We start from the raw sequence: 57,309 nt of genomic DNA, 5'->3' as shown, positions 1-57,309 counted from the left end.
TCAACCAGATCGGCTCGGCGAAGAAGTGAGCACGGGCGGCGCAGCGCGCCGCCCGGTCCTCAGGACGGACACAGGTCCCTCAGGACGAACCCAGAACCATATTGGAGATGCGGACGATCGACAGGAGTCGGTCGTCCGCATCAGTCATCCTCACCTCGTGGTTGAACAGGCGCCGGCCGCCGTGCAGCACCTGGGCCCGGGCGTAGACGGTCCCGGACGTGATCGATCTGAGATGGGTCGCATTGAGGTCGACGCCGACCACCGGGGCGCCTGACCGCACTGCCGCGTGCATCGACGCGAGCGTCTCCGCGATGACCACGTACCCGCCGCCGTGGAAGAGGCCCGCCGGCTGGAGATTGCCCGCGACGGGGCAGGTTCCCTCGATCCAGTCCCAGCCGAGCCGTGCGACCTCGATCCCCATCCGTGCCACGAGGGTGTCGGACGGGATCTCCCACGCGTCGACGAGGCGCGCGTACTCCGCTTCCTCCATATCCGGTGACAGGGCGGGGAAGGTGGGGCTCTGACTCATCGTGTCTCCTGGTGGGCATGTCTGGTGGGTGTTCTCGGACGCTCGCACGTCCGGTCCCACTCTAGCGATCCGGTGCCCGGTACCCTGGGATCGTGAGCACACCGACCAGCCCCCAGACCGATCCATCGATCCTCCTCATCGACGGGCATTCGATGGCCTACCGGGCGTATCACGCCCTGCCGCCGGAGAAGTTCTCGACGGCGACGGGGCAGACGACGAACGCGGTGTTCGGGTTCGTCTCCATGCTGCTGACGGCTCTCGATGCAGAGGCTCCGACTCACATCGTCGTCGCGTTCGACCGCGGGCGACCCCAGTTCCGCCTTGATCAGCACCCCGGCTACAAGGCGGGCAGAGCGAAGACCCCGCCGGACTTCCACGGGCAGGTGGAGCTCATCGAGGACGTGCTCGCAGCGCTGCGCATCCCCGTGGTCGGGCTCGAGGCCGTCGAGGCCGATGACGTGCTCGCGACGCTCGCCCGTCTTGCGGAGGAGGCGGGCGTCGAGGCGCGGATCGCCTCCGGTGACAAGGATGCGTTCCAGCTCGTGCGCCCGGGGGTCACGGTCCTCTACCCGCGCAAGGGCATGACCGACCTCGTGCGCATGACCCCCGAGGCCGTGGAGGAGAAGTGCGGAGTCACTCCCGCCCAGTACCGCGGTCACGCCGCGCTCGTGGGCGAGAAGGCGGACAACCTGCCGGGCGTGCCCGGGGTCGGCCCCAAGACCGCGGCGAAGTGGCTCACGACCTACGGGGACCTCGACGGGATCCTTGAGAACGCCGATGACATCAAGGGCAAGGCGGGGGAGAACCTGCGCGCCCATGTCGACGACGTCGCCCGCAACTACCGGCTGAACCGGCTGCTCGATGACGTGGAGCTGCCGCTGGGCATCGCCGACGCCGTCCGTCGCGAGCCGGACCGCGAGGCGCTGGGCACGCTGTTCGACCAGCTCGAGTTCGCGGTGCTGGGTCGCCGGGTCGAGGCGGTGCTCGGTGCCGGTGAGGGCACCGACGTCGCCGCAGCCGAGGTCCCGGAGCCCGTCCGGGTCGACTCCGGCTCCCTGCGGCACGAGCTGGACGCCGTGCGTGCGACGGACTGGGTCGCCGTCGCGACGGACGCCGCGTACGTGCTGGGCCAGGGGACTGTCGACCATCTGGCGCTGGCCGCGGGCGACCGGGTGTCGCTCATCGACCTCACCGACCTCGATGCGCCGGCGACCGACGCGCTGTCAGCGTTCCTCACCGACCATCCGCGGCTTGTGGCGCACGACGCGAAGCCCCAGCTCAAGGCACTCTGGGATGCCGGGTTCACGGGTGCGGACGTGGCGTGGGACACCCAGCTGGCCGGGTACCTCATCGAACCCGACAAGCGCAGCCACGACCTCGGCGACCTCGCCTCGACGCACCTCGGGGGAGCACTGCCCACCGCACCGGACGACGAGCCGGGCGCGGAGCTCGCCGCACGGGCGTGGGCGATCGCGCAGCTGCGTCCCGCGCTCGCGGACCAGCTCGACGCCCACGGGGCGTCGGCGATCATGGAGCAGATCGAAGTGCCGGTCCTCGACATCCTCGCGCGCATGGAGACGCGGGGGATCGCAGTCGATCGCGGCCGGCTCGACGCGCTCGGCGACGAGTTCCGAGAGCAGGCCGACGCCAGTGCGCAGGCTGCGTACGCCGCGATCGGGCACGAGGTGAACCTGGGATCTCCCAAGCAGCTGCAGGAGGTCCTGTTCGACGAGCTGGACATGCCCAAGACCAAGAAGACGAAGACCGGCTACACGACGGACGCCGCAGCGCTCGCGGACCTGTTCGCGCGGACGGAGCACCCGTTCCTCCATCACCTCCTGGCGCACCGTGACCGGACCAGGCTCAGCCAGACGGTCGTGGGGCTCGAGAAGACCCTCGCGGATGACGGTCGCATCCACACGACCTACCTGCAGACGGTCGCCGCGACGGGAAGGCTGTCTTCGAAGGACCCGAACCTGCAGAACATCCCGGTCCGGACGGAGGCGGGCCGGCGGATCCGCGAGGTGTTCGTGCCGGGAGCGGGGGCCGACGCGCTCCTGACGGCCGACTACTCGCAGATCGAGATGCGCATCATGGCGCACCTGTCCGGCGACTCCTCGCTCATCAGCGCCTTCCTCGCGGGGGAGGACCTCCATGCATTCGTCGGTGCGCAGGTGTTCGGCGTGGAGACCGCGGATGTCACGCCTGAGATGCGCGCGAAGGTCAAGGCGATGTCCTACGGGCTGGTCTACGGTCTGTCCGCCTACGGGCTGGCGCAGCAGCTCGCGATCGGCGTCGACGAGGCGCGGGGACTGATGGACGGGTACTTCGCACGGTTCGGCGCCGTGCGCGACTACCTGTCGACCGTCGTGGAGGAAGCGCGCTCGCGCGGCTACACGGAGACCATGGACGGTCGCCGCCGGTACCTGCCGGCACTGCAGTCGGACCGTCGGCAGATGCGTGAGATGGCGGAGCGCGCCGCGCTCAACGCGCCCATCCAGGGCAGCGCCGCTGACATCATGAAGAAGGCCATGATCCGGGTGGACGGCGCGATCCGGAAGGCGGACCTCACGAGCCGCGCACTCCTGCAGGTCCACGACGAGATCATCGTCGAACTGGCGCCGGGGGAGCACGAGGCGGTCACGGACATCGTGCTCCGCGAGATGGCAGGAGCAGCCTCCCTGAGCGTCCCCCTGGAGGTGAACGTGGGCATCGGCTCCAGCTGGCAGGACGCGGCGCACTGAGGCGCGCCCGCGCCGCGGACCTCAGCCGCGCAGGCGGGTCGAGAAGATCGTGGTGCCGGGCATGAGGCGTCCGCGCAGGGGCGACCAGCCGCCCCACGACAGCTCGTTGTCGTCCGGCCACTCCGGCTCCGTGAGCCCCGTGAGCTCGAAGCCCGCATCGATGAGCAGGCGCACCCAGTCGCCCATCGTCCGGTGGTGCTCCGCGTAGACCGGCTGACCGCTGCCGTCGACCTCGACGTAGGGAGTCCGGTCGAAGTAGGAGTACTCGACGGTCAGACCGGCCTCGCCCGGCACGTCGGGGAACATCCACCGGAGCGGGTGGGTGACGGAGAACGTCCAGAGACCGCCGGGACGGAGCACGCGAGCGGCCTCTGCGAGCACGGACTCGGCATCCTTGACGAAGGGCAGCGCCCCGTAGGACGAGAACGCGATGTCGAAGCTGCCGGAGGGGAAGGGCAGCGATCGGGCGTCGGCCTGGAGGAAGGTGGGCGGCACCGCGCCGTCCGCCAGGGGCTGCTCCCGCTGGAGGCGGGAGGCCTGCTCGAGCATTCCGGACGACAGGTCCACGCCGGTCGCCAGCGCGCCGTGCTCCGCGAGCCAGCGCGAGCACTGCCCCGCACCGCAGCCGATCTCGAGGACCTGCTGCTTGACGACGTCGCCGAGCAGTCGCACGTCGTCCTCGCGCACGCCCTCCGGACACCAGACGAACTCCGAGGCGCCCAGGAAGCTGCCGTGCTCCGCCAGGTACTCCTCTGCGGATCCGTCCCAATACGATCGGTTCGCGCGGACGGACTCCTCTTCGCCGATCGACAGATAGCCGCCGCTGATGATCTCCGGCGAATACTCTCCCTCGCTCACATGCACTCCCTGCTGGTCGAGTCGGGCATCGTGCCCGGTCGATGCCGATCCGGTGCAGTCTCCGATGCTGGTCGAAGGGGCCGAGCACGTGCGCTCGCACCCTTCGTGGTGCTAGCATATTGGACTGTATGCACTTCGCGCACAGAAACCACACACCGCAGCCGTGCTGCGGGTGGCGCACGATGTGCTGCGCACACACAACACCCATCACGAGACCGTGCCCCCGTTCCCCCGGGATCGCGGGCCACATTCCATCTACGGAGTCCCTTACCTAATGACCACCACCACGCCTGGCTCGGCGCAGCAGAAGCAGGTTGCCGTCAACGATATCGGCACATCGGAAGACTTCCTCGCCGCCATCGACGAAACCATCAAGTACTTCAACGACGGAGACATCGTTGAAGGCACCGTCGTCAAGGTCGACCGCGACGAGGTGCTCGTCGACATCGGATACAAGACCGAAGGCGTCATCCTCTCCCGCGAGCTGTCGATCAAGCACGACGTCGAGCCCTCCGAGGTCGTCGAGGTCGGCGACGCGCTCGAAGCTCTCGTCCTCACCAAGGAAGACAAGGACGGGCGGCTGATGCTGTCCAAGAAGCGTGCGCAGTACGAGCGCGCCTGGGGCGACATCGAGCGGATCAAGGACGAGGACGGAGTCGTCACCGGCACCGTCATCGAGGTCGTCAAGGGCGGTCTCATCGTCGACATCGGACTGCGCGGCTTCCTGCCGGCGTCCCTCGTCGAGATGCGCCGTGTGCGCGACCTCGCTCCGTACATCGGCCAGGAGGTCGAGGCGAAGATCATCGAGCTCGACAAGAACCGCAACAACGTCGTCCTGTCGCGCCGCGCATGGCTCGAGCAGACGCAGTCCGCGGTCCGCCACGACTTCCTGCAGACCCTCCAGAAGGGCCAGGTCCGTCCGGGCGTCGTCTCCTCGATCGTCAACTTCGGTGCCTTCGTGGACCTCGGCGGCGTGGACGGCCTCGTCCACGTGTCCGAACTGTCCTGGAAGCACATCGAGCACCCCTCCGAGGTCGTCGCCGTGGGCGACGAGGTCACGGTCGAGGTCCTGGACGTCGACATGGACCGCGAGCGCGTCTCGCTGTCGCTCAAGGCGACGCAGGAGGATCCGTGGCAGCACTTCGCACGGACCCACGTCATCGGTCAGATCGTGCCCGGCAAGGTCACGAAGCTGGTTCCGTTCGGCGCGTTCGTGCGCGTCGAGGACGGCATCGAGGGCCTCGTGCACATCTCCGAGCTCGCAGTGCGCCACATCGACCTGCCCGAGCAGGTCGTGGGCGTCGACGAGACGATCTACGTCAAGGTCATCGACATCGACCTGGACCGCCGCCGCATCTCGCTCTCGCTCAAGCAGGCGAACGAGGGCGTGGACCCGGAGGCCGAGGAGTTCCTCGACCCCGCGCTCTACGGCATGCTCCAGGAGTACGACGAGGACGGGAACTACAAGTACCCGGAGGGCTTCGACCCGGAGACCAACGAATGGCTCGAGGGCTACGAGACCCAGCGCGAAGAGTGGGAGCAGCAGTACGCTTCGGCTCAGGCGCACTGGGAAGAGCACAAGAAGCAGGTCGCGAAGGCCATCTCGGCCGACGCGGACGCCGCTGCCTCGACGTCCGTCAGCTCGGAGTCCGCTCCGGCTGCGAACTACGCCAGCGAAGCACCGGTCACCGATGCCGGTACCCTCGCCAGCGACGAAGCGCTCGCTGCTCTGCGTGAGAAGCTCGCCGGCAGCTGAGCTGCCGGACGACTGACTCATCGACTTTGAGCAGAACGCAGGAGAACTCCCGGACCACGGTCCGGGAGTTCTCTCCGTCTCAGGCCCGCACGACTCCGCTGCTGCGTGAGCGCCTGCGGCCGTGGCTGATCTTCGCCGCGGTCCTCATCGCACTCGCGCTCCTCACGTTCCGCGGCCTGCTCGCGGAGCCCGGGGGCCGCGTATATGCGGAGAACGATGACACGTCGCTCTTCGTGTGGTGGTTCGCGAACGGTGCGGACGCCGTCGCGTCCCTGTTCGGCGCAGGCTCCGGCGCCAGCGGATTCCTCTACACCGTCCAGATGAATTGGCCCGATGGGGTCAACGGCGCATGGAACACCGGCGCGCTCGGCCTCACGGTGCCGCTGGCCCCGATCACCTGGCTGTGGGGCCCCGTCGTCGCCTACAACGTGGCGATCATCGCCTCACCCGTGGCCGCATCGCTCGCGGCGGCGCTGTTCCTCACACGCTTCGCAGATCGCCTCCCCGCGTTCATCGGCGCTGCGCTCTACGGCTTCTCCCCGTACCTGATCGCACAGGCCGGGGGACACCTCAACCTGAGCTTCGCGGTCCTCCCTCCGCTGGTCGCGGCGTTCCTCTGGCAGGCGGCGGTCGGTCCCGGCGGAGGAGCCGCCCGCGCACGGGTCGCCGCGCTCGTGCCCTGGGGCGTGCTGCTGGGCGGAGCGATCGGCTGGCAGTTCTACATGTCCAGCGAGCTCCTCGCAGGGACCTTCCTCGCAGCGCTCACAGGTGTGCTCGCGATCGCCGCAGTGCTCCGTCGCAGGATCCTGCCCCGCCTCGTGCCGACCCTCGCCGCGAGCGGGGCGGCGGTCGTCACCGCCCTCCTGCTGGCGTCTCCTCTCCTCATGACGATGGTGAACGCACCGAACCGGCCGGACGGCGCGATCCGTCCCCACGGCGTCTGGAACAACGACCTCGCCGACCTCGTCGTTCCTCCCCTGTTCGCTCCGGGCCACGGCCTGGTCCCGGACATCCCCCGCGTGCTGCACATCGATCCGGCGGAGATCGGCGGATACGTGTCCGTCGCGTGGCTCGTCGTCGCGGTCTGGGCCGTCGTCCGGCACCGCCGCAGCGCGCGTCATGGGGGCCTCGTGCGCGTGCTCGCGGTCACCGTGGTCCTCATGTGGCTGCTGTCGATGGGGTCGCCGCTGCGGGTCTTCGGAGCCGAGGTGCCGACCCCGGGCCCGTTCCGCGTCATCGAGCACATACCCGTCCTCATGAACATCCTCCCGATGCGCCTGGCGGTGCACGTGGTGCTGTGCCTGAGTGCGCTGACCGCAGTGCTGCTGCACCATGCGCTGCGGGACGCGCACAGGCGCCGCGCGGCTGGTGAGCGCATCCGCGGTGCCGCGAGTCTGGGTCCCTTCGCCGCAGTGCTCCTGACCTGCGTGCTGATCGCTCCCGTCGCGGTCCCCACCCGCGACATCACCGTGCCGCGCTTCTTCACATCGGATGCGGTCACCGACACGATCCCCGCCGGAGCGGTGGTGAAGGCACTGCCCACCCCACGGGCGGTCGCAGAGGCGGACTACGCGCAGTCCATGGTGTGGCAGGCGGTGACGGGGATGCACTATCGGGAGACCGGCGGCTACTTCATCGGCGGCACCGACAGCCACGCGGTGACGTACCAGGCGCTGCTCGATCCGCTGGATCAGCTCCTGCGCGACGAGGAGCAGACCGCGGTCCGGGACTTCGACGAGGGCCGGACCGCCGAGGCCGTCCGCGGCATCCGCGCGGGCGGCACCGATTTCGTCCTCATCCCCGTCGATCCGCCTCTGCTGCACTGGCCCGCGGACGAACTCGCGGGCCTGCTCGCGCAGACGCCGGGTGCACGAGCGGAACTCGTCGCAGACGTCTGGGTCGTCGACCTCCGGGGGATCGACGACGCGTCGTAGGCTTGAGCCCATGACGGACTCTCAGCGCGCGCTCGGCCCCCTGCTCATCGGACTGACAGGGGGGATCGGCGCCGGAAAATCAACGGTGGCCTCCCTCTTCCGGTCCCGCGGTGCGGCGGTGGTGGATGCCGACGCGATCGCCCGCGAGGTCGTGGAGCCCGGAGAACCCGCTCTCCTTGCGCTCACGGAGGAGTTCGGAGACGGGATCCTCACGGAGGCGGGCGAGCTGGATCGGGCGGCGCTGGCCACGGCGGCCTTCGCCTCGGCGGATCGCACCGCGGCCCTGAACGCGATCATGCATCCGGCGATCGGTGACCGGACGCACGCGCGCATGGCCGAACTGGCCGACCACGGCGTCGTCGTCCACGACGTCCCGCTCCTCGTGGAGAACGGGATGACCGCGCGCTATCACCTGAGCGTCCTCGTCGACGTGTCGGAGGACATCCGCCTCGAGCGCCTCACGACGAGCCGGGGGCTCGACCGCGAGGACGCGCTGCGGCGCATCCGTGCACAGGCCGCTGACGAGCAGCGTCGCCGCGCCTGCGACGCGATCCTCGACAACTCGACCACCGAGCAGCAGCTCGAGGCGCGGTTCAGCACACTGTGGGAGGAGCGGATCGAACCGTTCCGCCGCCATCGTGCGGCGGGAACTCCCGCACAGCCGTCTGAGCTCGCGGCGGGGGAGACGTCCTCGGAGGCGCAGGAGGCGGCGGGGGCGCGCCTGGTCGCCCGGATCGAACGCGCCGCGTCCGCTGCCGGGATGACGTGCACGGCCACCCATGAGCCCGGGCCCCAGGGCGTGGAGATCGCTCTCTCGGTGGTGGACGGAGACACCGCGTCCCGCGTGCGCAGCGTTCTCGCCGATGTGGGGTTCGCACCCGTCGCGGAGGATGCAGCGCCGCACGCAGCGACGGAGCGGTACGCACACACCGATCCGGGGCGCCCGGCGTTCGTCTCCGTCAGCTGAGGTCGCTCCGGCTGAGGTCCGGCTGAGCCCTCCCCAGCCGGACCTCGCCAGCCCGACCTCAGCGCAGCGAGGCGGTGAGGTCGATCGAGACGCCCTTGAGGGCGCGGGAGACGGGGCAGTCCTTCTTCGCCTTCTGTGCGGCAGTGCGGAAGTCCTCCTCGGACAGGCCCGGTACGGCACCGACGACGTACAGATGAATGCCGGTGATCCCGTTCGCGGGGGAGAAGCTGACATCCGCGCCGGTCGAGAGCTCTTCGGGAGGCGTTCCCTGCTGCGTGAGGGCGTTCGACAGCGCCATGGAGAAGCATGCGGAGTGAGCGGCACCGATCAGCTCCTCCGGCGTCGTCGCGCCGTTGGCGCCCTCTGCCCGCGCGGCCCACGTCACGCCGAGCGTGCCGGAGCCGGAGCTGTCCAGCGAGACGGATCCCGAGCCCTCGGGAAGCGTGCCGCGCCAGACCGTGTGCGCCTTCGAGACCGTGTCCATCGATTCCTCCTCATGAGTGGGTATGTCGTACCTCTCACGAGTCTAGGCCGATCTCACGAGTCTGGGCCGACCAGCGGTCGCTGCGGACGAGCGGAGTCCTCTCCCCGTGTCCGTGTGGCGCGCTATCGTGAACCGTATGACTGCGCAGCCACCCGACTCACGCCCCCAGGACGCTCCGCAGAGGCCCGTCCCGCGGGTGGGGCACCGTCCGGAGATCGTCCGCTCCGTCGCACCGTTCGACGTGGTGTCCGACTATCAGCCCTCCGGTGATCAGCCCGCTGCCATCGCGGACATGACGGAGAGGCTGGATCGGGGGGAGAAGGACGTCGTGCTGCTGGGTGCGACCGGCACGGGCAAGTCCGCGACGACCGCTTGGCTGATCGAGCGCATCCAGCGCCCCACGCTGATCATGGCCCACAACAAGACGCTCGCAGCGCAGCTCGCGAACGAGTTCCGCCAGCTGCTGCCGAACAACGCCGTCGAATACTTCGTCTCCTACTACGACTACTACCAGCCGGAGGCGTACGTCCCGCAGACGGACACCTTCATCGAGAAGGACTCGTCGATCAACGACGAAGTGGAGCGGCTGCGGCACTCGGCCACCAACTCCCTGCTCACCCGGCGCGACGTGGTCGTCGTGTCGACCGTCAGCTGCATCTACGGCCTGGGCACCCCGGAGGAGTACGTCGACCGCATGGTGTCGCTGAAGATCGGCGATGAACTCGATCGTGACGAACTGCTGAAGCGGTTCGTCTCGATGCAGTACTCGCGCAACGACATGGCGTTCACCCGGGGCACCTTCCGGGTGCGCGGCGACACGGTGGAGATCATCCCGCAGTACGAGGAGCTGGCGCTGCGCATCGAGTTCTTCGGCGATGAGATCGAGGCCCTCTACACCCTCCACCCGCTCACGGGCGAGATCGTGCGGCAGGAGGAGGTCGTCCACATCTTCCCGGCCAGCCACTACGTCGCCGGCGAAGAGCGGATGGGCCGTGCCATCACGGACATCGAGCAGGAGCTCGCGGACCGCCTCCAGGAGCTGGAGGGGCAGAACAAGCTGATCGAGGCCCAGCGGCTGCAGATGCGCACCACGTACGACCTCGAGATGATGCGGTCGATGGGCTTCACCTCCGGCATCGAGAACTACTCGCGGCACATCGACGGGCGCGCCGGCGGCACGGCGCCCAACTGCCTGCTCGACTACTTCCCGGAGGACTTCCTCCTGGTGATCGACGAATCCCATGCGACGATCCCGCAGATCGGCGGGATGTACGAGGGGGACATGTCGCGCAAGCGCACCCTCGTGGACCACGGGTTCCGGCTGCCCAGTGCGATGGACAACCGGCCGCTGAAGTTCAACGAGTTCCTCGAGCGGATCGGCCAGACCGTGTACCTCTCCGCGACCCCCGGCCCCTTCGAGCTGGAGCGCGCGAACGGCTACGTCGAGCAGATCATCCGTCCGACCGGACTCATCGACCCGAAGGTGACGGTGAAGCCCACCCGCGGGCAGATCGACGACCTGCTGGAGCAGATCCGGGTGCGCGTCGAGCGGAACGAGCGCGTGCTCGTCACGACTCTGACGAAGAAGATGGCTGAGGACCTCACGGACTACCTCCTCGAGCACGACGTGCGCGTCGAATACCTGCACTCCGATGTCGACACCCTCCGCAGGGTGGAGCTGCTCAGTGAGCTGCGGGCAGGCGACTTCGACGTGCTCGTCGGCATCAACCTCCTCCGCGAGGGCCTCGACCTCCCGGAGGTCTCCCTCGTGTCGATCCTGGACGCGGACAAGGAGGGCTTCCTGCGGTCCGCGACCTCACTCATCCAGACGATCGGACGCGCCGCGCGCAACCTGCACGGCGAAGTCCACATGTACGCGGACACGATCACACGGTCGATGCGGCAGGCGATCGATGAGACGGACCGACGGCGCGAGGTCCAGCGGAAGCACAACGAGGAGCACGGCATCGACCCGCAGCCGCTGGTGAAGAAGCTGTCCGACATCACGGAGCGCCTCCGCCGGGAGGACGCGGACACCCGCGAGATCCTCGCAGAATTCGACTACGGCAAGGGCAAGCGGGGCTTCAACGCGACGATCACGGACGAGCAGCGCGCCGCCTTCGAACGCAGCAAGTCCGACGGAGCCCCGCTGGCGCCGCCCGCGGAGGATCTGGTCGAGCTCATCGCCTCGCTGACCGACCAGATGCACGCCGCGGCGGCGGACCTGCAGTTCGAGCTCGCGGCGCGGCTGCGCGACGAACTGGGCGACCTCAAACGCGAACTGCGGCAGATGAAGGAGGCGGGCCACGCGTGAGACGTGTACGATGAGGCGTCGTTGAAGGGGAGTATCCCTCGCTCATCCACGTTCGTCATCACGATCGCAGCACGGCGCGATCCGGATGTGGAGCGGCCCGAACCGGGACCGTGGGAGAGACTTTCGACCGCATGATGCGCACCACTCCTCTGAAAGGCCCCCATGCAAGAGTTCTTCCAGGATCCCTATCACGTGTTCGAGGTCGTCTCGAGCGTCGTGCTCGTGCTGATCCTCGTCGCGGACCTCCTCCTCGTCGTCAAACGGCCGCACACGCCCTCCATGAAGGAGGCCTCTCTCTGGGTCGCCTTCTACGTGACACTCGCGCTCGTCTTCGCCGGGATCCTCTTCGCGATGGGCGACGCGCAGCGCGGCGGTGAGTTCCTCGCCGGCTGGTTGACGGAGTACAGCCTCAGCATCGACAACCTGTTCGTCTTCGTCATCATCATGACCGGCTTCGCGGTGCCCAAGAAGTACCAGCAGCAGGTGCTCATGGTGGGCATCATCCTGGCGCTGATCTTCCGCGGCATCTTCATCCTCGCCGGCGCCGCGATCATCGAGAGCTTCATCGAGGTCTTCTTCATCTTCGGCGTCTTCCTCCTGTGGACCGCGTGGAAGCAGGCCTTCAGCGGTGACGACGACGAAGACGCGGAGAACGGCTTCATCCGCTTCCTCCGCAAGCGCATCAACATCACCGACGATTACCACGACAACAAGCTGCGCGTGACGATCGACGGGAAGAAGTTCTGGACCCCGATGCTCATCGTGTTCGTCGCGATCGGCACGACCGACATCATGTTCGCGCTCGATTCGATCCCCGCGATCTTCGGCATCACCCAGGACACCTTCCTCGTGTTCACGGCGAACGTGTTCGCGCTCATGGGCCTGCGCCAGCTCTACTTCCTGCTGGGTGGTCTGCTCGACAAGCTGCCCTACCTCCACTACGGCATCGCCGCGATCCTCGCGTTCATCGGCGTAAAGCTGTTCCTCCACGCCCTCCACGAGACGGAGTGGCTGCCGAGTGCCTTCACCTCGCAGGTCCCGGTCATCAACACGTGGATGTCGTTGGGCTTCATCATCACGGCGATGCTCGTCGCGACGGTCGCCAGCCTCATCGCGATGCGACGCAACGAGGAGGCGTCCCTGCGCAGGGACTGACCTCCCCTCCCCAGACGCTGAGGCGCCGGTCACCCTCGTGGGTGACTGGCGCCTCGGCGTGCGTGCCCAGCGGCACGAGGAGCGTCAGGCCTCGAACGGCCCGAACACCGGCGTCCACGACCGCACGAGCGTCTCCGCGATGACGCCCGCGTCGTGGTAGGGATCCTGCGCCAGCAGCTGACTGATCTGGTCCTTCGACTCTCCCTGCATGATCAGGAGGCCCCCGGGCGTGAGCTCGTCCTCGAGCGGACCGGAGGCGAGCAGGGTGCCCGCCTCCAGCTGCGCTGCCTGCCACTCGCGGTGTGCGGGACGGATGCTCATCCGGGTGTCCGTGTCAGGACCGTACGTGTAGGTGACGGCGAAGACTGCCATGGCTCTCCTGTGTGTCGAGGTGGGACTGGTGGGATACTCGTAGCGGTGCGTGTGAGCGCATCGTGATCCGAGACTAACCCCGAAGACCCTCCAGGAGCCCCTCCGTGTCCCGACTCCCGCACATACCCGACGACTTCGCGGACGCCGACACCGTGTGGGACATGTTCGAAGCCCATACGAGGGAGCAGGGCCTGACGCTGTACCCGGCGCAGGAGGAGGCGATCCTCTCCGTCCTGGCCGGCGAGAACACGATCGTCGCCACACCGACCGGTTCGGGGAAGTCCATGGTCGCGCTCGCGGCGCTCTACTACGCGGTGTCCACCGGGCGCACCGCGTACTACACGGCTCCGCTCAAGGCACTGGTGAGCGAGAAGTTCTTCTCCCTCGTCGAGGCGCTGGGCCGGGAGAACGTGGGCATGGTGACGGGCGACAGCTCTGTGAACGCGGATGCCCCCGTCATCTGCGCGACGGCGGAGATCCTGGCCAACCACGCGCTGCGCGAAGGTGCCAATCTCGACGTCGCACTGGTCGTCATGGACGAGTTCCACTACTTCGGCGACCCTCAGCGCGGGTGGGCATGGCAGGTGCCGCTGCTCGAGATGCCGCAGTCGCAGTTCGTGCTCATGTCCGCGACGCTGGGCGACACGACGGAGATCCAGCAGCGGCTCACCGACCTCACGGGCCGCGACACCGCGTACGTCGGCTCGGCGGAGCGCCCCGTCCCGCTCGAGTACGACTACTCCCGGACGGCGCTGTTGGAGAAGCTCGCACAGCTCGTGGCCGAGGACCGCGCACCGGTCTATGTCGTGTCCTTCGTCCAGGCCCGCACGATCGAGCTCGCGCAGTCCATCGTCGCCGCCAATCTCACGACGCGCGCCCAGCGGGATCTGATCGCCGAGGAGGTCCGGGGCTTCCGCTTCGGCAAGGGCTTCGGAGTCACGCTGCGCCGCCTGGTGCTCGCCGGCGTCGGCGTGCACCACGCGGGCATGCTGCCGCGGTACCGCAGGCTGGTCGAGCACCTCACGCTCAAGGGACTGCTGAGCGCCGTCTGCGGGACGGACACCCTGGGAGTGGGCATCAACGTGCCGATCCGCACGGTGCTGCTCACCTCGCTCACGAAGTTCGACGGCCGCCGCGTGCGGCAGCTGCAGGTCCGGGAGTTCCAGCAGATCTCCGGGCGGGCGGGACGCGCGGGCTTCGACGCGGTCGGCTACGTCGTCGTCCAGGCGCCGGAGCACGAGATCGAGAACGCCATCGCGGTCGCCAAGGCCGGTGACGACCCGAAGAAGCGGAAGAAGCTCAAGCGCAAGCAGGCGCCGGAGGGCTTCGTCGGCTGGTCGGAGCAGACGTTCGAGAACCTCATCCACGGCACGCCGGAGCAGCTGCGCTCGCACATGCGCATCACGCACTCGACGATCGTGAACCTGCTGGCGCGCCCGCGCGCCGGGATCGACACGATCAGGGACTTCCTCGAACGCACGCACGAGACGCGGGATCGGAAGCTCGACCTCATGCTCCGCGCACTGCGGGTGGGGCGCAGCCTCATCGCCGGAGGGGTCGTCGAGCGCGTCGACGGCGGCGAGGGACGGAGCGAGTACCGGTTGAGCGAGGACCTCGGTCCCGACTTCGCGCTGAATCAGCCGCTCAGTCCCTTCGCGCTGGCCGCTCTGGATCTCTTCGACTCGGAGTCCGAGACGTGGGCCATGGACGCGCTGAGCGTCATCGAGGCGACGACGCAGATCCAGCACCACATCATCCGCGGGCAGCTGGACCGGGTGAAGGGCGACGAGCTCGCCGCACTCAAGGCGGACGGGGTCGAGTACACGGAGCGCATGGCCATCCTCGATGAGCTCGACGTGCCGCGGCCCAACGGCGAGGTCCTCGAAGCGGCGTTCGAGTCCTACGCGGAGGCCGCGCCGTGGGTGCGGGAGATCGGCATCGAGCCGAAGGCGATCGTCGCCGACATGATCGAGCAGTCGATGAACTTCTCGCAGTTCGTCGCCTACTACGGGATCAGCCGGGTGGAGGGGGGTCTGCTCCGCTACCTCCTCGACGTGTGGCGGGCACTGGTGCAGACCGTCCCGGTCGACCGGCGGGGCGAGGAGCTGGACGCGATCATCGAATGGCTGGGTGATCTGGTCGTCCGGGTCGATTCCAGCCTCGTCGAGGAGTGGGCGAAGCTCACGGAACCGGGGGAGGAGCTCCCGGACGTCGCGCTGAATGCGCTGGAGAGGACATTCACCTCCGATACCCGCCGCTTCACCGCCGCGGTGCGCAACGCACTCTTCCACCGCGTCCTCCTGGCGGAGCGCGCGGCCTATCGGGAGCTCGGTGCGCTCGACGCCGAATCGGGGTGGGGCACCCGCGAGTGGGAGGACGCGATCGAATCCTTCTACGACGAGTACGGAGAGCTGGGGATCGACGCGAACGCACGGTCCGCCGCGATGGTGAGGATCACGGAATCGGGACGCACCTGGTCCGTGCAGCAGACCCTCGCAGATCCGGACGGAGACCGCGATTGGGCGATCCGCGCGACCGTCGACCTCGACGCCAGCGACGAGGCGGGCGAGGCCGTGGTGCGGATCGACGGGGTGGGTCCGCTCACAGAGGCGTGAGCGTGTCCGTCCCGGTGACTAGAGTGGGGGCGTGACTCCGCAGAACTCCGTGAAGAAGACCACCGTGGCCCCGGCGCACACGTCGTCCCTCGACGACGATGCCCCGGTCATCCGCGTCGAGGGCGCTCGTGCCCACAACCTCAAGGACGCGTCGGTCACCATCCCGCGCGACTCGATGGTGGTGTTCACCGGGCTGAGCGGTTCCGGCAAGTCGTCCCTGGCGTTCGACACGATCTTCGCGGAGGGCCAGCGCAGGTACGTCGAATCCCTGTCCGCCTACGCGCGGCAGTTCCTGGGGCAGGTCGACAAGCCGGACGTCGACTTCATCGAGGGGCTGTCCCCGGCGGTCTCGATCGATCAGAAGTCGACATCGAAGAATCCGCGCTCGACCGTCGGCACGATCACGGAGGTCCATGACTTCCTCCGTCTCCTCTGGGCGCGGATCGGCGTCCCGCACTGCCCGACGTGCGGGGAGGTGATCGAGAAGCAGAGCCCTCAGCAGATCGTCGACCGCCTCCTCGAGCTGCCGGAGCGGACCAAGCTGGTGGTGATGGCACCGCTCGTCCGCGACCGGAAGGGCGAGTTCAAGGATCTCTTCCCGAAGCTCCTGGCGCAGGGCTATTCGCGCGCGATGGTCGACGGGGAGCAGATCCGCCTGGACGACCCGCCGGAGCTGAAGAAGCAGTACAAGCACTCGATCTCCGTGATCGTCGACCGCGTCGTCGTCCGCGACGGCATCCGACAGCGGCTGGCCGACTCCGTGGAGACGGGTCTGGCGCTGGCAGAGGGTCGGATCGACATCGACCTCGTCGATGAGGGCACCGTGCGCACCTACTCGGAGAACCTCCGCTGCCCCAACGACCATCCCCTCGTCCTCGACGAGATCGAACCGCGCACCTTCTCCTTCAACTCGCCGTTCGGCGCATGCCCCGCGTGCGACGGGATCGGCACGAAGCTGAGCGTCGACGAGTCGCTCGTCATCCCGGACGATGACCTGTCCCTCACAGAGGGCGCGATCGCCCCGTGGGCGACCGGCAAGACGACTGCCCAGTACTTCCTGCGGATCGTCAAGGGGCTCGGCGACGAACTGGGCTTCGATATGACGACGCCGTGGAAGGACCTGCCCGGGGCGGCCCGCAGTGCGCTGCTGGAGGGGAAGGACTACAAGGTCCAGGTCCGGTACCGGAACCGCTTCGGCCGGGAGCGCAAGTACTCGACGGGCTTCGAAGGAGTCTTCCAGTACATCCTCCGCAAGCATGAGGAGACGGAGTCGGATGCCTCGCGTGAGCGCTACGAGGCGTACATGCGAGAGATCCCGTGCGCCGTCTGCGCCGGCACACGACTGCGTCCCGAAGTCCTCGCGGTGACCGTGGGGGACCGTTCGATCGCACAGGTCTCCGCGCTGCCCATCGACGAAGCGGCGGTGTTCCTCGACGGGCTCACGCTGTCGGATCGCGACGCCGCCATCGCGGCGCAGGTCATGAAGGAGATCAGTGCTCGGCTTCGGTTCCTGCTCGACGTGGGTCTGGACTACCTGAGCCTGGATCGGACCGCGGGCACGCTGTCCGGCGGCGAAGCACAGCGGATCCGTCTCGCGACGCAGATCGGATCGGGGCTCGTGGGTGTCCTCTACGTCCTCGACGAACCGAGCATCGGCCTGCACCAGCGGGACAACCGTCGCCTCATCGGAACGCTCGCGAAGCTGCGCGACCTCGGGAACACCCTCATCGTCGTCGAGCACGACGAGGAGACGATCGAATCCGCGGACTGGATGGTCGACATCGGCCCTCGCGCCGGCGAGCACGGCGGTGAGATCGTGTACTCGGGACCGGTCTCCGGCATCGTCGACGCACCGCGGTCCATCACCGGCGACTACCTCTCCGGCCGCTCGTTCATCCCGCTGCCGGAAGCTCGGCGACCCGTGGACCCGGACCGTATCGTGACGGTCGAGCGCGCACGGGAGAACAACCTCCAGGACGTGACGGTCGATTTCCCGCTGGGAGTCTTCACCGCCATCACCGGTGTCTCCGGATCGGGCAAGTCGACCCTGGTGAACGACATCCTGTACACGGAGCTCGCGAACAGGCTCAACAAGGCGCGCCGCGTGCCCGGTCGCCACAAGCGGATCACGGGTCTGGAGAACCTGGACAAGGTCATCCACGTCGATCAGTCGCCGATCGGGCGCACGCCGCGGTCGAACCCCGCGACCTACACCGGGGTCTTCGACCACGTCCGCAGGCTCTTCTCCGAAACAGAGGTCTCCCGCGTCCGCGGCTATCAGCCGGGCCGGTTCTCCTTCAATGTGAAGGGCGGCCGCTGCGAGAACTGCAAGGGCGACGGCACGATCAAGATCGAGATGAACTTCCTGCCGGACGTGTACGTACCGTGCGAGGTCTGCGACGGGGCCCGTTACAACCGGGAGACCCTCGAAGCCACGTTCAAGGGCAGGTCGATCGCTGCGGTCCTCGACATGCCGATCGACGAGGCCGCGGAGTTCTTCGAAGCCGTTCCGGCGATCTCCCGTCATCTGAAGACCCTCGTGGAGGTGGGGCTCGGCTACGTGCGCCTCGGACAGCCGGCGACGACTCTGTCGGGTGGTGAGGCGCAGCGCGTGAAGCTCGCCTCCGAACTGCAGAAGCGCACCCGCGGGCGCACCGTCTACGTCCTCGACGAGCCGACGACGGGTCTCCACTTCGAGGACATCTCCCGCCTGCTGGCCGTGCTCCAGGGACTCGTGGACAAGGGCAACACGGTCCTCGTCATCGAGCACAATCTGGATGTGATCGGCTCCGCCGACCATGTCATCGACATGGGGCCGGAAGGCGGCCGCGGTGGCGGCAGCGTGGTCGCAGAGGGCACTCCGGAGCAGGTCGCGCAGATCGCGGGCAGCCACACGGGCCAGTACATCGCGGAACTGCTCCGCAGGAGGAGCGTCGGTGGACCCCAGTGAGTACCGGCCCGCGTCGGGGGAGATCCCGACACAGGCGGGAGTCTACCGGTTTCGCGACGAGGACCGCAGGGTCCTCTACGTCGGGAAGGCGAAGAACCTCCGACAGCGCCTGAACTCGTACTTCGCAGACCCTGCGGGGCTGCACCCGCGCACGTTCCGCATGGTCCACTCCGCCTCATCGGTCGAATGGACGGTCGTCACGACGGAGGTCGAGGCCCTCCAGCTCGAATGGACGTGGATCCGCGAGTTCTCCCCGCGGTTCAACGTCATGTTCCGCGACGACAAGTCGTATCCCTACCTGGCGATCACGACCCAGGACCGCGTGCCGCGGGTCTACGTGACCCGGGGGAAGCGCCGGCAGGGCGTCACCTACTTCGGTCCCTTCGGCCAGGCCTGGGCGATCCGCGAGTCCCTCGACCAGCTGCTGCGCGTGTTCCCGGTCCGCACGTGCACCTCGGGCGTCTTCAAGCGCGCCGAGCGCAGCGGCAGACCCTGCCTGCTGGGCTACATCGGGAAGTGCGCCGCCCCCTGCGTCGGCCGGGTGAGCGAGGACGAGCACCGCGACCTGGTGCGCGGGATCACGGATTTCATGTCCGGGTCGACGGGCACGATGATCTCGTCGCGGAAGAAGGAGATGGCGGCTGCGGCCGCAGACCTGGACTATGAGCACGCGGCGCGGCTGCGGGACCAGATCCAGGCTCTCGAGACGGTCCTCGCGAAGAACGCCGTCGTCCTGTCCATGAACGTGGACTGCGACATCTTCGCCCTCCATCTGGACGAGCTCGAAGCCGCCGTACAGGTCTTCCACGTGCGCGGAGGCCGGATCCGCGGTGAGCGCGGCTGGATCGTCGAGCGCCTCGAGGGCACGACTCGCGGGGAACTCACCTCCGACTACCTCCGGCAGGCATACGGCGACGTGGCCCCCGAAGCCGTTCCGCCCGAAGTGCTCGTCGACGTCGGTCCGGACGATCGTGCGTCGATGGAGGAATGGCTGCGAGAGCGGCGCGGCGGCAGCCGCGTGACGCTGAGGGTCCCGGAGCGCGGCGAGAAGAAGGCCCTGCTCGACACCGTCCGGCAGAACGCGGAGCAGTCGCTGGTGCTGCATCGGACACGGAGGGCGTCGGATCTCACGACCCGCAGCGAGGCGCTGCGGGAGGTCCACGAGCTGCTCGGACTCGATGAGCCGCCGCTGCGGATCGAGTGCATCGACAATTCCCACACACAGGGACAGGACGTCGTCGGCTCCCTGATCGTCTTCGAGGACGGGCTGCCGAAGAAGCGCGACTACCGGCACTTCTCCGTGCGCGGGGAGGCAGCGCGCGATGACACGTCGGCGATGTATGACGTCGTGTCCAGACGCTTCTCCCGGTACCTCGAGAGCCTGGCCTCCGACGAACCCGACGAGCGCTTCGGCTACCGTCCGTCCCTGCTGCTGGTCGACGGAGGCCCGTCTCAGGTGTCTGCGGCACGCCGGGCGCTGGACGACCTGGGGCTCGCAGGCATCGCGGTCGCGGGCCTCGCGAAGAGGCTCGAGGAGGTCTGGCTGCCGGGCGACGACTATCCGACGGTGTTCCCCCGCAGCTCCGAAGGGCTCTACCTGCTGCAGCGGATCCGCGACGAGGCGCACCGCTTCGCGATCTCCTTCCATCGGAAGAAGCGCGCCGCGACTGCGAAGACCTCTGCGCTCGATGCCATCCCGGGACTCGGACCCGCCCGGCGGAAGGCTCTGCTCAAGCAGTTCGGATCGGTCGCACGGATCCGGAAGGCCTCTGTGGAGGACCTCCAGGCGGCCGAGGGAGTCGGCGCAGCTCTGGCGGCTACGATTCACGAAGGATTGAAGGAAGGGGCTGCACAGGATGACAGCTGACACCACCGCTCGGGGACACCAGCCTGAAGTCGTCCTCGTGACCGGGATGTCCGGAGCAGGCAAGACGACGGCCGCGCGCGTCCTCGAGGACCTCGACTGGTACGTCGTCGACAACCTGCCGGCCCAGATGATCCCTGCGCTGCTCGAGCTCGTCGGGCGTGCCGAAGGGGCACTGCCCAACGTCGCGATCGTCACGGACATCCGGGGCCGCGGCACACCGCGGACCGATCTGGCGGCAGCCGTCGATGAGTACCTCCACCAGGGCATCGCCCTGCGGGTCCTCTTCCTCGATGCCGGTGACGACATGCTCGTGCGCCGGTACGAATCCGTCCGCCGCCCGCACCCCATCCAGGGCGAGGGCACGCTTCTCGACGGGATCTCCGCGGAGCGGGCGGTCCTGGAGAACCTCCGCCACCGGGCGGATGTCGTCATCGACACCTCCGACCTCAACGTCCACGAGCTGGCCCGCGAAGTACGCAGCGCATTCGCGGAGAACGGCGGCGATGCGCTGCGGATCACCGTTCTGAGCTTCGGGTTCAAATACGGGATCCCCAAGGATGCGGATCATGTGGCGGACGTGCGGTTCCTGCCGAACCCCCACTGGATCCCGCACCTGCGCCCGTTCAACGGCACGGATTCCGAAGTCGCGGACTACGTCTTCCAGAAGCCGAACGCGTCCGCATTCCTCGATGACTACACCCGAGCACTCGCGACCGCAGTCGCCGGGTACGTGGACGAGGGCCGTGCCTTCGCGACCGTCGCCCTGGGCTGCACGGGTGGCAAGCACCGGTCGGTCGCGATGTCGGAGGAGCTTGCCCGTCGCCTCCGCCACGCAACGGGTGTGCGGGTGTCTGTCCGCCATCGGGACCTCGGAAGTGAGTGAGAGATCATGAGCACACACGGAGCACCCGACATGGGGCGCGCCCCCAGCACAGAAGAACTGCCGCTGCTGCTGGGGGGAGTCTTCGGCCGCAAGCACGACGATCACGGGAGCAGGGGCGAACCGCGCATCGTGAGCTTCGGGGGAGGGCACGGCCTCTATGCGGCGCTGCGCGCCTTCCGCCTCATCACGGAGAACCTCACCGCGGTGGTGACCGTCGCGGACGACGGCGGGTCATCGGGCCGGCTCCGCAGCGAGATGGGCGGTCTGCCGCCCGGCGACCTGCGGATGGCGCTGGCGGCGCTCTGCGACGACGGGGAATGGGGACGCGTCTGGCGCGATGTCATCCAGCATCGCTTCACGTCCGCCGGATCACTCGAGGGCCATGCCGTGGGCAACCTCCTCATCGCGGCCCTGTGGCAGATCCACGACGACCATGTGGTCGGCCTCGACTGGATCGCCCGGCTCCTGCGCGCGCACGGCCGGGTGCTGCCCATGTCGTCGCTGCCGCTGACCATCGAGGCGGACGTCCAGTCCACCCCGAGCGAACCGACGACGGTCATCCGCGGCCAGTCCGTCCTGGCGGCCACGCCCGGCAGGGTGACCGAGGTGCGTCTGGATCCGGCCTCGCCGCCCGCGCGCAGTGAGACGATCGCAGCCGTCGAGCAGGCCGACGTCCTCAACCTGGGGCCCGGCTCGTGGTACACGTCCGTGATGCCGCACCTCCTGGTGCCGGATCTGGCCCGGGCGATCTGCGAATCGGATGCGCTGCGCACACTCACGCTCAACCTGGGTGCAGCACCGGGGGAGACGGCGGACCTCTCCCTGGTCGACCACCTGCAGTCGCTGCACAACCACGCGCCAGAGCTGCGTCTCGACTACGTACTCGTCGATGCCTTGGCAGCAGCGGGCGAGCCCGCACTCGTCGACATCGCCGCCTCGCTCTTCGGCGCCGCCGTGCGCACCCATCCACTCACGTCGCGGCGGCCCGGTCAGCACGACAGCCTCAAGCTGGCGGCCTGCTACCGTGACATGCTGCTGGACTCCGGGCTGCTCGCGGAGGAGCAGTGGTGACGGACGACAGAACGAAGGAGGCGGAGTGCCCATGGCACTGACCGCGCAGGTCAAGGACGAGGTCGCCCGGTTCGACGTGATGAGGGTGTCCGCCCGGAAGGCGGAGGTGTCGGCGATGCTCAGGTTCGCCGGCGCTCTGCACATGTCCGGCGGATCGATCCTCATCGAGGCGGAGCTGGACACCGCCGCTGCGGCTCGACGACTCCGCGGGGAGATCCGTGGACTCTTCGACCACCCCTCGGAGATCATCGCGATCACGGGCAGCGGACTGCGGCGGGGAAGCCGGTACATGGTCCGGGTGACCGCCAACGGCGCTGCGCTCGCACGGCAGACGGGCCTGCTCGATGCTCGAGGACGTCCGGTGCGCGGGCTGCCCTCGACGATCGTCAACGGCGCTGTGGCAGACTGCGAAGCGGCATGGCGGGGCGCCTTCCTGGCCCACGGATCGCTCACGGAACCAGGACGGTCCGCGGCACTGGAGATCACGTGCCCCGGACCGGAAGCAGCACTCGCTCTGGTCGGGGCAGCTCGTCGCCTCTCCATCACTGCGAAGGCGCGCGAGGTGCGCGGCACCGATCGCGTCGTCATCCGCGACGGTGACGCGATCGCCGCCCTGCTGACCAGGATGGGCGCTCATGACGCGGTGCTCGTGTGGGAGGAGCGCCGCATGCGGCGCGAGGTCCGGGCGACCGCGAACCGCCTGGCGAACTTCGATGATGCGAACCTCCGCCGGTCCGCTCGTGCGGCAGTGGCCGCCGGTGCGCGAGTCGAGCGGGCGCTGGAGATCCTCGGCGACGACGTGCCGGAGCACCTCCGCTACGCCGGGGCGCTGCGACTCACCCACAAGCAGGCCTCTCTCGAGGAGCTCGGGCAGCTCGCGGATCCCGTCATGACGAAGGATGCGGTCGCCGGCCGCATCCGACGGCTCCTCGCCACCGCGGACAAGCTGGCCGAGGACACGGGCATCCCCGGCACGGACGCGCACCTCACATCGGAGATGCTCGAAGAGGAATGAGAGGAGCTCCAGCCATGGCCACTCGCATCGGCATCAACGGTTTCGGGCGCATCGGGAGGTCGTTCCTGCGACAGTCGCTCGCCACGGCCGGCGTCGACGTCGTCGCGGTCAACGACCTCACCGACAACGCATCACTCGCCCACCTCCTGAAGTACGACTCCGTCTGGGGCCGCATCGACGCCGACGTGTCCTACGACGACAGCTCACTCATCGTCGACGGCCGCAGCATCCGGGCGACGGACCACTCCGTTCCCGCAGACATCCCGTGGTCGGAGTACGGGGTCGACATCGTCATCGAGGCGACCGGTCGGTTCAGGACGGCCGACCAGGCCCGAGGTCACCTGGAGGCCGGGGCCACGACCGTGATCCTCTCGTCGCCCGGCAGGGGGGTCGACGGGATGTTCGTCATGGGGGTCAACCACACGGACTTCGACCCGGCCCGGCACTCGATCGTGTCGAACGCCTCGTGCACGACGAACTGCCTCGCCCCCGTCGCCAGAGTCCTGCACGACGGCGTCGGCATCGCGTCCGGACTGATGACGACGGTGCACGCGTACACCGGTGACCAGCGTCTGGTGGACGGCAACCACAAGGATCCCCGCCGTGCGCGCGCCGCCGCTGTCAACATCGTTCCGACCACCACCGGCGCCGCGGCAGCGGTGGGGCAGGTCCTGCCTGAGCTCGCGGGCCGCCTCAGCGGCATCGCCGTGCGCGTACCGGTCCCCACCGGATCGCTCGTGGACCTCGTCTTCACGCCGGAGCGGGCAACCGACGTCGCCGAGGTGAATGCGCTGCTGCGCGAGGCGGCGGCCGGCGGACTCTCCGGCATCCTCGCCTATACCGAGGACCCCATCGTGTCGTCCGACATCGTCATGGACGACCACTCGGCGATCGTCGACGGCCTGCTCACGGAGCAGGTGGGCGACCAGATCAAGGTCATCGCCTGGTACGACAACGAATGGGGCTACTCGCACCGTCTGCTCGATCTCGCCGCGCACATCGGCACAGAGCTCTCCTGAGGCCGTACCGGCCCGTGCACAGCCCGAAAGGAACCCCATGCTGACCCTCACCCCCTCCGTCGACGTCGCGAGCAGGCGAGTGCTCGTCCGCAGCGACCTCAACGTCCCGCTCTCCGACGGTGCCATCGCGGACCGCGGTCGGATCACTGCATCGGCCCCGACCATCCGCTCGCTCGCCGAGGCCGGTGCGCGGGTCATCGTCGTCGCCCACCTGGGGAGGCCCCAGGGAGCCCCGGTCGCCGAACTGTCACTCGGCCCGGTCGCCGAGGCGCTGGCCGAGGAGATCGGCCGCCCCGTCGCCTTCGCGACGGACACGGTGGGGGAGTCCGCCCGAGCAGCGGTGGACGCACTCGCCGACGGCGAGGTCGTGCTCCTGGAGAACCTTCGGTTCAATCCGGGTGAGACGGCGAAGGACGATGCGGAGCGCGGTGCCTTCGCGCAGCGGCTCGCACAGTTCGCGGACCTCTTCGTGTCCGACGGCTTCGGCGTCGTCCACCGCAAGCAGGCGAGCGTCTTCGACGTGGCGCGCCTCGTCCCGGCCTACGCGGGTGGACTCGTGGCCGCTGAGGTGGAGGTCTCACGCAGGCTGCTGGAGGATCCGGTCCGTCCGTATGCGGTCGTCCTGGGCGGTTCCAAGGTCTCGGACAAGCTGGGGGTGATCGACAGCCTGCTCGACCGTGCCGACCTGCTCGCGATCGGCGGCGGCATGGTGTTCACGTTCCTCAGAGCGCAGGGCCATGCGATCGGGGCGAGCCTCGTGGAGGAGGACCAGCTCGACACGGTGCGCGGGTACCTCGCCAAGGCCGCTGCGAAGGGCGTGGAGATCCTCCTGCCGGACGACATCGTCATGGCGGCCTCCTTCGACCGTGACGCAGACCACTGGACGGCCGAGGTCGACGCGCTCGAATCGACTCCGGCCGGCGCCTCGGCGCTGGGCCTGGACATCGGGCCGCGTGCTGCCGCCGCCTATGCGGAGCGGATCCGCGCGGCGCAGACGGTGTTCTGGAACGGCCCCATGGGCGTCTTCGAGTTCCCCGCGTTCGCAGCGGGCACCCAGGCGGTCGCCGAGGCGCTCACGAGTGCTCACGGCGGACGGGAGGACGGCAGACTGACCGTGGTCGGCGGCGGCGATTCCGCGGCCGCCGTCCGCGCACTCGGCTTCGCGGACGACGATTTCGGACACATCTCGACCGGCGGGGGCGCCTCGCTCGAGTTCCTCGAGGGACGCACCCTCCCCGGCCTCGACGTCCTGGAGGACTGACAGCATGGCACAGACACAGCGCACCCCCCTCATCGCGGGGAACTGGAAGATGAACCTCGATCACTTCGAGGCCCTGACACTCGTGCAGAAGCTCGCCTGGGCGCTGCGGGACTCCAAAGTGGATCTCCAGGAGATCGACGTGGCCCTGCTGCCGCCCTTCACCGACATCCGGTCCGTGCAGACTCTGGTGCAGGGCGAGAAGATGGACCTGGCCTACGGAGCGCAGGATCTCTCACCGCATGATGCGGGCGCGTACACGGGCGACGTCTCCGGCGCGTTCCTGAAGCGTCTGGGCTGCATGTACGCCCTCGTCGGGCACAGCGAGCGCCGTGAGCACCACGCTGAGGACGACGCGCTGGTGAGCGCGAAGATCAAGGCGGCGCTGCGACACGATCTGGCTCCCGTCCTCTGCGTGGGCGAAGCGCTCGACGTGCGTCAGGCAGGCGACCACGTCGCCTACGTCCTGGACCAGGTGGACGCCGCGCTCGACGGTTCGTCGGCGGACGCGCTGGCGGGGCTCGTCATCGCATACGAACCCGTGTGGGCGATCGGCACGGGGGAGACCGCCGGCCCCGCCGACGCACAGGAGATGGCGGCCGCCATCCGCGCGCGCGTCGTCGACACGCACGGCGAAGCATGCGGCGACGCGACACGGATCCTGTACGGCGGCAGCGTCAAGACGGACAACGCCGCGGCGATCGTATCGGGCGAGGACGTCGACGGAGCGCTCGTCGGGGGAGCGAGTCTCGACCCGACGGGGTTCGCTGACCTGATCGACGCAGTACACCGAGTAGACTGAGGTCATTATGGAGATCCTCAACTGGACGCTGATCGCGCTCCTCATCCTCACCAGTGCCTTCCTGATCCTTCTCATCCTCATGCACAAGGGGAAGGGCGGCGGCATGTCGGACATGTTCGGCGGCGGAATGAGCTCATCGCTCGGTTCGTCGGGTGTCGCAGAGCGGAACCTCAACCGGTTCACCACGCTCGTGGCGATCGTCTGGGCGGCGAGCATCGTCCTCCTGGGCGTCATAGTCCGCTTCGCCTGACGAATCCCCACGATGCACTGATCTGAACCGCATACGTGGAAGGCCCGGAGGAGAGATCCTCCGGGCCTTCCACATGCAGGGGGCGCCCACGTCTGCCGACGTGCGCAGAGCTGATCAGCGCAGGCGCTCTTCCTCCTCGCGGCCTTCGTCCGGGAAGTCGGCATCCGCTGCCGGGCCGGCATCCGTGGTCTCCGATGCGTCGCTGACGTCCGAGTCGTCGAGGGCCTCGACGTCCTCATCCTCGGGACGCCGCGGTGGGGGATCGGGCAGGGCTTCGATCGCGCCGAGCACATGCGCCACGCCCTCCTGCCGGTCCGCGAGCGTCAGATGGACGACTCGTCGACCGAGATCCGCCAGCACCTGCGCGTCGCCCTCCGCCTGAGCGGCCTGCAGCCTCGCGAAGTCGAACCCCGCCTCGGGCACGGCCACCGTAGGCCCGGTCGCCGGATCAGCGGAGATGAAGAGGAACGTCCCGTCCGGACGCCCTCCCTTGTGGATCTGACCCGTGGAGTGGAGGTAGCGGGGACCCCACCCGAAGGCGACCGTTCCACCTGACTTCCGGGCGAGCAGTTCGCGCAGTGACGCCGCAGCCTCATCGTGCTCCGCGCTCAGGAACACCTGCACGGCCAGGTACTCGTCCTCGTCGTCCTGGGACGGGAAGAGAGCGGCGATGGACGCGGCGAGCGACACCTCGCCGGCCTCGCTGTCCTCGGTGTCCTCGGTGTCGGGTGCGGGCGTGCTGTCCATCGTGTGCACGGTGACGGGGCCGTCGACGAAGGCGGGTGCGACCGCGGGCGCAGCCGTCAACGACGCGTCGGGCTGCAGCATGGCGCGCGCGCGCTCCTTGGCGGCCTCCACGTCCGGCTGGTTGAAGGGATCGACTCCGATGCCGGCGCACAGCAGCGCCGTCGCGGTCTCCCACACGAGCAGCTGCGAGCCCAGCGGCGCCTCATAGGACAGCGCGACTCCCGATATCGGCTGATGCGTCCCCATTGCGGGACCGAGGTAGCCGAGCGCCGTGGCGGCGTGCGCGTCCTCGAAGCCGGCCGCGTCCACCGACTCGCAGGCGATCGGCAGCATGCCCGCCCCCTCCTTGCCGGAGGATTCCGCGACGAGCTGCTCGATCCAGTCGGGGAGTCCGACGAGTGACTCGTCGGTCGCGGCCAGCGCCAGGGTGCGCACGCCGCGCGCGTGGGCAGCGGTCAGCAGCGCTCCGATGCGCAGAGCGGGATTCTCCGGATCGTCGGCACGCACGCCGTCTGCGACCTCAGCGGCCTCGTCGACGACCCGTTGGACGTCCGCACCAGCGAGTCCGGCGGGGACCAGACCGAACGCGGCCAGAGCACTGTAGCGGCCGCCGACGCTGGGGTCTGTGAGGAAGACGCGGCGCCATCCCTCCTCCAACGCCTGCTCAGCCATCGGCGTGTCAGGATCCGTCACGGCGATGAGCCGGCGGCGCGGTTCGATCCCGGCCGCCAGCAGAGCCTGGGCGAACGCAGAGGCCGCAGAGACCGTCTCGATCGTCGTGCCCGATTTCGTGGCGACGACCATGGCCGAACGCTCGAGGTCATCGCCGTCGCACAGCGCTGCGATGTCCATCGGATCGGTGGTGTCGAGGACGATCAGGTCGGCTCCATGTGCGCGAGCGATGACCTCGGCGCCCAGGGACGAACCGCCCATGCCCGCCAGGACGATGCGGTCGATGCCGTCGTCTGCGAGCTCGGCGCGCAGCGTGTCGATCTGCTCGATGAGCCCCGCGGCGCGCGTGTGCAGGTCGGTCCAGCCCAGATGCGATGCGGCGAGCTGCGCAGCGTCCGGACCCCAGATCGTCGCGTCGCGCTGCGCGATGCGGGAGGCCAGTCGCAGATCCACCATGCGGTCGAGTTCGGCCTCGAACACGTCGGGGGCCGGGAATCCGATGTCTGTGGTCATCGCTGCTCCTTCACTCGTCGGAGCGGCCCGAATCTGCGCCGCTTGCGTCTGTTTCGCTGGAACCCGCGAGTCGACCGGTCACCGTGGCGACCAGCTCGTCCCAGCTCGCGGAGAACTTCTCGAGTCCCTCGCGCTCCAGCTTGTCCATGACGTCGGCGTAGTCGATGCCGAGCCCGGAGAGCGCATCGAAGTGCGCGTCGGCCTCGGCGTAGGTGCCCGGCATCGAGTCGCCGCCGACGGTGCCGTGGTCGGCGAACGCCTCGAGCGTCTTCTCCGGCATCGTGTTCACCGTGTCCGGTGTGACGAGTCCCGTCACGTACATCGTGTCCGGGTAGGACGGATCCTTCGTCCCCGTCGAGGCCCAGAGCAGCCGCTGTGCGCGAGCGCCCGCGGCTTCGAGGACGCGGAAGCGCTCCGAGTCGAAGATCTGCGAGCGCACCCGATGAGTGAGCCGGCAGTTGGCCAGCCCCGCCTCGCCGCGCAGACCGACGGCCTCGTCAGAGCCGATCGCGTCGAGGCGGGCATCCACCTCCCCGTCGATGCGAGACACGAAGACGGATGCGACGGAATGCAGTGTCGAGAGATCGACGCCTGCCTCGCGGGCCCGTTCCAGACCGGAGAGGTACGCCTCGACGACCTTCCGGTACTGATCGAGACTGAAGATCAGGGTGACGTTCACGCTGATCCCGCGCTCCATGACACGGGGGATCGCGAAGACGCCCTCCTCGGTGGCGGGGATCTTGATCATGACGTTCGGGCGGTCGACGGCCGCGGCGAGGCGGCTGGCCGCCTCGATCGTCCCCTCGCCGTCGTGGGCCAGGGACGGGGGCACCTCCAGGGAGACGCGCCCGTCGACGGCATCCGTGCGCTGCCACACGGGCTCGAGGAGATCACAGGCCGCGCGGACGTCGGCGACCGTCAGCGCGTCGATCGCCTCCTCGGGGGAGACCCCCGCCCGTGCCAGTTCGTGCGTCTGCTCCGTGTACGCGGCGTCGGATGCGATCGCGGACGCGAAGATCGTCGGATTGGTCGTGACTCCCACGATGGAGCGCGTCTCGACCAGTTCTGCCAGCGACCCCGATTCGAGCCGCGTCCGGGACAGGTCGTCGAGCCACACGGAGACTCCCGAGGTGCTCAGATCGGCGAGCGGCGCATTCTGTGTCATGATGCCTCCTTGCGCGAGTCGGCGAGCGAGTCGCGGGCCGCGTCTGCGACGGCCTCTGCGGTGAACCCGAACTTCTCGAACAGGACCGCACCCGCGGCAGACGCTCCGTAGTGCTCGAGGGACACGGCACGTCCGTGCGTGCCCAGCCAGCGGTGCCAGCTCTGGGCGATCCCGGCCTCGACGCTCACGCGTGCGCGCACCGACGACGGCAGGACCTCCTCCCGGTACTCCCGGGACTCCTGCTCGAACCACTCCATGCAGGGGACGGACACGACCCGGGCCTGCGTGCCCTCGGTCGCGAGAGCCTCACGCGCGGCGAGGGCGAGCTGCACCTCGGACCCCGAGGCCATGAGGATGACATCCGGCTCACCGGCGGCGTCGGCGAGCACGTACGCACCGCGGCGCGCACCGTCTGCACCGGCGACGGCATTCCTGTCGAGGACCGGGAGCCCCTGACGTGTGAGCACCAGGCCGGACGGTCCGTCGGCGCGCTCGAGGACGCGCAGCCAGCAGACAGCCGTCTCCGTCGCGTCGGCCGGACGGACCACGTCCAGGCCGGGGATCGCACGCAGGGCACTCACGTGCTCGACCGGCTGGTGGGTGGGACCATCCTCACCGACGCCGATCGAGTCGTGCGTCCACACGAAGATGTTGGGCAGCTGCTGCAGCGCGGCGAGGCGCACAGCGGGTCGCTGGTAGTCACTGAAGACCAGGAACGTGCCGTTGTAGGGACGCGTCGGACCGTGCAGGGCGATGCCGTTGCACACGAGGCCCGCGGCGAACTCGCGGACACCGAAGTGGAGGTTCCGGCCGTAGGGGTTGCCCGGGAACATCGTCGAGGAGCGCTCGACGGGCAGGAACGACGGCTCACCCTTCACCAGCGTGTTGTTCGATCCCGCGAGGTCCGCTGAACCGCCCCACAGCTCAGGCATGAGGGGAGCGATCGCGTTCAGGACAGTGCCCGAGGCCGCACGCGTCGCGACCGAGGCACCGGCTTCGAAGGAGGGCAGTGCCTCTGCCAGGCCGTCCGGGAGTGCGCCGGAGCGCAGACGGTCGAACAGCTGCGCGCGTTCGGGGTTGGCCGCACGCCACGCGTCGAACCGCGTGTTCCAGGCGGCGTGCGCCGCTGCGCCGCGGTCGCGGCGGACGGCTCGCGTGTGTGCGAGGACCTCGTCCTCGACGATGAAGCTGCTCTCCGGGTCGAATCCGAGCAGCTCCTTCGTCGCGGCCACCTCGTCCGTGCCCAGCGCCGCGCCGTGCGCAGCGCCGGTGTTCTGCACGTTCGGCGCAGGCCAGCCGATGATCGTCGACAGGCGGATGAAGGAGGGGCGCGGGTCCGCCGTGGCCGCTTCGAACGCCTCGTGGAGAGCATCGACGTCCTCACGGTACTCCGCACCGCCGTGCGTGAAGTCGACGTGCTGCACGTGCCAGCCGTATGCGGCGTACCGGGCCTCGGGATCCTCGGTGAACGCGATGGACGTGTCGTCCTCGATCGAGATCCGGTTGTCGTCCCACAGCACGACGAGGTTCCCGAGCTGCTGCGTGCCGGCCAGTGACGACGCCTCGCCGGATACTCCCTCCTGCAGGTCGCCGTCGCCGGCGACGACCACGACGCGGTGGTCGAAGACGGATTCACCGGCGGGCGCCTCGGGATCGAACAGACCGCGCTCGCGCCGCTGCGCCATCGCCATCCCGACAGCGGAGGCCAGCCCGGAGCCCAGGGGACCGGTGGTGACCTCGACACCATCGGTGTGGCCGACCTCCGGGTGGCCCGGGGTCAGGGAGCCCCACGTGCGGAGGGCCTTCAGGTCATCGAGCTCCAGTCCGGTGCCCGACAGGAAGAGCTGGATGTACTGGGTGAGGCTCGAATGGCCCGCGGACAGCACGAAGCGGTCGCGTCCGACCCAGGCCGTGTCCGCCGGATCGTGGACCATCCCGTGCTGGTAGAGGTAATACGCGGCGGGGGCGAGGCTCATGGCCGTCCCGGGATGCCCGTTGCCGACCTTCTCCACCGCGTCCACGGCGAGGAGTCGTGCGGTGTCGACGGCCCGGTTGTCGAGTGAGGACCACGTGAGGCTGCTCGTGCTGGTCATGCGCGCGATTCGTTCCTTCAGGAAGGCTGCTTGCCCGCCCGCGTCGGGAAGGCACTGACGGCCCTCACTCTACCGGGACGCGCCGGATGTGCGTGCATGTGCAGAACTCTTCTACGAGGGATAGAATCATTCCGACGATCCCGATACCAGGAAGGCGCAGCCGGCACCGTGTCTCTCCCTCAGCGCTCCGCGCACAACCACTCCGCAGAAGAGCAGCCTCTGCAGCGGACGATCGACGAACGACGCGCAGGAGCGCGCGGCACAGGCTCACTGGGCGACACCATCCGCGCGTATGTCGCCCTCACCAAGCCGCGGGTCATCGAACTGCTCCTCGTCACGACCGCTCCTGTCATGTTCCTCGCGGAGCGCGGCCTGCCGAGCCTCTGGCTCGTCGTCGCGACACTGATCGGCGGAGCGGCGGCCGCGGCCTCCGCATCCGTCTTCAACTGCATCGCCGACCGCGATATCGATGCCAAGATGCGGCGCACGGAGAACCGTCCCCTCGTGACCGGGGAGATCACCCCGCGCGCCGCGACGATCTTCGCCTTCGCGCTGGGGTTCGGCTCGATCTTCTGGCTGGGAGGCTTCACGAACTGGGTCGCCGCCGGCCTCACCGCCATCGCGATCCTCCTCTACGCCGTGTTCTACACGCTCGTCCTCAAGCGCCGCACGACCCAGAACATCGTGTGGGGCGGAGCCGCGGGGTGCATGCCCGTTCTGATCGGCTGGTCCGCGGTCACGGGTTCGCTCGGCTGGGAGCCGATCCTGCTGTTCCTGGTCGTCTTCTTCTGGACGCCCCCGCACTACTGGCCCCTGGCCATCAAGTACAAGGCGGACTACGAGGCCGCAGACGTGCCGATGCTGCCGAACAAGGTGCCGCCGGCGAACGTGGCCAGGCAGATGATCTGGTACACGATCGCGATGCTCGCGTCCTCGTTCGCGCTGATCGCGGTCGCTCCGATGGGCCCGGTGTACATCGTGGCCTCGGTGGCGGCGGGCGCCTGGTTCCTCGGGGAGTGCATCGCCTTCATCAGGCGTGCGAAGGCCGGGCTGTCCGGCACGCGGCTCCGCGCGATGCGCGTCTTCCACGGATCGATCACGTATCTGTCCGTGCTCTTCCTCGCAGTGGCGATCGATCCGTTCCTCAGCCCCTGGGTCTGATCGACGGGCACTCGTGAGGACGTCCCCGCGGGGACGCGAAGTCCGAGATCTCGGACTCTGCGTCCCCGCGGGGACGTTTCTCTGCGCGGCGGACAGTCCCGCCGCGGCAGGGACTCAGGCGGCTGCGGCCTCAGCGGCCTCGTCGTCGCGGAACTCGACACCGTTCTCGCGGGCGAGCTGCGCTTCGCGCTCACGGACGCGGGGGATGATCTCCTCACCGAAGGTCGTGAGCTCCTCCTGGAAGTGCAGGTACGCCGTCAGGAGCAGATTCACGCCCTGCTTCTTGTACTCGATGATCCGATCGGCGATCTCGTCGAACGTGCCGATCAGACCGGTCTTGAAGCCGTCGTTGTACTGCACGAGGTCCTCGAAGGACGAATCCGCCCACATGCCCTTCCGGTCTCCGGTCGACGCCCCCGCCTGCTGCACGGACCGCTGGAATCCCTCGACGGCGGGCCGGTGCGCATTGCCGACGATCTCACGGAGCTGTTCGACGGCCTCGTCGTGCGTGTCGCGCGCGATCACGAATCCGTTGATGCCGAATCGCGGTGCGGCCGGTGCGCTGCGGTCACCCGACCGCGAGGCCTCGATGACGCCTGCGACATTGTCCGCGTAGTCCTCGAGAGAGCGACCGTTCGAGAAGTACCAGTCCGCCACACGACCCGCGGTCGCCTGTGCCGCTGACGAATTGCCGCCGAAGAAGACGTCCGGGTGCGCGCGTCCCGGGACGTCGACCGGGCCGGGCCGGAGGCTCACACCATCGATCGAGTAGTACCGACCATGCTGGGTGTAGTCGTCCCGTGTCCAGATGCCGCGCAGGGCACGGATGAACTCGTCGGTGCGGACGTATCGCTCATCGTGCTCGAGCCAGGGGAGCCCGAACCCGGTGAACTCGTCCTTGAGCCAGCCGGAGACGACGTTGACGGCTGCGCGGCCGCCTGAGAGCTGGTCAGCGGTGTTGATGAACTTCGCCAGCACCCCCGGGTGCCACATGCCCGGGTGGACGGCGGAGATCACCTTGAGCCTCTCCGTGGCGAGCAGGAGTGCGAGCGAGAAGCTCGTGGCCTCATGCTGCTCCGACGCGCCGTAGCTGGCCTGGTAGCGCGTCTGCGTCAGGGCGTACTCGAAGCCCAGTCGCTCCGCAGTCTGCGCGAGCGTCCGGTTGTAGGAGATGCCCCAGTCCGTTCGCTGCTCGACGGTGGAGATGACGAGGCCGCCGGACACGTTCGGCACCCAGTATGCGAACTTCAGCGGTGAGGCCAGATCTGCAGCGGGGGAGATCGGTGCTGCCATGGTGTTCCCTTCGGTCGGTGCATGCGGCGCGAGCCGAGGGCTCGCGCTTCAAGCATCCGCCGAAGGGGAGGTGTCGCACCGCGTGTTCGTCATAGTCCAGACGTGCGGCGTCACACGGCGACGCATCGTGTCATGTCGCAGCGGGCGCCGGTTCCCGGATGTCACCGCCGTCGGAGGGCGCGGCGGGGCCGTCGCCCTGGGGCGGGCGCTGGTAGTGCGCGTCGACCAGCCAGCCGACCGCTGCCAGGACGGAGCAGACGCCGATGATGTGCAGCGCCACCAGCACCTCGGGCACGCCGGTGAAGAACTGCACGTACCCGAGCAGCCCCTGTGCGAGGACGACGAGTGCGAAGGCGATGGCGGGGCGGCGCAGCGTGCGCGCGTGAGGGTGCCCACGGCGCACGGCCCGCTGCGCCAGGATGACCATCGCGATGGTCACCGCCACGAGCGCCCAGACCGGCGCCGCGTGCAGGCGGGCCATCAGCAGGGTGTCCAATCCGTTGCGCGCGCTCAGCTCATCGCCTGCGTGCGGTCCTGCGCCTGTGACGAGCACCCCCAGGAGCACGACGGCCCAGGTGAGGGCGAACGCAGTCCAGGCGAGGGCGCGGCCCGTGCGTGTCCCCACGGGCCGCGACGGCCCACCTGAGTCGTAGGTGCGGCGGACGAAGAGGACGGAGACGACCACGGCGACGGCCGAGGGCACGAAGTGGCCCGCCACCACCCAGGGATTGAGGCCGGTGAGGACGGTGACCCCGCCGATCACGGCCTGGACCGGCACGATCGCGGTGAGCCCCACGGCGAACCAGACGAGGTCGCGTCGTGTCCGGAATCGCCGGAGCAGAACGAGGATCGTGACGACGCCGAGCACTCCCAGGCTCACGCCCAGGAGGCGGTTGCCGAATTCGATCGCGGAGTGCATCGTGAGCTCTCCCTGCGGCGTGACCGAATCGGCCGTGCAGCGCGGCCAGGTCGGGCAGCCCAGGCCGGAACCGGTGAGTCGCACCAGAGCGCCCGTGAAGATGATGAGTGATTGGGCGCTGAGCATCATCCAGGCCAGGATGCGGTCTATTCGCGACGTCACAGTCGTAGGTCCTCACTCGGGTCGTGCAGACGGGCGGTCAGTATTCTAATGGGCGCCGACGGCAGGTGCTCGCCGGAGCGGGGAGTGGGACAGCCGGTCTCACTCCCCGACGTTGCGCGGGTGGAGCGCGCCTCAGTCCGAGAGCACGCCTCAGTCGAACGAGAACCAGCGCCGTGCCGCGAGGGTCCCGATCAGCGCCCACACCGCCAGGACGGCCAGCGCCGGCCACGCGATCGTGCCGTCGACGACGGATGCGCGCAGTGCGGTCCCGAGTGCTCCGGGCGGAAGGAACTCCATCACTCGTCCCCACGTCCCCTCGCGATGGAAGAGCAGTCCTCCGACCGACGCCATGAGGACCCAGAGGAGGTTCGCGACGGCGAGCGTCGCCTCTGGTCGCAGCGTGCCGGCCATGAGGACACCCCACGAGACGAGCGCCGAGGCACCGGTCAGCAGCGAGAGGATCATCCCCGGCCAGTTCAGCGTGACGAAGGACAGACCCAGTGCGGCAGCGGCGGCGAGCAGCAGCGTCGTCTGGACGACGAGCACGCAGACCACCGCACCGAGCTTGCCCCAGATGACACCCGCGGCACCGAGCGGAGTCGTGGCGAGCTGCCGGAGCACCCCGTACCGCCGGTCGAACGCGGTCTGGATCCCCTGTCCGGTGAACGCGATCGAGGCGACTGCGACGCCCAGCACCCCGGCGGCCGCGAACTGGACGGCCGACGACCCCGGGGGAACAGCCGTCAGCGACGACAGCACCTCCGTGCGGCCGAGGCCGACGAGGATGATGAGAGGCAGGATCACCGCGAGCAGCAGCTGCTCGCCGTTGCGGAGCACCGCGAGAGTCTCGAAGCGCGCTTGCGCCATGACGCGGCGCAGAGAGGCGGAGATCGTCATCGGAGGCTCCTCCCGGTCAGCTCGAGGAACACGTCGCCGAGTGACTTGCCGCGGAAGTCGAGTGAGCGCACCTCGACAGCGTGGTCGGCCAGCACGCCCGTGATCCGGTGGAGATCTGCGGTCGTGGGGCGCGCATCCAGTGTGATGACGTTCCCGTCGACGTGGACCGTTCCCTCCGCGGCGAGCGCGATGAGCGCCGACTCCGGTGGGGGGTCGTCCAGAATGATCCGCGCGGTCTTCCCGGGGACATCGCCGGCTTCCGTCCTCGTCAGTCCGGGCACAGTGCCGTGCGCGATGACGCGGCCGTGGTCGATGACCGTCACGACGTCTGCGAGGCGCTCCGCATCGGCCATGTCGTGGGTCGTCAGCACGATCGCCGCACCGGCTGTGCGCAGGTCCTGGACGACCTCGTCGACGGCGATGCGCGCCTGCGGATCCAGCCCCGCGGTCGGCTCGTCGAGGAAGACGAGGCGCGGCCGACCGATGAGGGCTGCGGCCAGTCCGACGCGCTGTCGCTGCCCTCCGGAGAGCCGCCGGATCGACCTGCCGGCGAACGCATCGATGCCCAGGCGGCCGACGAGGTCGTCCACGTCCGCCGGGTCCCGATAGAGCCGGGCGAGGTGGCGGAGGACCGCCACCGGCCGAGCCGACATCGGCAGGCCGCCGTCCTGGAGCATGACTCCCGTGCGCTCTGCCGTCTGCGCGTGGCTGCGCCCGGGGTCCAGCCCGAAGATGCGCACCTCGCCGGACTGAGGGGTGCGGAGTCCCACCGCACAGGCGATCGTGGAGGACTTCCCGGCGCCGTTGGGGCCCAGCAGCGCATGGACCTGCCCCTCGCGGGCTGTGAGTGAGACGTCCTCGACGGCGGTCGACCGACCGTACGACAGGGCGATGCGCTCGACGCACAGGGGGAGGGTGCTCATAGGGACCTCACTGTACTGTGTCCTGATCGGCCGCTCGGAGGCCCCGTCCCTGTGGTGGGGAGGACATCCGCACGGGTCGTGCGCCGCCCGGGGACCTCGACGTGAGGTACCTGACACGTTCCCTGGAACAAGGTCGGTGGCCCCCAGCGTTTACATCAGTACAATTAGGGCAGAGACTTGTTGCAGAAACGAGCGTACGAACTGGTGGGGAGGTGTCCGTGACCGCAGCAGAAGCGTTGCCGACCGATGATGGAAGGACCCGCCAGCGTGTGCTGGGCTCCGTCCTGGACCACGGGCCGATCTCTGCATCGTCGCTGGCGAAGATGATGGGACTGACTGCAGCCGCCATCCGCCGCCACCTGGACGCACTCACCGACGAAGGCCTCATCGAGGTCCGAGCACTCGCCGGTCAGCGTGCCGGACGGGGTCGCCCCGCTCGTCACTACACCGTCACATCTGCCGGTCACGCGCAGATCTCACACACCTACGACGAACTCGCAGTCGACGTGCTCGAGTACGTCAAGGATGCCGCCGGACCGGAGCTCGTCGAGGGGTTCGTCCGGCAGCACACGGATCGTCTGCGGGACCGCCTGCGCGATCGTCTGCCCGACTTCCGGAACGGCGCACACGGGGAGGGGACCGTCGCAGAGCGTTCGCGTCGGCTCGCCCGGGCGCTGGACCGGGAGGGCTTCGCAGCATCGGCGACACCGGTGGCAGCCGGAACGCCGATGGAGGCGATGCAGCTCTGTCAGGGCCACTGCCCCATCCGCAACGTGGCCGAGCGCTTCCCCGAGTTCTGCGAAGCGGAGCTCGGGGTGCTGTCCGAATACGTCGGCGTCGACGTGCGCCGCCTGTCGACCCTCGCGGGCGGCGCACACGTCTGCACCACACACATCCCCACGTCCGCACTGGCTCGCCCCCTCATCGGCGAGCCCGGCTCGGACCCCAGACAAGGAGGTTCACGGTGACCGACACCGCCGAGACCAACAGGATCCTCGAGCTCAACCCCGAACTCGAGGGCATCGGTGCCTACCAGTACGGCTGGCACGACAAGGACGAGGCCGGTGAGACCGCAGAGCGCGGCCTCAGCGAGGACGTCGTCCGGAACATCTCCGAGATCAAGGAGGAGCCGGACTGGATGCTCCAGCGCCGGCTCAAGGCGCTGAAGCTCTTCGAGAAGAAGCCCATGCCGTCGTGGGGCGCCGATCTCTCCGGCATCCACTTCGACGACATCAAGTACTTCGTGCGCTCCACCGAGGGCCAGGTGCAGTCGTGGGAGGACCTCCCCGAGGACATCAAGACGACCTACGACCGTCTCGGCATCCCGGAGGCGGAGAAGCAGCGCCTCGTCGCGGGCGTCGCCGCGCAGTACGAGTCCGAGGTCGTGTACCACCGCATCAATGAGGAGCTCGAGCGCCAGGGCGTCATCTTCATGGATACGGACACGGCTCTCAAGGAGCACCCTGAGATCTTCGAGGAGTACTTCGGGACGGTCATCCCCTCCGGCGACAACAAGTTCTCCGCGCTCAACACCGCCGTGTGGTCGGGCGGCTCGTTCGTCTACGTCCCCAAGGGCGTCCACGTCGAGATCCCGCTGCAGGCCTACTTCCGCATCAACACGGAGAACATGGGGCAGTTCGAGCGGACGCTGATCATCGCGGACGAGGGCTCCTACGTCCACTACGTCGAGGGCTGCACCGCACCCATCTACAAGTCCGACTCCCTGCACTCCGCAGTGGTCGAGATCATCGCGAAGAAGGACGCACGCGTCCGCTACACGACGATCCAGAACTGGTCGAACAACGTGTACAACCTCGTGACGAAGCGTGCGATCGCAGAGCAGGGCGCGACCATGGAATGGGTCGACGGCAACATCGGCTCCAAGGTCACGATGAAGTACCCGGCGATCTGGCTGACGGGCGAGTACGCGCGCGGCGAGACGCTGTCGGTCGCCTTCGCCGGCGCGGGCCAGCACCAGGACACCGGTTCCAAGATGGTGCACGCGGCGCCGCACACGCAGTCATCGATCGTCGCGAAGTCCGTGGCCCGAGCAGGTGGCCGGTCGGGCTACCGAGGCCTCGTCCACATCCACCCCGGTGCGCACGGGTCCTCGAACAACGTGCTGTGCGATGCGCTGCTCGTCGACGACGACTCGCGGTCGGACACATACCCGTACATCGACATCCGCGAGGACGACGTGACCCTGGGCCACGAGGCGACGGTGTCGAAGGTGAGCGAGGACCAGCTCTTCTACCTCATGTCCCGCGGGATGGAGGAGACGGAGGCGATGGCGATGATCGTGCGCGGCTTCATCGAGCCGATCGCGCGTGAGCTCCCCATGGAGTACGCGCTCGAACTCAACAAGCTGATCGAACTGCAGATGGAGGGTTCCCTGGGCTGATCTGGTCGTCACAGACCTCGCTCAGCACACTCGGAACCACCAGGAGACCTAAGACACATGACACAGACATTGGATACGCGCTCCGGCGTGCCCGCCCTCCTCAACGGCCGCCAGGACCGCACCCGCAGCTTCGACCTCGCGGACTTCCCGCCGGTCAACGGCCGGGAGGAGGAGTGGCGCTTCACCCCTGTGAAGCGCCTGGCCGACTTCTTCGAGGACAGCGGATCGGACGCGACGCTCTCGATCACCACTGACCTGCCCGAGGCGGTGACTGTCGAGACGATCACTCTCGATGCGGCGCGCGCACACGGAATCCTCGAGCCCGAGGACCGTCCCGCAGCGATCGCCGCAGCGAGAGCCGGGGGAGTCACCCACTACTCGATCCCTCCGGATGCCGAGATCGACGACCCCGTCGTCATCCGCGCGAACGGCACGGGCGACGACACCGTCCACGGCCACGTCCTGCTCACGATCGGCGCCAACGCGAAGGCGACTGTCGTCTTCGAGCACGAGGGCCGCGCACGGTACTCGGAGTTCTTCTCCGTCGTCGTCGAGGACGGCGCCTCGCTCACGCTGGCCTCCCTGCAGCTGTGGGACGACGAGTCCGTCCACCTGGGGCAGCACGACGCGCTCGTCGGCAAGGACGCGTACTACCGCCACATCTCCGTGACGCTCGGCGGCGACATCGTCCGTCTGGGCTCCAACGTCCGCTACCGGGGCCCCGGCGGCGAAGCGGAGCTGCTGGGCCTCTACTTCGCTGACGCGGGCCAGCACCTCGAGCACCGCACCTTCATCGACCACAACACCCCGAAGGCGACCTCGAACGTCATGTACAAGGGTGCGCTGCAGGGGAAGGACGCCCGCAGCGTCTGGGTGGGCGACGTGCTCATCCGTCCCGAGGCAGAGGGCATCGACACGTACGAGCTCAACCGCAATCTCATCCTCACGGACGGCGCACGAGCCGACTCGGTGCCCAACCTCGAGATCGAGACCGGCAACATCGAAGGTGCGGGTCACGCGTCGTCGACCGGCCGATTCGACGAGCAGCACCTGTTCTACCTCATGAGCCGGGGGATCGCCGAAGAGGAAGCGCGCCGACTCGTGGTCCGCGGCTTCTTCAACGAGGTGATCCAGAAGATCGGCATCCCGGAGATCGAATCCGTTCTCAACGAGAAGATCGAGGAAGAGCTCGCGCGGAGCGTTCTGTGAGCCTCGTCCCCGTACTCGCAGCAGACGACCTGGCCGCCGGGTCCGCTGTGCGCATCATCGTCGAGGACCGAGAGGTCTGCATCGCGCGGACTGAGGACGGGACCGTCCATGCCATCGACGACGTGTGCACGCACGGGGAGGTCTCCCTCGCCGAGGGCGACGTCCTCGGATGCACGGTCGAGTGCTGGCTGCACGGTTCCGCCTTCGACCTCCGCAACGGGGAACCCACGACACCGCCGGCGTTCGAACCCGTCGAGGTCTACGCGTGCGAAGAGCGCGACGGACAGATCTTCGTCGACGTCGCCGGCTGACGACACACTTCCACTCAGACACGAATACGAGGTAGTCATGACCACTCTCTCCATCAAGGATCTGCACGTCTCCGTCGAAACGGAGACGGGAGCGAAGGAGATCCTGAAGGGCCTCACGCTCGACATCAACAGCACCGAGACCCACGCGATCATGGGGCCCAACGGCTCCGGCAAGTCGACTCTCGCCTACGCACTCGCGGGCCACCCCCGCTACGAGGTGACCTCCGGCTCCGTCACGCTCGGCGGTGAGGACGTCCTCGAGATGACCGTGGACGAGCGCGCGAAGGCGGGCCTGTTCCTCGCGATGCAGTACCCCGTCGAGGTCCCCGGCGTCACCGTCACGAACTTCCTGCGCACCGCGAAGACCGCGGTCGACGGTGAGGCTCCCAAGCTCCGCACGTGGACCAAGGAGCTGTCGGCGTCCATGAAGAACCTGCGCATGGACCCGGACTTCGCGTCGCGCAGCGTGAACGAGGGCTTCTCCGGCGGTGAGAAGAAGCGCCACGAGATCCTGCAGATGCAGATGCTCAAGCCGCAGTTCGCCGTCCTGGACGAGACGGACTCCGGTCTCGACGTCGATGCTCTGCGCGTCGTGTCCGAGGGCGTCAACGCCGCGAAGGAGAACAGCGATCTGGGCGTCCTGCTCATCACGCACTACACGCGCATCCTGCAGTACGTCCGCCCCGACCACGTCCACGTGCTCGTGAACGGCCGCGTCGCGGAATCCGGCGGTCCCGAGCTGGCCGATCGCCTCGAGTCCGAGGGCTACGACCGCTTCCTCGTCGAGGCCTGAGCGGATACGCGTCGATGGATCCCCTCGAGACCACCCGAGTGCGTGGTGATTTCCCGCTGCTGGAGCGCACGATGAACGGCAGACGGCTCGCGTACCTGGATTCGGGTGCGACCGCTCAGAAGCCGACGTGCGTCATCGACGCGGAGCAGGACTTCCTCACCCGCTCGAACGCCGCCGTCCACCGCGGGGCCCACAGCCTCGCGGTGGAGGCGACGGATGCCTTCGAAGCCGGCCGTTCGGCCATGGCCGGCTTCGTGGGCGCAGCGGTGGAGGAGATCGTCTGGACGAAGAACGCCACGGAGTCGCTCAACGTGGTCTCCTACGGCTTCGCGAACGCCTCCGCCGGACTCGGCGGTTCCGAGGCCGAGCGATTCCGCGTGGGTCCCGGGGACTCGATCGTCGTCACGGAGATGGAGCACCATGCGAACCTGGTCCCGTGGCAGCAGCTCGCGCTGCGCACCGGAGCCGAGCTTCGCTGGCTCCCGCTCACGGACGACGGATTCCTCGACCTCACCGACCTGACCGAGGTCGTCGACGCCTCCACCCGCGTGCTCGCGTTCACACACGTGTCCAATGTCCTGGGAACCGTCAACGACGTCCCCAGACTCGTAGAACGGGCACGTGAGGTCGGAGCCTTCACGGTCCTCGACGCGTGCCAGTCAGCGGCGCACCTGCCTCTCGACCTCCGGGAGCTCGATGTGGACTTCGCGGCGTTCTCCGGGCACAAGATGCTGGGGCCCACCGGCGTCGGCGTGCTCTACGGCCGCAAGGAGCTGCTCGACGCCCTGCCGCCGGTCCTCACCGGCGGTTCCATGATCACGACGGTGACGATGGAGGAGTCGGGCTTCCTGCCCGCACCCCAGCGGTTCGAGGCGGGCACGCAGCCCGTCGCACAGATCGTGGGACTCGCGGCGGCGGTCGAGTATCTGAGCGAGATCGGGATGGACGTCGTCGCCGCGCATGAACGCGCGGTCGGCGCCGCCATGCTCGAGGGAGTCGCGTCGGTTCCGGGAGTCCGTATCCTGGGCCCGCAGGATCCGGCCGTCCGCATCGGATCCGTCTCGTTCGACGTGGACGGCGTGCACGCCCACGACGTCGGACAGTTCCTCGATGCGCAGGGCGTCGCCGCACGGGTGGGCCACCACTGCGCCCAGCCGCTGCACAGGCGCTACGGCATCACCGCCTCGACACGCGCCAGCGCCGCCGTCTACACCGACCGGGAAGACGTCGACCAGTTCGTCGCGGCACTCCGAGACGTCCGGCCGTTCTTCGGCCTGGATCGAGGCACACCATGACGGATCTCTCACAGCTCTACCAGCAGGTGATCCTCGACCACGCGAAGCAGCGCGTCGGCGAGGGCACTCTGCGCGCACCGTCCGCACACGATCGGCCTGCCGGCTTCGGCTCGTCCCATCAGGTCAATCCCACCTGCGGCGATGAGATCACCGTGGAGTTCGGGACTGCCACCAGCACGGACCCTCCGCTGGTGTGGGACGGAGCGGGCTGCTCCATCTCGATGGCGTCCGCGTCCGTCGCGAGCGAGATGCTCCTGGAGCAGGGGGTCCCGGGCTTCCGCGCAGCGGCACCCGCTTTCCGCGAGCTCATGCACTCACGCGGCAGGGGCGAGCCTGATGAGAGCCTCTTGGGAGACGCTGCCGCGTTCCAGGGCGTGTCGAAGTTCCCCGGTCGTATCAAATGCGCTCTGCTTGCGTGGGTGGCGTTCGAGGACGCGATCGCGCAAGCTGAGACTACGAAGGAGTGATCACTTATGCCCGATGTCATCGACTCACCCTCCACCGCGTCGCCCGACGAGGTGACCGAAGCGCTCTATGACGTGATGGACCCCGAACTGGGCGTCAACATCGTCGACCTCGGGCTGCTGTACGGCGTCAGCGTCGACGACGAGGGCGTCGCGATCGTCGAGATGACCCTCACCTCCGCAGCATGCCCGCTCACCGACGTGCTCGAGGACCAGGTGGCCCAGGTGCTCGACGGGATCGTCCCGGCGTTCCGGCTCAACTGGGTCTGGATGCCGCCGTGGGGACCGGAGAAGATCACCGAGGACGGCCGCGAGCAGATGCGGGCGCTCGGCTTCAATATCTGATCCACCGCATCACCGGGGCGCAGGGGCTCCCGCACCGTCGGCACTGACACGTGCCGACGGATGTGGGGGCCTCTGCGTCGTTCCCGTAGCATGGTGTGGCCCCGACGGTCGCCGTCGGAGCACGCCCTCGCAGCACGCCCCACCTCGAAACGGAGAATCTGTGACCCTCACCGCCGCCGCCGATGGCTCGGCCCTCGGCAACCCCGGACCCGCAGGCTGGGCCTGGTACATCGACGAGGAGCGCTGGGCGGCGGGCGGCTGGCCCTCGGGGACGAACAACCGCGGTGAGCTGCAGGCTGTCATCGAACTCCTCGAAGCCGCCGCCGACGTCGATGACCTGCACATCCTCTGCGACTCGAAGTACGTCATCAACTCAGTCACGAAGTGGATGCCGAAGTGGAAGCTCCAGGGCTGGAAGAAGGCCAACAAGGAGGATGTCCTCAACCGTGACCAGATGGAACGACTCGACGCACTCATGACGGCCCGGAGCGCCGCGAATCGCGGGGTGCGCTTCGAATGGGTGAAGGGCCATTCGGGGCATGCCCTCAACGATGCCGCCGACGAGCGCGCACGCGGAGCCGCGGAGGCCATGCGCGCGGGCGCGCAGGTCCCCGCCGGGCCCGGGATGGGGGAGCCGGGCGTCGTCCCGGTGGAGGCCTCCGTGGAGTCGGCCGACGCCTCGACAGTGGTCGTCTCGTGTCCGCTCGACATCGACCTCGCCGAGGCGATCGTGTCCCGCGCCCGGTCCGCCGGTCGCAGTCCGCAGGAACTGCTCGCGGACTTGATCCGCACCGGTTGGGAGGCCCGCGCATGATCTCTGCAGGAGACATCAGCGTCGTCGTCGGTTCGCGCACACTCATGACGGGTGTGTCGTTCCGCGTCGACAAGGGGGACCGCGTAGGCCTCGTCGGTCGGAACGGCGCGGGGAAGACCACGCTCACCAAGGTGCTCATGGAGGAGATGCAGCCCGCTGACGGCACGGTGTCCCGCTCCGGTTCCATGGGCTACCTCCCGCAGGATCCGCGAGCCGGCGACCCGAAGTCCACCGGCCGGGAACGGATCCTCGGAGCTCGTGAACTCGATGTGCTCGCACGGCGCATGCGTCGCGCCGAGGAGCAGATGTCCTCACCGGATCCCAAGGTGATGGAGAAGGCCATCGACAAGTATCCGCGCATCGAGGCGGAGTTCGTCGCGGCCGGCGGCTACGCGGCGGAATCGGAGGCGTTCTCGATCGCGGCGAACCTGGGCCTCGACGAGGACCGTCTGAATCAGACGCTCGACACGCTGTCCGGCGGTCAGCGCCGGCGGGTCGAACTCGCACGGATACTCTTCGCCGCCCCGGACACGATGATCCTCGATGAGCCGACGAACCACCTCGACGCGGAGTCCGTGACATGGCTGCGCGATTACCTCAAGACGTACTCCGGCGGGCTCGTGATCATCTCGCACGACCTCGATCTGATCGACGAGGTCGTGAACAAGGTGTTCTTCCTCGACGCGAACCGTCAGGTCATCGACATCTACTCGATGTCGTACCGCCAGTACCTCAAGCAGCGGGAGGCGGACGAGAGGCGCCGCCGCCGGGAGCGCACGAACGCGGAGAAGAAGGCGTCCGCGCTGCATGCGCAGGCGGACAAGATGCGTGCGAAGGCGACCAAGACGGTCGCGGCGCAGAACATGGCGAAGCGAGCGGACAAGATGCTGTCCGGCCTCGAGGCGGAGCGTGCGGCCGACAAGATCGCGCACCTGCGATTCCCCGCGCCTGCCTCCTGCGGTCGCGTTCCCCTCACAGCGTCGGGCCTGTCGCAGTCGTATGGATCGACCGAGGTGTTCACCGGCGTCGACCTCGCGATCGATCGCGGCACGCGCGTCGTCGTCCTGGGCTTCAACGGCGCCGGGAAGACGACGCTGCTGCGCCTGCTGGCCGGTGTGGAGGATGCGGATTCCGGCGAGGTCCTGCCCGGCCACGGCCTCAAGCTCGGCTACTACGCGCAGGAGCACGAGACTCTCGACATGTCGAAGTCCGTGCTGGAGAACATGCGGGCGGAATCACCGCACCTCGATGACACCGGGGTGCGCACGGTGCTGGGCTCGTTCCTCTTCAGTGGAGACGACGTCCACAAGCCGGCGAACGTGCTGTCCGGTGGTGAGAAGACTCGACTGGCACTGGCCACGCTCGTCGTCTCCAGCGCGAACGTGCTGCTGCTGGACGAGCCGACCAACAACCTCGACCCTGCGTCACGCGAGGAGATCCTGTCGGCGATCCGCCGCTACGAGGGCGCCATCGTGCTCGTCACCCACGATGAGGGTGCGGTCCAGGCCCTCGATCCGGATCGTGTCCTGCTCCTGCCGGACGGCGACGAGGACCACTGGTCGGAGTCCTACCTGGACCTCGTCACACTGACCTGACTGAGGACCGCGGCCCCGGCCGGGTGTCTGAGACCCGGCCGGGTCTCAGACACCCAGCTGGGAGTCGAGGGCCGCATCCTCGTCCTCCTGCTCGCGCCTGCGTGAGCGTGGGATCAGTCGTGGTTCCGGACTGCGGCTGCCGGCCGCGGCGGCCCTCCGCGACGCGGCAGGACTGCGGCCGGGGCGCTTGACACCTCCGGCCCGCAGCGCTTCCTTGTCGACCACGACGTACTCGACCCCGTCCACGACGGAATCCTCCGCGATCTCTGCGTCACGTTCACCGCGGCGGATGGCAGCCCGCTCTCTCTTGGCGGCGTAGACGACGCCGCCCAGGATCATGATGCCGAAGGTGATCCATTGGAACGTGTAGCTCAGGTGTGAGCCGGGGTCCGTGTTCGGAACGGGGAGGGCCTCGAGGGATGCGGCCGGGGCCGGCTCCTCGGCGTCGAGGTACCCGTACGCATTCGCGTAGGCGTCGTCTCCCACGAGGAGCGGCGGATCGATCGCCACGACGGATTCGCCGGTGTTCTCCGCCGGGTCACCGTCCTGGGCAGGACGCAGCCACGCGGAGAGCGTGACCTCCCCCGGGGGAGGTGCGGGTGCCTCGGCGGCGGTCGCATCCGCACCGGAACCCGGCTCCCAACCGCGGGCCACGAGCAGCGTGCCACCGCCCTCCACGTCGAACGGGACGAGGACCCAGTAGCCCGCGCCGCCGTCCTTGGGACGGTTGCGGGCGACGAGCGACTCGTCCGCGCGGTAGGTGCCCGTCGCCCGGACGTGCGTCCACTCCTCGTGCTCCGCGAACGGCGCATCCGCATCCGGCAGGACCTCGGAGAGGGGAACCTCCGGTGCGCCGTAGTGCCTCTCGATGCGCTCGATCTCGGCATCCCGGTCCTCGCGGCGGTCGTTCTGCCACGATGCGAGGAGACCGCAGAACAGCGCTGCGAGGACGGCGAAGGCGAAGTACTGCAGCCAGCGACGGGAGAGGAGGAACCTCATCCGGCGCCCTCGGGGATCGCATGGGCGTCGACCGTCTCTCGGAGGAAGCCGCGCAGCGTGAGGAACTCCTCGAGGTGCTCGCGGTGCTCGTCGCACGCGAGCCAGACCTTGCGCCGCTCCTCGGTGTGGAGCGACGGGTTGTTCCACAGCAGGGCGTGGGCGGCTGCACCGCGGCAGCCCTTCGCGGAACAGATGAGCGCGGGTGCCTCAGCTGTCATCCTCGTCCTCCTCGTTGTCTGTCATGCGGGCCGCCTCCGGCGTGTCCCGGTCCAGTGTGTCGGCCAGGACCTCGCCGACGATCAGCAGCTCCTCCGAAGCGTCCGGCACGTCGGGCGCATCGGGCTGGCGGTCCGTCGACTCGGGCGACGGGGTCGCCTCTGCCGGCAGGACCGGCTGCGGCGGACCGTCGACGCCTGTCATCTCGTAGTGCACCAGCCGTTCGTTGCGGGAGTTCGCTATGACGACCGCGATATACGGCAGCACGACGGCACCGCCCAGCATGACCCACCGGAGCGGACCGGAGACGACGAAGGCGAGCAGCAGGCACACGACTCGGATGATCATCGAGATCGTGTAGCGCCGCACGCGCTGTTCGTAGTCCTTGTCAGCGGATTCCTGTGCATCCGAGACAGAGGTCGGGGGTCTGTTCTCCACCATAGCCACTGCTCATTCTATCTCCGATAGTGTGGTCCCTGTTCATGCCCTCCCGCAGTCCGTGTACGACCTGCGGCTCACCTCGACCCGCCCAGGAGCGATGACAATGACTCAGACCACCCCGAGCGCCGGAGAGGCCGCGGCGACCCCCCGCGTCGTGCTCGTCACCGGCGGCAACCGCGGCATCGGACGGACGATCGCGGAGCAGATGATCGCCACCGGCCATCGAATCGCGGTCACGTCTCGCAGCGGCGACGCGCCGGAGGGTGCACTCGCCGTCGCGGCGGACGTGACGGATGCGGAGTCGCTGGATCAGGCGTTCACCACCGTCGAGGCCGAACTGGGCGCGGTCGAGGTCGTCGTCGCGAACGCGGGCATCACCGCGGACAACCTCCTCATGCGCATGACGGACGACGAGTTCTCGTCGGTCATCGACACCAATCTGGGCGGCGCCTACCGCACGGCTCGACGCGCGATCACGAACATGATCCGCGCGAAGTTCGGCCGCATCGTCCTCATCTCGTCGGTCTCCGGTCTCTACGGCGTCGCAGGGCAGTCCAACTACTCCTCGTCGAAGGCGGGGCTCGTGGGCCTTGCCCGATCGATCACACGCGAGGTGGGCTCCCGCGGCATCACCGCCAACGTCGTCGCGCCGGGCTTCGTCCGCACCGACATGACCGACGAGCTGCCGGAGAAGCAGCAGAAGGAGTACCTGCAGCAGATCCCGGCGAAGCGCTTCGCGGAGCCGGACGAGGTCGCGCAGGTGGTCCGCTGGATCGCCTCGGACGAGGCCGCGTACATCTCCGGTGCCGTCATCCCGGTCGACGGCGGTCTCGGCATGGGACACTGATCCACAGCATTCTTCGAAGGCAGACGTCGCCTTCGACGGTCTCTGATTAGAAAGGCCCCCATATGGGAATCCTCGACGGTAAGCGCATCCTCGTCACCGGCGTGCTCACGGAGGCGTCGATCGCCTTCGCCGCGGCCCGCCTCGCGCAGGAGCAGGGAGCGGAGGTCATCCTCTCTTCCTTCGGGCGCCAGATGAAGATCACCTCGGTCATCTCGGAGCGTCTTCCGCAGCCGGCTCAGGTCATCGAGCTCGATGCAACGGACGAGGACGACCTCGCCGCACTGCCCGAGCGTCTGGGCGGCAACATCGACGGCATCGTCCACGCGATCGCCTTCGCGCCGAAGGACGCACTGGGCGGCGTCTTCCTCGACACCCCCTTCGAGTCCGTGTCCAACGCCATGCACGTCTCGGCGTTCTCGCTGAAGTCGATCGCGGTCGCCGCGAAGCCGGCGCTCAATCCCGGAGCAGGCATCGTCGCACTCACCTTCGACGCGACCGTCGCGTGGCCCGTGTATGACTGGATGGGCGTGGCCAAGGCGGCCCTCGAGTCCACCGCCCGCTACCTCGCCAAGTACCTGGGCGAGGACGACATCCGCGTGAACCTCGTGTCCGCCGGGCCGCTCAAGACGACGGCAGCGACATCGATCCCCGGCTTCGAAGGCCTCGAGAACATGTGGGCGGACCGCGCACCGCTGGGCTGGGACCAGAAGAACACGGAGCCCGCGGGCAAGGCGATCGTCTCCCTCCTGTCCGATTGGTTCCCGGCGACGACCGGCGAGATGGTCCACGTCGACGGCGGCCTCCACATGACAGGCGCCTGACGCGGACTCCGATGCGGTCGGCTGACCGCTGACACCCCCGTGGCGGGCGGGTACGGTGAGAGCATGCCTCTCCTCGTACTCGCCCGCCACGCGCATACCATCCCCGCTGCCGAGGCCGGAACCGACGACGTCGACCGGCCGCTGAGCGACGCCGGCCGGGCCCAGGCCCGTCGGATGGGTGAGCATCTGGCGACGTACTCACCGGGGGTCGACACGGTCATCGCGTCATCAGCAGTCCGCACGATCGCCACCGCCGAGGCCGTCGCCGCCGGCATCGGGATCGATCCTGCCGCTGTGGTCCGGGAGCCGTCGCTCTACAACGGCTGGGTGGATGACTGGGCCGAGGCGATGGCGACCATCCCCGCCGATGCGTCCGGAGCCGTCATCGTGGGACACGAGCCGACCGTGAGCGCTGTCGTCGCGCACGTCACCGACGGCGGAGCCTCCGGACAGGTGCCCCGGTTCCCACCGAGCTCCATCGCGGTGTTCCGCCTGGAGTCGTGGGACGCGCTGGATGCACCGGGCGTCGCCGGTGCGGCCCGACCAGAGCTCATCCGTCACTTCAAGGACTGAGACACGTCAGGCGGTGAGCGCGCTCTGCGCCGCCTCCCACACGATCGTGAGATCGCGGTCGTCCACGATCACGTCCGCGTGAGGCCTGAGCGCCGGCTTCGCGCAGAAGGCGACGCCCACCGCCGCGGCCTCGAGCATGTCGATGTCGTTGGCGCCGTCGCCCACTGCGATCGTGCGCGTGGGGTCGATGCCGCGTGCGTCGGCGATCTCCCGCAGGTGCCGAGCCTTGCCCTCACGGTCGACGATCTCTCCCAGGACCCTGCCCGTGAGGACCTCGGACGCGCCCTCTGAGCGGGTCTCGAGATGGTTCGCGCGGACCTCGTCGATCCCCATTCCACGCGTCACCTGCTCGATGACGGTGGTGAAGCCCCCGGACAGGAGCGCCACGGACCAGCCCGCAGCATGAGCCGCGGCGACGACCTCGGCGGCACCGCGGGTGAGGGTCACGGCGGCTGCCGCATCGGCGAAGACGCTCACCGGCAGTCCCTCGAGGACCGCCACCCGTTCCCGGAGGCTCTGGGCGAAGTCCAGTTCACCGCGCATCGCGCGCTCAGTCACCGCGGCGACCTCGGACCTGAGTCCCGTCGCATCGGCGAGCAGCTCGATGACCTCCTCCTCGATGAAGGTGGAGTCGACGTCGAACACGAGCAGGCCCTGATCAGTCATGGTTCGATCCTATGCCGCGTGAGTGCGGTGATGACGCGAGCCGCCGCGCTGTGGACCTCTGCGAGCGCCGGGCCGACCGTGGGGCCTCCCGTCTGCGCGGGCACCGCGAGCGACGAGAGGCTCCCGTGCACGTGCAGTGCCGTGTGGAGGCTGCGAGCCGCATCGTGGTCTCCTGTGAGCAGCGCGAGAGCGGTGTGCTGGGTGTCGTCGTGATCCCCGGAGAGGTCCGCCTGCCAATCGCGCCACGGCAGATCGGCGACGGGCACGGTCGCTGCGTCCGTGTGCGACTCCACGGCCTTCAGCGCGTGCATGACGGACTCGCGCAGGCGGCGTGAGGCCTCGGCCGGGGTCGTGTGGTCGACGGGGGCGAACACGGAGGGTGCACAGGACACGGCTGCGACATCACCCTCCAGACCGACGGCGGCGACCGCCAGAGCCGCACCGGCCGCGTCCTCGACGACGCACAGCGCGCGGGTCCGCGCAGAGGCCCTCGCCGTCGCCCGGCGTCCGTCGCGGTCCAGTCGCGGCACCCGCAGCGGAAGAGACGGGTGCACGGGCTCGGCACGGACCCGGACCGCTCCGGCGCGGCGCAGTCCGGCGGCCCAGAGGAGCAGCCCGGCAGGCACCTCGGCGCCGGGTCCTGCCGGCGGCGCGAACACCGTGTCGGAGACGACCAGAGGCACCGGCAGACCAGCGGAGACGAACGCCTCCGACACGTCGTCCGGGACAGTGCGTTCCGCCAGCCGTGCGGTGACCGCAGTGGCGAAGAGGACAGGGAGGAGGGGTGTCGTCGTGGTCATCGCTGGAAGTATAGGGTGACAGGTATGAGTGCAGTGGTGGAGTTCGATTCGGTCAGTGTCCGTCGCGGTCAGACGATCCTCCTGGAGGATCTCAGCCTGACGGTGCGCGAAGGCGAGCACTGGGCGATTCTGGGGCCCAACGGTGCGGGCAAGACGACCCTCCTGCAGCTCGCCGGTGCGCGCATGCACCCCACCACGGGCACGGTGCACCTCCTCGAGGAGCAGCTGGGTCGCGTCGACGTGTTCGAACTGCGACCGCGCATCGGCTTCGCGTCGTCCAATCTGGCGCAGCAGATGCCCGGTTCGGAGATCGTGCGGGACCTCGTGCTCACCGCGGCCTACGGAGTGCTGGGCCGGTGGACCGAGGAGTACGAGGATTCCGACGTGCAGCGAGCAGAGGACCTGCTCCACGCGTTCCGGATCGGCGAGCTCGCGCACCGACCGTTCGGCACGCTCAGCGAAGGCGAGCGGAAGCGCGCGCAGGTCGCTCGCTCGCTCATGACGGACCCGGAGCTGCTCCTGCTCGACGAGCCCGCCAGCGGCCTCGACCTGGGTGGTCGTGAGGAGCTCCTGCTGGCGCTCACGGAGATCCTCGGCTCGCCCGGCGCGCCGACGACGATGATGGTCACCCATCACGTCGAGGAGATCCCCCAGGGCATCACCCACGCGCTGCTCCTGCGGGACGGCGGCATCGTGGCCGCGGGTCCGCTGCACGAAGCGCTGACCGCGGAGAACCTCACCGCCACGTTCGACGTCCCCGTCATCCTCCACGAGCAGGACGGGCGCTTCACCGCTCGCGCGCAGTTCTGATCCGTGGAGATCTACGAGATCATCGCCGTCCTCCTCGCGGGGGTCGGCGCCGGGGCGATCAACGCCGCAGTGGGTTCGGGCACGCTCATCACCTTCCCCGCGCTCGTCGCGTTCGGGGTCCCTCCGGTCACGGCGACGATGAGCAACGCGATCGGGCTGATCCCCGGCGGCATCGCATCCTCGTTCGGGTATCGCGAGGAGATCCGAGGCCAGGGCAGGCGGCTGCTGAAGCTGGTGCCGGCGTCGCTGCTCGGTTCACTGGTGGGAGCGTTCCTCCTCCTCAACCTGCCGGATGACACGTTCGAGTCGATCGTCCCCATCCTCATCGTGCTGGCGCTGGTGCTGGTGGTCTTCCAGCCGATGGTGCAGCGCTTCCTGCGGCGGAAGAAGACTGCTGAGATCGCGGAGGTCGCTGAGGTCGCTCCGGCTTCCGCGGGCATGGGGCTCCTGTCGCCCGGCCGATGGACGCTCGTCACCCTGATCGTGCTCCTCACCGCGATCTACGGCGGCTATTTCGCGGCGGCGCAGGGGATCATCCTCGTGGGCCTTCTGGGACTGGTCCTGCCTGACAGCCTGCAGCGGATCAACGGCGCGAAGAACGTGCTCGTGCTCGTCGTGAACATCACCTCTGCCACGGTCTACACGATCGTCGGCTTCGACCGCATCCACTGGCTCGCTGTGCTGCTCATCGCGATCGGATCTCTGTTCGGCGGGTACTTCGGCGCACGCGTGGCGCGGAAGCTGAGCCCTGTCCTGCTGCGCGTCATCATCGTGGCCCTGGGCCTCGTGGCGTTCTGGCGCATCCTCGCCCTGTGATCGGCGGGAGGAAGCCCCGGTGAACACTCCGAAGAAGCCCGAACCGACTGATGCGGAGATCCTCGCACTCGCAGAGGAGTGGGGGATCGACCCGACGCGTCTGAGGTTCGTCGACGCGGGTTCTGGTGACGCGGGTTCTGGTCACGCGGGATCTGGTGTCGGCCACGATGCAGCGGAGTGTGCACGGACGGCGGCTCTCAGCGCGGAGTATTGGAAGCTGACCGATGTACGGCTGCGCGCGTCGACCGAGTCCTCCCACGGCATCTACATCGCTGAGTCGACCAAGATCATCGACCGTGCACTCGCTGCGTCGCACACGCCGCGGTCGTTCTTCATGACCAGGCTGTGGTTCCCGCGGCTGGCGGCACGGCTGGGTGGGCAGTGGAGCTCCGACGCCCCGATCCTCGTCGGCTCGGACGCCAGTGTGGAAGACGTCACCGGGTTCCATCTGCACCGGGGAGCGCTTGCCGCGATGGAGCGTCCGGACCCGGTGTCCGTCGCAGAGACGGTGGCGGGCGCCCGGCGGGTCGTGGTCGTGGAAGACGTCGTCGATCATACGAATCTGGGGGCGATCTTCCGGTCTGCGGCGGGCCTCGGCGTCGACGCAGTCCTGCTCTCTCCCGAATGCGCCGACCCCCTCTACCGACGCTCCATCCGCGTGTCGATGGGGACGGTCTTCCAAGTGCCGTGGGCCCGCTTCACACGATGGCCGAGTGGTCTGGGGGAGCTGCGGGAGAACGGCTTCACGGTCGCGGCGCTCGCACTCGAGGCGGACAGCATCCCCGTGAAGGAGTTCGCGGCCGACGCCCCCGATCGGGTGGCTGTGGTCATGGGCACCGAGGGCGACGGACTGAGGAGATCGACCATCGCTTCGGCCGACGCGACCGTCCTCATACCGATGGCGCACGGAGTCGATTCCCTCAACGTCGCCGCGGCGACGGCAGTCGCCTGCTACGCCCTCCAGATCGACGAATGAAGAGATCGACGAGTTCGAAGAAGGAGTCGCTTCCATGACGATGCATCAGCCGCCGCGAGAGTCCACACCCCGAGTGCGGCCCGATCGCGCAGTCCTGGCCCGGCACCTCGACGCCGTGGGAATCACGGGTCGGGTCGCGACCCCGCGGGAGAACAACCTGTCTCACATCGGCCGCTTCCTCGCACAGGAGAGGCAGTTCGACTTCGGCGTCGCACTCCTGCGGGAGTGGACCCATGACGAAGTGTTCGACCTCATGGTCGACAGAGTCGGGATCAGCGATGACCGACGGTTCGTCGAAGGCGTGGACACGATCTCTGCGGACAAGTGCATCGACGCGCTGGACCGGATGCGATCCGTGCTGCTGGAGGTCGTGGAAGCGCGAGGGGTTGTCCTCTTCGCAACGGGTCACCCGGCGGGGCTTCTGCCCGTGCACCAGGCAGTGGCCGCATGGGCGGAGTCGCGTGGAGCCACGATCGCGGGTCTCCCGGTCGAGGAGCAGTCCGAACCGCTCTGGGTGAGTGCCCCAGTGGGCGGCGACGTGCGGCGGATCGACCGCGTGCATGTCTGGCATCAGCACGGCGGTCTGCCGCACACGCATTTCGCCGAGCCGATGCTCGCGCTGCGCGAAGCACTGCAGTCGGCGGGGGAGAGGACGCCGGACCTGGTCGTCGCCGATCACGGATGGGCTGGGGCCGCCGGCACCACCGGCCTGCGCACGGTGGGGTACGCGGACTGCAACGATCCCGCGCTGTTCGTCGCCGAGGCACAGGGACAGGTCGACGCAGCCGTCCCCCTGGACGACAATGTCCTTCCCCAGTTCTACGAGCTCCTCATCGACTACCTGATCGGGGAGTAGAGCGGGTTCTCAGCCGGCCGCGCAGAGCTCTCACCCAGCAGCGCAGTCCGTGCCGTAGGGGTTCTCGTTGCAGTCATCCTCGACGCGGTACTTGTGATAGCGGTAGACGGTCATGGACAGGCCGTCGCTCTGGACTGCTGCGGTTCCCGCGATGGAACTCCAGCCGCCGCCGTAGTTGTACTCGCCTGTGTAGACGGTCGTGAGCGTGACGGTGCGGTCGCCCTTGTCGCTGAAGGTATGGGTGATCGACCCGTACTGGGGGTGGCTGGGCTCCCTGCCCGGAGACTCCGCGGATGTGGAGTTCCCGTCGCCGAAGTCCCAATGGAACTCGATCGGTGTCGCGCGCACCTGCAGCGGGAAGCCCAGCAGCTCCGCGGAGAACTCCTTGACGCTCGCATCCGCCCAGAAGGCGGTGGGCTTGCCGATGACGGTCCAGTCGACGGGGAGGGCATGAGGAGTCGAGGGCGGAATATCGAAGGTCGCGAAGTCGGACTCGCTCGGGATCGGGGGAGCGATGCTGCCGCCGCCATCCGGTTCGGACTCGGGATCGCCATGCTCGCAGATGGTCGCCTCCTGGCCCTCTGGAATCTCGCACCATGACCCAGGATCGCGGTCCGGATTCGTTCGAGGGCCGCCGCCACCGCCGCCGCCACCTCGGTCGCCGCGGTCGCCGCCGCCGTCGCCATCCCTGCCGTCATCATTTCCCCGACATTCAGCCTTGCCTCCGTCAAACAAGCTACAGTCTGGACCCGCAGTTTGAATTGGTTTCTGGGATGCATGAACCCCTTCGCTCAACATGAGTAGATTGAAGATGATCATCACAGATACGAGGATCACGCTGCTAGCTAATCGAGGCACATTCATTACTCTCGTCATCGAAGCGAAGGTTCTGAAGAGTCCAAGTTGTCTCCTTGGAAACGGCCTCTATTTCGGCTACCTGATACCTGATGCCATCAAGCGACTCTCCATCGGCGGTCAATCCTGTATCAGGATCGATAAGACCCCAGCTGTCAAACTCGATACACAGACCGAAATGGGCGTAGTCGTCTCGCGCGAACGCCCATACTGCACTGCCCTGAATCTCAAGACTGCCTGTTGCTTGAAGACCTTTTTCGTTGGCATCACTCACTGTATTGCGGTAAGCCTCTTCAAGACCCTCCGATAAGTGTGGTGATATCTTCGCGATCCCCTGTGAGTTGAAATCATCAATTCCAGACGAATAGCTCACAAACTCATCAATCAGCAGCAGGAGTTCTTCGACTTCGGCTTCGTCCTCGGCCGACAGGTCGACGTCGCTCGTGTAGGGCGGCAGTGTGGGCTCGTAATCGGCCGGCTCCACAGACTCGTCAGCACCGGCAGTGGGACCGACTGTGGGTGCGGCATCGGCTGCTCCCGAGCACCCCGACAGCCCGATCAGCGCCAGCATTGCCAATGCAGCACCGGTGAGTCTCAGCGCTCGGCGAGTTCTCTCACCTGGGCGCGACGCTCGAGACGCTCCGTGGCACAGCTGTACGCCGGTTCGGAACTCCTCCACTCACGACCACCTCATCAGCATTGATGCCAGTGAGCGTCAATCTATACGCTCTCCCCGAGTTTCGGAAGAGAGCGATCAGGAGCTGTGGAAAACCTCCGAGCGCTGAGCCTCGGGTTCGCGACCCCTCTGTCAGGCGATCTCGACCGCGAGGTCCTCGACGACCTCGGCTTCGGGAAGCTGAGCGAGGGCGGGACCGGGGAGCACGATCTTCGACCCGCGGATCCCGGAGCCGATGACCACTTCCGCCTGCTCGACCACGCGTGAGTCGATCAGCAGTCGCCAGCCGCCCGGCAGCCCGATCGGACAGATGCCCCCGTACTCCATCCCGGAGTCCTCAAC

Annotated in this window: 54 protein-coding genes (2 of these 54 running past the window's edge); 35 read left to right on the top strand and 19 right to left on the bottom strand. The window is 68.3% G+C overall.

Annotation, left to right across the window (positions count from 1 at the left end; all coding sequences use genetic code 11):
* A protein-coding gene (locus BJEO58_RS02630) for an ANTAR domain-containing response regulator (protein ID WP_373270398.1) crosses the window boundary here: on the top strand, positions 1-29 show its final stretch. It extends 601 nt beyond the left edge of the window; the window shows 29 of its 630 coding nt (coding positions 602-630); its start codon lies off the left edge, out of view; the stop codon is at positions 27-29.
* Between the two features lie 50 nt (positions 30-79).
* On the opposite strand, the gene BJEO58_RS02625 is transcribed toward BJEO58_RS02630, so the two are convergent.
* Entirely contained in the window at positions 80-529 is a 450-nt protein-coding gene (locus BJEO58_RS02625; RefSeq protein WP_087007319.1) for a PaaI family thioesterase, read from the bottom strand.
* Positions 530-621: 92 nt separating this feature from the next.
* Here BJEO58_RS02625 and polA point away from each other — a divergent pair, with 92 nt between their 5' ends.
* Positions 622-3,273 carry a DNA polymerase I gene (gene polA / locus BJEO58_RS02620; protein ID WP_257904194.1) on the top strand — a complete coding sequence of 884 codons (2,652 nt, stop codon included), beginning with the start codon at positions 622-624 and terminating at the stop codon, positions 3,271-3,273.
* Between the two features lie 21 nt (positions 3,274-3,294).
* Here the strand turns inward: polA and BJEO58_RS02615 are convergent, their stop codons facing one another.
* Complete coding sequence (locus BJEO58_RS02615; protein WP_101587497.1) at positions 3,295-4,131, bottom strand: class I SAM-dependent methyltransferase; 837 nt, start codon at positions 4,129-4,131, stop codon at positions 3,295-3,297.
* Positions 4,132-4,405: 274 nt separating this feature from the next.
* On the opposite strand from BJEO58_RS02615, the gene rpsA reads away from it, so the two are divergent.
* Genes rpsA through coaE form a run of 3 tightly spaced genes read left to right on the top strand, consistent with a single transcriptional unit; the run spans position 4,406 to position 8,788 of the window.
* Complete coding sequence (rpsA, locus tag BJEO58_RS02610) at positions 4,406-5,887, top strand: 30S ribosomal protein S1 (RefSeq protein ID WP_087007323.1); 1,482 nt, start codon at positions 4,406-4,408, stop codon at positions 5,885-5,887.
* A gap of 26 nt (positions 5,888-5,913) precedes the next feature.
* On the top strand, positions 5,914-7,821 hold the full coding sequence (locus BJEO58_RS02605) for a hypothetical protein (protein WP_101587495.1): 1,908 nt from the start codon (positions 5,914-5,916) through the stop codon (positions 7,819-7,821).
* A 10-nt stretch (positions 7,822-7,831) separates the two neighbouring features.
* Positions 7,832-8,788, top strand: a complete 957-nt coding sequence (gene coaE / locus BJEO58_RS02600; protein WP_087007327.1) for a dephospho-CoA kinase — start codon at positions 7,832-7,834, stop codon at positions 8,786-8,788.
* 58 nt (positions 8,789-8,846) lie between these two features.
* Here coaE and BJEO58_RS02595 read toward each other — a convergent pair whose 3' ends face one another.
* Entirely contained in the window at positions 8,847-9,272 is a 426-nt protein-coding gene (locus BJEO58_RS02595) for an OsmC family peroxiredoxin (RefSeq protein ID WP_087007329.1), read from the bottom strand.
* Between the two features lie 136 nt (positions 9,273-9,408).
* Here BJEO58_RS02595 and uvrB point away from each other — a divergent pair, with 136 nt between their 5' ends.
* Complete coding sequence (gene uvrB / locus BJEO58_RS02590; RefSeq protein WP_246076002.1) at positions 9,409-11,586, top strand: excinuclease ABC subunit UvrB; 2,178 nt, start codon at positions 9,409-9,411, stop codon at positions 11,584-11,586.
* Positions 11,587-11,748: 162 nt separating this feature from the next.
* Positions 11,749-12,741: a TerC family protein gene (locus BJEO58_RS02585; protein ID WP_101587493.1), complete on the top strand. Its 993-nt coding sequence runs from the start codon at positions 11,749-11,751 to the stop codon at positions 12,739-12,741.
* 84 nt (positions 12,742-12,825) lie between these two features.
* Here the strand turns inward: BJEO58_RS02585 and BJEO58_RS02580 are convergent, their stop codons facing one another.
* Positions 12,826-13,113 carry a YciI family protein gene (locus BJEO58_RS02580; RefSeq protein ID WP_101587492.1) on the bottom strand — a complete coding sequence of 96 codons (288 nt, stop codon included), beginning with the start codon at positions 13,111-13,113 and terminating at the stop codon, positions 12,826-12,828.
* A 104-nt stretch (positions 13,114-13,217) separates the two neighbouring features.
* Here BJEO58_RS02580 and BJEO58_RS02575 point away from each other — a divergent pair, with 104 nt between their 5' ends.
* The 10 genes from BJEO58_RS02575 (at position 13,218) to secG (ending at position 26,843) form a co-directional block, all read left to right on the top strand.
* Positions 13,218-15,728: a DEAD/DEAH box helicase gene (locus tag BJEO58_RS02575; protein WP_101587490.1), complete on the top strand. Its 2,511-nt coding sequence runs from the start codon at positions 13,218-13,220 to the stop codon at positions 15,726-15,728.
* A gap of 64 nt (positions 15,729-15,792) precedes the next feature.
* Positions 15,793-18,678, top strand: coding sequence for an excinuclease ABC subunit UvrA (gene uvrA, locus BJEO58_RS02570; protein ID WP_101587789.1), 2,886 nt, complete (start codon positions 15,793-15,795; stop codon positions 18,676-18,678).
* Positions 18,665-20,545 (top strand): excinuclease ABC subunit UvrC, encoded by a 1,881-nt coding sequence (uvrC, locus tag BJEO58_RS02565; protein ID WP_101587489.1) that lies wholly within the window; start codon positions 18,665-18,667, stop codon positions 20,543-20,545. The genes uvrA and uvrC overlap by 14 nt, the downstream gene beginning before the upstream one ends.
* Entirely contained in the window at positions 20,535-21,428 is an 894-nt protein-coding gene (gene rapZ, locus BJEO58_RS02560; protein WP_101587487.1) for an RNase adapter RapZ, read from the top strand. The genes uvrC and rapZ overlap by 11 nt, the downstream gene beginning before the upstream one ends.
* A gap of 6 nt (positions 21,429-21,434) precedes the next feature.
* Positions 21,435-22,499, top strand: coding sequence for a gluconeogenesis factor YvcK family protein (locus BJEO58_RS02555; protein ID WP_101587485.1), 1,065 nt, complete (start codon positions 21,435-21,437; stop codon positions 22,497-22,499).
* A gap of 31 nt (positions 22,500-22,530) precedes the next feature.
* A complete protein-coding gene (gene whiA, locus BJEO58_RS02550) occupies positions 22,531-23,514 on the top strand; it encodes a DNA-binding protein WhiA (protein ID WP_101587484.1) in 984 nt (327 codons plus the stop codon).
* A 14-nt stretch (positions 23,515-23,528) separates the two neighbouring features.
* Positions 23,529-24,533: a type I glyceraldehyde-3-phosphate dehydrogenase gene (gene gap / locus BJEO58_RS02545; protein WP_101587482.1), complete on the top strand. Its 1,005-nt coding sequence runs from the start codon at positions 23,529-23,531 to the stop codon at positions 24,531-24,533.
* A 37-nt stretch (positions 24,534-24,570) separates the two neighbouring features.
* The gene (locus tag BJEO58_RS02540) at positions 24,571-25,794 is read left to right on the top strand and encodes a phosphoglycerate kinase (RefSeq protein WP_101587480.1); all 1,224 of its coding nucleotides are present in this window, start codon (positions 24,571-24,573) and stop codon (positions 25,792-25,794) included.
* A gap of 4 nt (positions 25,795-25,798) precedes the next feature.
* A complete protein-coding gene (gene tpiA / locus BJEO58_RS02535; RefSeq protein ID WP_101587479.1) occupies positions 25,799-26,593 on the top strand; it encodes a triose-phosphate isomerase in 795 nt (264 codons plus the stop codon).
* A 7-nt stretch (positions 26,594-26,600) separates the two neighbouring features.
* Positions 26,601-26,843, top strand: coding sequence for a preprotein translocase subunit SecG (secG, locus tag BJEO58_RS02530; protein ID WP_101587477.1), 243 nt, complete (start codon positions 26,601-26,603; stop codon positions 26,841-26,843).
* 114 nt (positions 26,844-26,957) lie between these two features.
* Here secG and BJEO58_RS02525 read toward each other — a convergent pair whose 3' ends face one another.
* Genes BJEO58_RS02525 through tkt form a run of 3 tightly spaced genes read right to left on the bottom strand, consistent with a single transcriptional unit; the run spans position 26,958 to position 32,033 of the window.
* Complete coding sequence (locus BJEO58_RS02525; protein WP_101587476.1) at positions 26,958-28,775, bottom strand: phosphoglucose isomerase-related protein; 1,818 nt, start codon at positions 28,773-28,775, stop codon at positions 26,958-26,960.
* Positions 28,776-28,785: 10 nt separating this feature from the next.
* Positions 28,786-29,940, bottom strand: a complete 1,155-nt coding sequence (gene tal / locus BJEO58_RS02520; RefSeq protein ID WP_101587474.1) for a transaldolase — start codon at positions 29,938-29,940, stop codon at positions 28,786-28,788.
* Positions 29,937-32,033, bottom strand: coding sequence for a transketolase (tkt, locus tag BJEO58_RS02515; RefSeq protein ID WP_101587472.1), 2,097 nt, complete (start codon positions 32,031-32,033; stop codon positions 29,937-29,939). Before tkt ends, tal begins: the two co-directional genes overlap by 4 nt.
* Positions 32,034-32,201: 168 nt before the next feature.
* Here tkt and BJEO58_RS02510 point away from each other — a divergent pair, with 168 nt between their 5' ends.
* Positions 32,202-33,194 carry a heme o synthase gene (locus BJEO58_RS02510; RefSeq protein WP_101587471.1) on the top strand — a complete coding sequence of 331 codons (993 nt, stop codon included), beginning with the start codon at positions 32,202-32,204 and terminating at the stop codon, positions 33,192-33,194.
* A 114-nt stretch (positions 33,195-33,308) separates the two neighbouring features.
* On the opposite strand, the gene sfnG is transcribed toward BJEO58_RS02510, so the two are convergent.
* The 4 genes from sfnG to BJEO58_RS02490 all read right to left on the bottom strand — a co-directional run bounded on the left by sfnG (position 33,309) and on the right by BJEO58_RS02490 (position 37,388).
* Positions 33,309-34,487, bottom strand: coding sequence for a dimethylsulfone monooxygenase SfnG (gene sfnG / locus BJEO58_RS02505; protein WP_101587469.1), 1,179 nt, complete (start codon positions 34,485-34,487; stop codon positions 33,309-33,311).
* Positions 34,488-34,617: 130 nt separating this feature from the next.
* The gene (locus BJEO58_RS02500) at positions 34,618-35,568 is read right to left on the bottom strand and encodes a COX15/CtaA family protein (protein ID WP_101587467.1); all 951 of its coding nucleotides are present in this window, start codon (positions 35,566-35,568) and stop codon (positions 34,618-34,620) included.
* A 150-nt stretch (positions 35,569-35,718) separates the two neighbouring features.
* Entirely contained in the window at positions 35,719-36,465 is a 747-nt protein-coding gene (locus BJEO58_RS02495; RefSeq protein ID WP_101587466.1) for an ABC transporter permease, read from the bottom strand.
* Positions 36,462-37,388, bottom strand: a complete 927-nt coding sequence (locus BJEO58_RS02490) for an ABC transporter ATP-binding protein (RefSeq protein ID WP_101587464.1) — start codon at positions 37,386-37,388, stop codon at positions 36,462-36,464. The genes BJEO58_RS02495 and BJEO58_RS02490 overlap by 4 nt, the downstream gene beginning before the upstream one ends.
* A gap of 218 nt (positions 37,389-37,606) precedes the next feature.
* Here BJEO58_RS02490 and BJEO58_RS02485 point away from each other — a divergent pair, with 218 nt between their 5' ends.
* The 10 genes from BJEO58_RS02485 to BJEO58_RS02440 all read left to right on the top strand — a co-directional run bounded on the left by BJEO58_RS02485 (position 37,607) and on the right by BJEO58_RS02440 (position 46,615).
* The gene (locus BJEO58_RS02485) at positions 37,607-38,356 is read left to right on the top strand and encodes a helix-turn-helix transcriptional regulator (protein WP_101587787.1); all 750 of its coding nucleotides are present in this window, start codon (positions 37,607-37,609) and stop codon (positions 38,354-38,356) included.
* Positions 38,353-39,789 carry a Fe-S cluster assembly protein SufB gene (sufB, locus tag BJEO58_RS02480; RefSeq protein ID WP_101587463.1) on the top strand — a complete coding sequence of 479 codons (1,437 nt, stop codon included), beginning with the start codon at positions 38,353-38,355 and terminating at the stop codon, positions 39,787-39,789. The genes BJEO58_RS02485 and sufB overlap by 4 nt, the downstream gene beginning before the upstream one ends.
* Before the next feature lie 57 nt (positions 39,790-39,846).
* Positions 39,847-40,998: a Fe-S cluster assembly protein SufD gene (gene sufD, locus BJEO58_RS02475; protein ID WP_101587461.1), complete on the top strand. Its 1,152-nt coding sequence runs from the start codon at positions 39,847-39,849 to the stop codon at positions 40,996-40,998.
* The gene (locus BJEO58_RS02470) at positions 40,995-41,309 is read left to right on the top strand and encodes a non-heme iron oxygenase ferredoxin subunit (protein ID WP_101587459.1); all 315 of its coding nucleotides are present in this window, start codon (positions 40,995-40,997) and stop codon (positions 41,307-41,309) included. Before sufD ends, BJEO58_RS02470 begins: the two co-directional genes overlap by 4 nt.
* Positions 41,310-41,346: 37 nt before the next feature.
* Positions 41,347-42,102, top strand: a complete 756-nt coding sequence (gene sufC, locus BJEO58_RS02465; protein WP_101587457.1) for a Fe-S cluster assembly ATPase SufC — start codon at positions 41,347-41,349, stop codon at positions 42,100-42,102.
* 14 nt (positions 42,103-42,116) lie between these two features.
* A complete protein-coding gene (locus tag BJEO58_RS02460) occupies positions 42,117-43,397 on the top strand; it encodes a cysteine desulfurase (protein ID WP_101587456.1) in 1,281 nt (426 codons plus the stop codon).
* Positions 43,394-43,864, top strand: a complete 471-nt coding sequence (gene sufU / locus BJEO58_RS02455; RefSeq protein WP_101587454.1) for a Fe-S cluster assembly sulfur transfer protein SufU — start codon at positions 43,394-43,396, stop codon at positions 43,862-43,864. The genes BJEO58_RS02460 and sufU overlap by 4 nt, the downstream gene beginning before the upstream one ends.
* 6 nt (positions 43,865-43,870) lie before the next feature.
* Positions 43,871-44,206, top strand: coding sequence for a metal-sulfur cluster assembly factor (locus BJEO58_RS02450; protein ID WP_101587452.1), 336 nt, complete (start codon positions 43,871-43,873; stop codon positions 44,204-44,206).
* A 160-nt stretch (positions 44,207-44,366) separates the two neighbouring features.
* Positions 44,367-45,020, top strand: a complete 654-nt coding sequence (locus BJEO58_RS02445; RefSeq protein ID WP_101587451.1) for a ribonuclease H family protein — start codon at positions 44,367-44,369, stop codon at positions 45,018-45,020.
* Positions 45,017-46,615, top strand: coding sequence for an ABC-F family ATP-binding cassette domain-containing protein (locus tag BJEO58_RS02440; protein ID WP_101587449.1), 1,599 nt, complete (start codon positions 45,017-45,019; stop codon positions 46,613-46,615). The genes BJEO58_RS02445 and BJEO58_RS02440 overlap by 4 nt, the downstream gene beginning before the upstream one ends.
* 45 nt (positions 46,616-46,660) lie before the next feature.
* Here the strand turns inward: BJEO58_RS02440 and BJEO58_RS02435 are convergent, their stop codons facing one another.
* Genes BJEO58_RS02435 through BJEO58_RS02425 form a run of 3 tightly spaced genes read right to left on the bottom strand, consistent with a single transcriptional unit; the run spans position 46,661 to position 48,271 of the window.
* Entirely contained in the window at positions 46,661-47,614 is a 954-nt protein-coding gene (locus tag BJEO58_RS02435) for an SURF1 family cytochrome oxidase biogenesis protein (RefSeq protein ID WP_101587448.1), read from the bottom strand.
* Complete coding sequence (locus tag BJEO58_RS02430; protein WP_101587446.1) at positions 47,611-47,832, bottom strand: hypothetical protein; 222 nt, start codon at positions 47,830-47,832, stop codon at positions 47,611-47,613. Before BJEO58_RS02430 ends, BJEO58_RS02435 begins: the two co-directional genes overlap by 4 nt.
* Positions 47,822-48,271 (bottom strand): DUF3099 domain-containing protein, encoded by a 450-nt coding sequence (locus tag BJEO58_RS02425; protein WP_101587445.1) that lies wholly within the window; start codon positions 48,269-48,271, stop codon positions 47,822-47,824. Before BJEO58_RS02425 ends, BJEO58_RS02430 begins: the two co-directional genes overlap by 11 nt.
* Before the next feature lie 103 nt (positions 48,272-48,374).
* Between BJEO58_RS02425 and fabG the strand changes: the two genes are divergently transcribed.
* The 3 genes from fabG (at position 48,375) to BJEO58_RS02410 (ending at position 50,512) form a co-directional block, all read left to right on the top strand.
* Positions 48,375-49,118, top strand: coding sequence for a 3-oxoacyl-ACP reductase FabG (gene fabG / locus BJEO58_RS02420; protein WP_101587443.1), 744 nt, complete (start codon positions 48,375-48,377; stop codon positions 49,116-49,118).
* A 62-nt stretch (positions 49,119-49,180) separates the two neighbouring features.
* On the top strand, positions 49,181-49,939 hold the full coding sequence (gene fabI / locus BJEO58_RS02415; RefSeq protein WP_101587441.1) for an enoyl-ACP reductase FabI: 759 nt from the start codon (positions 49,181-49,183) through the stop codon (positions 49,937-49,939).
* Positions 49,940-50,002: 63 nt separating this feature from the next.
* The gene (locus BJEO58_RS02410) at positions 50,003-50,512 is read left to right on the top strand and encodes a SixA phosphatase family protein (protein ID WP_101587785.1); all 510 of its coding nucleotides are present in this window, start codon (positions 50,003-50,005) and stop codon (positions 50,510-50,512) included.
* A 6-nt stretch (positions 50,513-50,518) separates the two neighbouring features.
* Here the strand turns inward: BJEO58_RS02410 and serB are convergent, their stop codons facing one another.
* Positions 50,519-51,178 (bottom strand): phosphoserine phosphatase SerB, encoded by a 660-nt coding sequence (serB, locus tag BJEO58_RS02405; protein ID WP_101587440.1) that lies wholly within the window; start codon positions 51,176-51,178, stop codon positions 50,519-50,521.
* Positions 51,175-51,978 carry a hypothetical protein gene (locus tag BJEO58_RS02400; RefSeq protein WP_101587438.1) on the bottom strand — a complete coding sequence of 268 codons (804 nt, stop codon included), beginning with the start codon at positions 51,976-51,978 and terminating at the stop codon, positions 51,175-51,177. Before BJEO58_RS02400 ends, serB begins: the two co-directional genes overlap by 4 nt.
* Positions 51,979-52,002: 24 nt before the next feature.
* Here BJEO58_RS02400 and BJEO58_RS02395 point away from each other — a divergent pair, with 24 nt between their 5' ends.
* The 4 genes from BJEO58_RS02395 to BJEO58_RS02380 are packed head-to-tail and all read left to right on the top strand — an operon-like array spanning position 52,003 to position 55,436.
* Entirely contained in the window at positions 52,003-52,788 is a 786-nt protein-coding gene (locus BJEO58_RS02395; protein WP_101587436.1) for an ABC transporter ATP-binding protein, read from the top strand.
* Between the two features lie 3 nt (positions 52,789-52,791).
* A complete protein-coding gene (locus tag BJEO58_RS02390; protein WP_101587434.1) occupies positions 52,792-53,604 on the top strand; it encodes a sulfite exporter TauE/SafE family protein in 813 nt (270 codons plus the stop codon).
* A gap of 19 nt (positions 53,605-53,623) precedes the next feature.
* Complete coding sequence (locus BJEO58_RS02385; protein WP_101587433.1) at positions 53,624-54,580, top strand: TrmH family RNA methyltransferase; 957 nt, start codon at positions 53,624-53,626, stop codon at positions 54,578-54,580.
* Positions 54,581-54,614: 34 nt separating this feature from the next.
* The gene (locus BJEO58_RS02380; RefSeq protein ID WP_373270397.1) at positions 54,615-55,436 is read left to right on the top strand and encodes a phosphatase; all 822 of its coding nucleotides are present in this window, start codon (positions 54,615-54,617) and stop codon (positions 55,434-55,436) included.
* A gap of 30 nt (positions 55,437-55,466) precedes the next feature.
* Here the strand turns inward: BJEO58_RS02380 and BJEO58_RS02375 are convergent, their stop codons facing one another.
* The 3 genes from BJEO58_RS02375 to BJEO58_RS02365 form a co-directional block, all read right to left on the bottom strand.
* The gene (locus BJEO58_RS02375; protein ID WP_101587431.1) at positions 55,467-56,171 is read right to left on the bottom strand and encodes a PKD domain-containing protein; all 705 of its coding nucleotides are present in this window, start codon (positions 56,169-56,171) and stop codon (positions 55,467-55,469) included.
* Positions 56,172-56,277: 106 nt separating this feature from the next.
* Positions 56,278-56,862, bottom strand: coding sequence for a hypothetical protein (locus BJEO58_RS02370; protein ID WP_144573828.1), 585 nt, complete (start codon positions 56,860-56,862; stop codon positions 56,278-56,280).
* Between the two features lie 237 nt (positions 56,863-57,099).
* Positions 57,100-57,309 carry the end of a YbaK/EbsC family protein gene (locus BJEO58_RS02365; RefSeq protein ID WP_101587427.1) on the bottom strand. 354 nt of this gene lie beyond the right edge of the window, so the window shows 210 of its 564 coding nt (coding positions 355-564); its start codon lies off the right edge, out of view; it ends in the stop codon at positions 57,100-57,102.

The organism is Brevibacterium jeotgali (assembly GCF_900169175.1).
GTDB classification, from domain to species: domain Bacteria; phylum Actinomycetota; class Actinomycetes; order Actinomycetales; family Brevibacteriaceae; genus Brevibacterium; species Brevibacterium jeotgali.
The sequence above is the reverse complement of the archived record's forward strand: the minus strand, read 5'-3'. Positions and strand labels throughout refer to the sequence as shown.

Bases quoted from the DNA above. Each gene is read 5' to 3' on its own strand.
- BJEO58_RS02625 (WP_087007319.1), bottom strand. From the start codon at position 529: ATGAGTCAGAGCCCCACCTTCCCCGCCCTGTCACCGGATATGGAGGAA.
- rpsA (WP_087007323.1), top strand. From the start codon at position 4,406: ATGACCACCACCACGCCTGGCTCGGCGCAGCAGAAGCAGGTTGCCGTC.
- coaE (WP_087007327.1), top strand. From the start codon at position 7,832: ATGACGGACTCTCAGCGCGCGCTCGGCCCCCTGCTCATCGGACTGACA.
- BJEO58_RS02595 (WP_087007329.1), bottom strand. From the start codon at position 9,272: ATGGACACGGTCTCGAAGGCGCACACGGTCTGGCGCGGCACGCTTCCC.
- uvrB (WP_246076002.1), top strand. From the start codon at position 9,409: ATGACTGCGCAGCCACCCGACTCACGCCCCCAGGACGCTCCGCAGAGG.
- BJEO58_RS02585 (WP_101587493.1), top strand. From the start codon at position 11,749: ATGCAAGAGTTCTTCCAGGATCCCTATCACGTGTTCGAGGTCGTCTCG.
- BJEO58_RS02580 (WP_101587492.1), bottom strand. From the start codon at position 13,113: ATGGCAGTCTTCGCCGTCACCTACACGTACGGTCCTGACACGGACACC.
- rapZ (WP_101587487.1), top strand. From the start codon at position 20,535: ATGACAGCTGACACCACCGCTCGGGGACACCAGCCTGAAGTCGTCCTC.
- BJEO58_RS02555 (WP_101587485.1), top strand. From the start codon at position 21,435: ATGAGCACACACGGAGCACCCGACATGGGGCGCGCCCCCAGCACAGAA.
- whiA (WP_101587484.1), top strand. From the start codon at position 22,531: ATGGCACTGACCGCGCAGGTCAAGGACGAGGTCGCCCGGTTCGACGTG.
- gap (WP_101587482.1), top strand. From the start codon at position 23,529: ATGGCCACTCGCATCGGCATCAACGGTTTCGGGCGCATCGGGAGGTCG.
- BJEO58_RS02540 (WP_101587480.1), top strand. From the start codon at position 24,571: ATGCTGACCCTCACCCCCTCCGTCGACGTCGCGAGCAGGCGAGTGCTC.
- tpiA (WP_101587479.1), top strand. From the start codon at position 25,799: ATGGCACAGACACAGCGCACCCCCCTCATCGCGGGGAACTGGAAGATG.
- secG (WP_101587477.1), top strand. From the start codon at position 26,601: ATGGAGATCCTCAACTGGACGCTGATCGCGCTCCTCATCCTCACCAGT.
- BJEO58_RS02525 (WP_101587476.1), bottom strand. From the start codon at position 28,775: ATGACCACAGACATCGGATTCCCGGCCCCCGACGTGTTCGAGGCCGAA.
- tal (WP_101587474.1), bottom strand. From the start codon at position 29,940: ATGACACAGAATGCGCCGCTCGCCGATCTGAGCACCTCGGGAGTCTCC.
- tkt (WP_101587472.1), bottom strand. From the start codon at position 32,033: ATGACCAGCACGAGCAGCCTCACGTGGTCCTCACTCGACAACCGGGCC.
- sfnG (WP_101587469.1), bottom strand. From the start codon at position 34,487: ATGGCAGCACCGATCTCCCCCGCTGCAGATCTGGCCTCACCGCTGAAG.
- BJEO58_RS02495 (WP_101587466.1), bottom strand. From the start codon at position 36,465: ATGACGATCTCCGCCTCTCTGCGCCGCGTCATGGCGCAAGCGCGCTTC.
- BJEO58_RS02490 (WP_101587464.1), bottom strand. From the start codon at position 37,388: ATGAGCACCCTCCCCCTGTGCGTCGAGCGCATCGCCCTGTCGTACGGT.
- sufD (WP_101587461.1), top strand. From the start codon at position 39,847: ATGACACAGACATTGGATACGCGCTCCGGCGTGCCCGCCCTCCTCAAC.
- sufC (WP_101587457.1), top strand. From the start codon at position 41,347: ATGACCACTCTCTCCATCAAGGATCTGCACGTCTCCGTCGAAACGGAG.
- BJEO58_RS02460 (WP_101587456.1), top strand. From the start codon at position 42,117: ATGGATCCCCTCGAGACCACCCGAGTGCGTGGTGATTTCCCGCTGCTG.
- sufU (WP_101587454.1), top strand. From the start codon at position 43,394: ATGACGGATCTCTCACAGCTCTACCAGCAGGTGATCCTCGACCACGCG.
- BJEO58_RS02450 (WP_101587452.1), top strand. From the start codon at position 43,871: ATGCCCGATGTCATCGACTCACCCTCCACCGCGTCGCCCGACGAGGTG.
- BJEO58_RS02440 (WP_101587449.1), top strand. From the start codon at position 45,017: ATGATCTCTGCAGGAGACATCAGCGTCGTCGTCGGTTCGCGCACACTC.
- BJEO58_RS02435 (WP_101587448.1), bottom strand. From the start codon at position 47,614: ATGAGGTTCCTCCTCTCCCGTCGCTGGCTGCAGTACTTCGCCTTCGCC.
- BJEO58_RS02430 (WP_101587446.1), bottom strand. From the start codon at position 47,832: ATGACAGCTGAGGCACCCGCGCTCATCTGTTCCGCGAAGGGCTGCCGC.
- BJEO58_RS02425 (WP_101587445.1), bottom strand. From the start codon at position 48,271: ATGGTGGAGAACAGACCCCCGACCTCTGTCTCGGATGCACAGGAATCC.
- fabG (WP_101587443.1), top strand. From the start codon at position 48,375: ATGACTCAGACCACCCCGAGCGCCGGAGAGGCCGCGGCGACCCCCCGC.
- fabI (WP_101587441.1), top strand. From the start codon at position 49,181: ATGGGAATCCTCGACGGTAAGCGCATCCTCGTCACCGGCGTGCTCACG.
- BJEO58_RS02410 (WP_101587785.1), top strand. From the start codon at position 50,003: ATGCCTCTCCTCGTACTCGCCCGCCACGCGCATACCATCCCCGCTGCC.
- serB (WP_101587440.1), bottom strand. From the start codon at position 51,178: ATGACTGATCAGGGCCTGCTCGTGTTCGACGTCGACTCCACCTTCATC.
- BJEO58_RS02400 (WP_101587438.1), bottom strand. From the start codon at position 51,978: ATGACCACGACGACACCCCTCCTCCCTGTCCTCTTCGCCACTGCGGTC.
- BJEO58_RS02395 (WP_101587436.1), top strand. From the start codon at position 52,003: ATGAGTGCAGTGGTGGAGTTCGATTCGGTCAGTGTCCGTCGCGGTCAG.
- BJEO58_RS02380 (WP_373270397.1), top strand. From the start codon at position 54,615: ATGACGATGCATCAGCCGCCGCGAGAGTCCACACCCCGAGTGCGGCCC.
- BJEO58_RS02370 (WP_144573828.1), bottom strand. From the start codon at position 56,862: ATGCTGGCGCTGATCGGGCTGTCGGGGTGCTCGGGAGCAGCCGATGCC.